Below are 54,349 nucleotides of genomic sequence, written 5' to 3'. Positions count from 1 at the left end.
GAACAGGCCGTTGGCGGTGCGTCCGAGAAGAGGCATGGGGTGTGGTGGTGTCCTATGGCGTCGACGCGATGGGCGGGAGCGGGCGGAAGCGCTAGTCCTCCAGCACCCAGGTATCCTTGGTCCCGCCGCCCTGGCTGGAATTGACCACGAGCGAGCCCTCGGTGAGCGCGACGCGCGTCAGGCCGCCGGGGATGATCTTCACCGTGTCGGACACGAGAACGAAGGGCCGGAGATCGACGTGGCGGGGCGCCAGGCCCTTTTCCGTGAGGATCGGGACGGTGGAAAGGGCGAGCGTCGGCTGCGCGATGTAGTTGCCTGGCCGCTCTCGCAGCTTGGCCGCGAAGGTTTCGCGCTCGGCCTTGGACGCGGCGGGGCCGACCAGCATGCCGTAGCCACCCGAGCCGTGAACCTCCTTGACCACCAGCTCGTGCAGGTTGTCGAGCACGTGGGCAAGGCTGTCAGCCTCGGCGCATCGCCATGTCGGCACGTTTTCGAGGATCGCCTTGCGCCCGGTATAGAACTCGACGATCGCCGGCATGTAGGAATAAATCGCCTTGTCGTCGGCGATGCCGGTGCCCGGCGCGTTGGCGATGGTGATGCCGCCCGACCGGTAGACGTCCATGATGCCGGGCACGCCGAGCACCGATTCGGGATTGAACGTCAATGGATCGAGATAGGCGTCGTCCACCCGGCGGTAGAGGACGTCGATCGGCAGGTAGCCTTCCGTCGTGCGCATGGCGATGCGCCCGTCGATCAGCTTGAGATCGGAACCCTCGACGAGCTCGACGCCCATCTGGTCGGCCAGAAAGGCGTGTTCGTAATAGGCGGAGTTGTGGATGCCGGGCGTCAGGATGGCGACGCGGGGGACACCGCGCGTGGCGTCCGGCGCGGTCGCCTGCAGCGAGCGGCGCAGGTGCCGCGGATAGTTCTCGACCGGGCGAACCCGGTTCTGCGCGAAGAGTTCGGGAAACATCTGCATCATCGTTTCCCGGTTCTCGATCATGTAGGACACGCCCGACGGTGTGCGGGCATTGTCCTCCAGGACGTAGAACTGGTTCTCGGCAGTGCGAACGATGTCGACGCCGATGATGTGCGTGTAGACTCCGCCAGGGGGACGAAACCCGACCATCTGCGGAATGAACGCCTCGTTCCCATCGATCAGCCGTCGGGGGACGATCCCGGCTTTGACGATCTCCTGATCGTGATAGATGTCGTCGAGGAAAGCGTTGAGGCCGCGCACCCGCTGCTCGATGCCTTCGGCCAGCGCGCTCCATTCCCTCCCCGAGATGATGCGCGGAACGAGATCGAATGGGATCAGCCGTTCGGCGGCCTCCTCCTGGCCGTAGACGTTGAAGGTGATGCCCGTTCGACGGAAGAAACTCTCCGCTTCGCTGGCCTTGGCAGCCAGCGTCTGCGGCACCTGGTTCTCGTACCAGGACTGGAAACGACGATAGGGGGCTCGAACACCGTTCGTATCGACCAGCATCTCGTCGAATGTCGTCAAATCCCGTGCTCCTCGCTGACTTGCAACATCAGAATGCGTCAAATCGGCAAGATTCCAAGGTCTCTTTCCCACCGGTTGCGATATTCTCAAGCGGATTGGGCAGATCTTGCCGACGATGCATCGACCTTCATCGCGCGGATGCCCAATGAATGAGCAGATCAGGGAGACGGTCCACATGAGTAGGGCAACGGAGGATGCCGGAGGCCGCCTGGACGACGCCGCCAGAGCGGGCTGGCTCTACTACATCGCCGGCAAGACGCAGGAGGAAATCGCCGCCCAGCTCGGAATTTCGAGACAGGGCGCGCAGCGACTCGTTTCACTCTCGGTTTCGGCCGGGCTCGTGAAGGTGCGCATCGATCACCCAATCGCCGCCTGCCTCGAGCTTGGCCGCCGGCTCCAGGACAGGTTCGCCCTGACGTCGGTGGAGGTCGTGCCGTCCGACGAAACCTCCCCGTCCACCACGCTCGGCATCGCGGAAGCCTGCGCCAGCCGAATCGAGCGCACGCTCCTCCAGGCCGAACCGCTCGTCATCGGCATCGGCACGGGGCGCACGCTCCGCGCGGCGGTGGAGAACCTTCCGCGCATCCGCTGCCCGCAGCACCGCCTCGTATCGCTCACCGGTAACATCGCGCCGGACGGCTCGGCCGCCGTCTACAACGTCATCTTCTCGCTCGCCGACAAGATCGACGCCGCCCACTACCCCATGCCCTTGCCCGTCGTTGCCTCCTCGCCCGGCGAGCGAAGCCTTCTGCATCAGCAGAAGGTGGTGCAAATCTCGCTGCAGCTGGCGCGTCAGGCCGACATCGCGTTCGTAGGGATCGGCGAAGTCGGGCCGCAGGCGCAGCTCCTGATGGACCGCTTCATTTCGGAAAGCGAACGCGACGAACTCGTGGCCACAGGGGGGATCGGAGAGATCGTCGGCTGGGTCTACGATCGCGACGGGCATATCCTCGACTGCGCCTTCAACAAGCGGGTCGTCAGTGCGCCGTTCCCATTGCGAAAGAGTGCCGAAGTGGTCGGCGTCGCGATGGGGGAGCCCAAACGCGAAAGCATTCTGGCGGCCCTGTCGGGCGGCCTCGTCGACAGCCTGATCACCGATGAACAGACCGCCATCGCGCTTTTGTCGTCCGAAACGTCCAGCGCGCAGCCGGTATCGAAGTTCGCGGCCACGCGAGGATCGGGATAAATTCAATTCGTTCGGCGTTGCAAAACGGGAATCGATTGACTTGCCCGAAACTGGATGAGAATTTGCCCGAGGATTGGGTATTTGCCCATGGAATGGCTCGGGAGGCCTTCATATGACGAAACGGCTTGGGTTCGCTTGCGCGATCGCGCTCGCGGCGTCGGTTGCGATGCCGGCGATGGCGCAGACGACGTTGACGATCGGCACCGTCAACAACAACGACATGATCCGCATGCAGGGTCTGACGTCGGAGTTCACCAAGGCCCATCCGGACATCATGGTGAACTGGGTCACGCTTGAGGAGAACATCCTTCGCCAGCGCGTCACCACCGATATCGCGACCAAGGGCGGCCAGTTCGACATCATGACGATCGGCACCTACGAGGTTCCGATCTGGTCGAAGCAGCAGTGGCTGTCGCCGCTCGAGAACCTCGGCACCGAATACGACGCCGACGATCTCCTGCCGCCGATCCGCGCCGCGCTTTCGACGGATGGCAAACTCTTCGCCGCGCCGTTCTACGCCGAAAGCGTGATGACGCTCTACCGCAAGGACCTCCTCGACAAGGCCGGGCTTAAGATGCCCGAGAAGCCGACCTGGGACTTCATCTCGGAAGCGGCCGAGAAGATGACCGACAAGAACGCCGGGGTCTACGGCATCTGCCTGCGCGGCAAGCCGGGCTGGGGCGAGAACATGGCGTTTCTCGGCAACATGGCCCGCGAGTTCGGCGCGAACTACTTCGACGCCGACTGGAAGCCGCAGTTCGAAAGCGAAGGCTGGAAAAAGGCCGTGTCGCTCTACGTCGACCTGATGACCAAGTACGGTCCTCCGGGCGCGGCCTCCAACGGATTCAACGAGAACCTGTCCTTGTTCGGCCAGGGCAAGTGCGGCATGTGGATGGATGCGACCGTGGCCGCGTCCTTCGTGACCGATCCGAAGCAAAGCCAGGTGGCCGACCAGGTCGGCTTCGCGCCGGCGCCTTGCGGCACGGACAGCTGCCCGAACGAAGGTGCCAACTGGCTCTGGGCGTGGTCGCTCGCCATTCCGGCTTCCTCGCAGAAGAAGGAAGCCGCCGAGACCTTCATCTCCTGGGCGACGTCCAAGGCCTATGCCGACCTCGTGGCTTCCAAGGAAGGCTGGGCCAACGTGCCTCCGGGTACGCGCACCTCGCTCTACGCCAACGACGAGTACAAGAAGGCTGCGCCCTTCGCCGAGCAGACGCTTGCCGCGATCAACCGCGCCGATCCGAGTTCGGGACCGGACAAGCCCTATGTCGGCCTCCAGTTCGCCGCGATCCCCGAGTTCCAGGGCCTTGGTACGGCGGTCGGTCAGGTGATGGCAGCCGCTCTGTCGGGCCAGCAGACCGTGGATCAGGCGCTGGCCGCGGCGCAGGCCCAGGCGACGCGCGAGATGACGCGCGCCGGCTACATCAAGTAGCATCTCGAAGCGCGGCCCCAGGCGATGCGCCGGGGGCCGCGGTCGAAATCGACGTGGCGGGCCCTCCGGCGGCCCGCCCGCAATCGTTTCCCCCGAGCACCACTCCGATACGGTCTTGGCCTCGCGCGAGCGGGCCATAGGTTCCGTTGGACGAACGATCTGGACCGATCCCCATGGCGACAACGCATACGAGGTCCGCGGCGCGGGCGATGATGGCGCCTTCGGTGATCGCGCTCTTCATCTGGATGCTCGTGCCACTGGCGCTGACGCTGTGGTTCTCGACGCTGCGCTACACGTTCTACGATCCGCTGACGCCGTTCATCGGGATCGAGAACTACACCTACTTTCTGACAGACCCGCGCTTCATCAGCGCGTTCCAGAACACGCTGATCCTCGTTGCCGGCGTTCTCGCCATCACCGTGATCGGCGGCACGCTGATCGCGCTTCTCCTCGACCAGCAGTTCTTCGGCCAGTCGCCGGTGCGCCTTCTCGTGCTGGCGCCATTCTTCGTCATGCCGACGGTCGCCGCGCTGGTCTGGAAGAACATGATGATGAACCCGGTCTATGGCGTGATCGGGCAGGCGCTGAACGCGATTGGCCTGCCGTCGGTGGACTGGCTGACGAACTATCCGCTTCTTTCGATCATCATCATCGTCGCCTGGCAGTGGTTGCCCTTCGCCACCCTGATCTTCCTGACCTCGCTCCAGTCCCTCTCGGAGGACCAGAAGGAGGCGGCCGAGATGGACGGCGCCAAGCCGTTGTCGATCTTCTTCTACATCACCCTGCCGCACATGAAGCGCGCGATCACGGTGGTGATCCTGATCCAGACGATCTTCCTCCTGTCGATCTACGCCGAGATTTTCGTGACGACGGGCGGCGGCGTGTCCTCGTCCAACCTGCCGTTCCTGATCGCCTCGATCATCTCGCTGGAAGGCGACGTCGGAACGGCGTCGGCCGGCGGCATCGTCGCGGTGGTGCTCGCCAACATCGTCTCGATCTTCCTCGTGCGCCTCGTCGGCAAGAACCTGGAGGCCTGATCCGTGGCGCGCCGCGTTTCCACCCAGCGTAAGATCGTGATGACCGTCCTCGCTTGGGCGGTCGGTCTCTTGATCTTCTTCCCCATCCTCTGGACGGTCCTGACCTCGTTCAAGTCCGAGCTCGACGCGATCTCGATCCCGCCGAAGTTCGTCTTCTTCAACTGGACGACGGAGAATTACGCCGCCATCCAGGAGCAGAGGAACTACTTCTCGTTCCTTCTGAACTCGATCTACCTGTCGCTCGGATCGACGCTGCTCGGCCTCGTTTTCGCCATTCCCGCCGCCTGGGCGATGGCCTTCTCGCCGACGCCCAAGACGCGCGGCGTACTTCTGTGGATGCTGTCGACGAAGATGATGCCGGCGGTCGGTGCGCTGGTGCCGGTCACCATCCTGTTCCGCAATTTCGGCCTTCTCGACAGCCGCATCGGGTTGATCGTCATCCTGTTCCTGATCAACCTGCCGATCGTGGTGTGGATGCTCTACACCTACTTCAAGGAAATCCCTGGCGAGATTCTGGAAGCGGCGCGCATGGACGGGGCGAACCTGCGCCAGGAACTGTTCCGCGTGCTGGCTCCGATGGCGCTGCCGGGCATCGCCTCGACGATCCTTCTCAACGTCATCCTCGCCTGGAACGAGGCGTTCTGGACGCTGCTTCTGACCACCACGAACGCGGCGCCGCTGACCGCATTCATCGCGTCGTTCTCCAGCCCCCAGGGCAATTTCTACGCCAAGCTTTCGGCGGCCTCGACGCTCGCCATCGCACCCATCCTGATCATCGGCTGGTTCTCCCAGAAGCAGCTCGTCCGCGGCCTGACGTTCGGCGCCGTGAAATGAAGCCCATTCGCCTGAGGTCCGAGCCATGAGTTCCATCACGCTGCAGAACGTCCAGAAGCGCTTCGGCGACGCGGAGATCATTCCCGGCATCGATCTGGAGATCGGGGACGGGGAGTTCGTGGTCTTCGTCGGTCCGTCCGGCTGCGGCAAGTCCACGCTTCTTCGCCTGATCGCGGGACTGGAGGACGTCAGCGGCGGCCAGATCCGGATCGACGGAACGGACGTTACCCACGCGGCGCCCGCCAAGCGTGGGCTCGCCATGGTGTTCCAGTCCTACGCGCTCTATCCGCACATGACGGTGGCGGCCAATATCGGCTTCCCGCTGAAGATGGCCGGCATGGACAAGGCGGCGATCGACGCCAAGGTGAAGGGCGCAGCGGCGACGTTGAACCTCACCGACTATCTCCACCGCCGCCCGCGCGAATTGTCCGGCGGCCAGCGCCAGCGCGTCGCCATCGGTCGCGCCATCGTGCGCGAACCGCAGGGCTTCCTGTTCGACGAGCCCTTGTCGAACCTCGACGCAGCCTTGCGCGTCAACATGCGCCTCGAGCTGTCCGAACTGCATCAGCAGCTGAAAACGACCATGATTTACGTCACCCACGATCAGGTGGAAGCCATGACCATGGCCGACAAGATCGTGGTTCTGAACCGTGGCCGTGTCGAGCAGTTCGGCTCGCCGCTCGAACTCTACACCCGGCCCGCCAACCTCTTCGTCGCCGGCTTCATCGGCTCGCCGAAGATGAACTTTATCGCCGGCCCCTACGCGTCGGGTTTCCAGGCGGCGACCGTCGGCATCCGTCCCGAGCATCTGGCGATCTCCAAGAGCGAGGGCGTGCTGCGCGGGACGGCGGGTGTGTCGGAGCATCTCGGCTCCGACACCTTCGTCCACATCACGCTCGACAACGGCGAGCCTGTCACCGCGCGCTCGCCCGGCGACTTCCGTGTCGCTCACGGCGACACGGTGTGGCTGACGCCGGAAGCCGATCGTATCCACCGCTTCGACGAGAAGGGATTGGCCATCCGCTGATCCCCGTGATGGGGGCATCCTCGTGGGTCGAGGAGGCGATCCCCATCATTCCGCCGTTGTCTTGCCGTTTCCATCGCTTCGGAACCGCTGCATGCGCCGGCATGCGGCGACAGCCGGCGTTGTTCGGAACGTTTCCATTTTGCGTGGAAACGTGACAATGGCATGCGCTCCGAAACTGGATACCGAAAGATCGATCGCTTGGAACTGATGAAGCAGCAGGGCGCGCGTCCCCATACGGTCGTCGCCATCATCGCGCTCTACAACGGAGCGGAGTTCATCGAACGATCGATCCGAACCGTTCTGGCGCAGACGCGTCAGCCCGACGAGTTCATCGTCGTCGATGACGGCTCCACCGACGACGGCCCCGCCATCGTAGAGCGGCTGGCGGTAGAGTTTCCCTCCATTCGCCTTCTGCACAAGGAAAACGGCGGCCAGTCGTCGGCTCGCAACCATGCGATCGCCAATTCGACGAGCAGTCTGATCGCGCTTCTGGATCAGGACGACGGCTGGTATCCCGACCACTTGGAGGAATTGGCCAAGCCCTTCGAGGAGGAAGATCACTTCAAGCTCGGCTGGGTCTACAGCAATCTCGACGAGTGCGACCGGTTCGGGCGAATGCGCAACCGACGGATGCTGAGCCTAATGCGCCAGGAGCATCCCAAGACGCGGCTCGAGAAGTGCCTAGCCGACGACATGTTCATCCTCCCCTCGGCTTCGCTGATCCTGCGTGAAGCGTTCGAATCGGTCGGGGGCTTCGACGAGCGCCTCAGCGGCTACGAGGACGACGATCTGTTCGTCCGGCTGTTCCGCGCCGCCTGGAACAACGTCTTCATCGACAAGGCGCTGTCCTACTGGTGCATCTATACCGGATCGACCTCCTACTCGCCGCGCATGGCGCGCTCGCGCATGATCTATTTCGAAAAGCTCTACGAGGATTTCGACAATTCCGACATGCCGGCGCAGACGCAGTGGAAGGATGTCATCGTCCACCGCTTCTATATGATCGTGCTCAGCGAGATGCATCGCGCCTCGCTGCTCGGCGACGAGGCGCTCTACGAGAACTCCGTTCGCGACATCGAACGCATCATTCCCTTCCTTCCCGCCCACAGCAAGCGCAAGGCCAAACTTCGTATGGCTGTCATGCGGTCCTACCCGCGCGCGCGCTTCCTGCGCCGGGTCGGGGCTTTCAAGCTCATGCGGACCGGTCGCAACCTGATGCTACGCAGAGGCTGAGCGGAATCAGCTCTTGAGAGAGGCCTGATAGGCCTCCAGCACCTCGTCGATCCCGCCTTCCATGCGCTTGCGCCCGTGCTCCATCCAGATCGCGGTGGTGCACCATTGGCGCAGCAACTCGTCGGAATGCGAGGCGATCACCAGAAGCCCTGCTTCGCCGATGAAGGCGCGCATGCGCTCCTTCGCTTGCTGGATGAAGGCGGCGTCGCCGGCGCCGATGCCTTCGTCGATCAGAAGGATATCGGGGCGGATGGAGGTCGAGACGGCAAAGGCGAGGCGCGTCGCCATGCCGGTGGAATAGGTGCGCAGCGGCATGTCGAGGAAGGCCCCGAGATCGCTGACGGCGCCGATCTCGTCCATCCGGCGACGGATCTCGGACTTCGAATAGCCGAGGAGCCGTCCGCGCAGGACGATGTTGTCCCAGCCCGTGGCGTCCGGATCCATCCCGAAGGCAAGATCGAACATCGGCGCGGTCTCGCCTTCGACGCGGACGTGGCCTCCCGTCGGGGCATAGATGCCCGCCATGACGCGCAGGATCGTGGATTTGCCGGCGCCGTTGTGCCCGACGAGGCCGAGGCGCGTGCCGTGTTCGAGGTTCAAGGACAGGCCGTCGATCGCGCGCACGCTGAGGCGTTTGGTGTCGCGCGGGCTGATCTGCCCGCCGGTCGCCGCGGAGATGATGTTGTTCTTCAGCGAGCGGTTGCTGGCGTTGAAGACCGGAATGTCGACCGAGACGTTTTCGAAGGTGACGGAGGCCATTTGGGGTCAGGCCCAATATGCGATGCGCGTGCGATAGCGCGAGAAGAAGGTGAAGGCGACGAGGCCCATGACGATCGTCATGCCGATGCAGGCGAGCCAGTTCTGTAGGAGGGCAGGGCTGCCGAGGAGCGGATCGCGCAGGATCTCGATGAGGTGGTAGAACGGATTGAGCGTCAGGAACACGGCGCGGTCGGGCAGCATGGTGGCGTTCCAAAGGATCGGCGTCATGAAGAAGACGACCTGAACGACGCTGCTGACGATCAGCGGAATGTCGCGAAAGCGCGCGCAGAGGGGCCCGAGGATCATCGCGGCGAAGACGCCGTTCAGAAGCAGGATCGCCAGCGCCGGAAAGAACAGAAGACCCGTCACGCCCGGCCAGATGTCGAAGATGATGGCGACGAGGATGTAGATGACGAAATTGTGCCCGAAGGTCAGGAGCTGCCGCCACACGAACTGCAGGATGTAGACGCTGAGCGGCATTCGGATCTGCCGCACGGAAGCGGCCGCCGAGGAATAGATCTCGCAGGCGCCGTTGATGAGCCCAGCAATCAAGCCCCACATGATGAAGCCGATTGCCAGGAACGGCAGGTAGGTCGCCACGTCCTGCTTGAAGATCTGCGAGTAGAGGACGCCGAGGCCCGCCACCATCACGCCCATCGACAGCGTCAGCCAGAAGGGCCCTAGCACCGAGCGGCTGTAGTGCTTCTTGACGTCGCGCCAGCCCAGAAACAGCCAGAGCTCGTGCAGCTTGATGGCTTCGGAGAAGTCCTCGCGCGTTTCGCGCATCATGGCCGGGCGATCCCGACGGCCGTCGGCGACCCACGTACGGGCGGCGGTGGTGCCTGCTGTCACGCGTTCCATGTCCTTCAAGTCGTCTCCGGTCAGCACCCAGACAGCGAACCGTTCCGGCCCGCCCGTCTTGCCGCCGGAGCGGCACCTGATACTCCGATGTCGCCCGGCGTTACAAGCGCGGCCCGTTCAGCCGCGCGACTGCGCCGCGATCTTCTGCAGGTAGATGCCGTAGGTGCTCTTGCCGAGCTCGCGGCCGAGGCGCTCGAGCTGGTCGGCGTCGATGAAGCCGAGGTTGAAGGCGATTTCCTCGGGGCAGGAAATCTTGAACCCCTGCCGGTGCTCCAGCGTGCGCACGAATTCCGACGCTTCCAGAAGCGAATCGGGGGTCCCCGTGTCGAGCCAGGCGAAGCCCCGTCCCATGCACTGGACGCTGAGCGAGCCTTCCTCGAGATAGAGGCGGTTGAGATCCGTGATCTCCAGCTCGCCGCGCGGCGAGGGTTTCAGCTGGCGCGCCAGCGACGAAGCGCGCCCGTCGTAGAAATACAACCCCGTCACCGCCCAGTTCGAAGCGGGGTTGGCAGGCTTTTCCTCGATCGTCGTCGCCTTGCCCGCCTTGTCGAAGGACACGACGCCGTACCGCTCGGGATCGTTGACGTGATAGGCGAAGACGCTCGCCCCGGTCGGCTTGGCGGCGGCGCCCTGGAGAAGCTCCGGCAGGCCGTGGCCGTAGAAGAGGTTGTCGCCCAGAACCAGCGCCGAAGGCTCGCCCGCCACGAACTCCTCGCCGATCAGGTAGGCCTGCGCCAGACCGTCCGGGCTCGGCTGCTCGGCATAGGTGAAGGACACGCCCCAACGCTCACCGGTGCCGAGAAGCGCGCGAAAGCGCGGCAGGTCGTGCGGCGTCGAGATGATCAGGATCTCTCGGATGCCGGACAGAAGCAGGGTCGACAGCGGATAGTAGATCATCGGCTTGTCGTAAACCGGCAGCAGCTGCTTGGACGCAGTCAGCGTCATCGGGTGGAGACGCGTGCCGCTGCCGCCTGCGAGAATGATGCCCTTCATGCCGATGCCTCTTTTCGTCCGTCGTCGTGCGGGAGGTTGCGGCGGTGGTGTATCCGTTGGCGGCCGAACTTGCCAGTTGGATATGCCGATCGCCCCACCATCGCGCCGCTTTTCCTTGCAGCGTGGGCCGCGATGACGCAGAAAGCGTTCCGACCGAACCAGCACGAAGGCTGCCCCATGCTCGATATCCGGCCCTTGGATATCCCCGAGGTTCTCGAACTCAAACCCCGCAAGTTCGGCGACGACCGGGGCTTCTTTTCCGAAACCTTCAACCGGCAGCGGCTGAAGGGGCAGGGGGTCGATATCGACTGGATGCAGGACAACCAATCCTATTCGGCTGAAGTCTTCACGCTGCGCGGCCTGCACTATCAGGAGCCGCCCTTCGCTCAGGACAAGCTGGTGCGCGTCCTGCGCGGCCGCATCCTCGATGTGGCGGTGGACATCCGGAAGGGCTCTCCGACCTATCGGCGATGGGTCGCCCTCGAACTTTCGGCGGACGCGTTCAACCAGATTCTCGTGCCGGTCGGCTTCGCGCACGGGTTCCTGACGCTCGAGCCGCATACGGAAGTGTTCTACAAGGTGTCCGCCCCCTATAGCGGCGAGCACGACCGCTCCATCCGCTTCGACGACCCGGATTTCGCGATCTCCTGGCCGCTCGACGGCCGCGATCCCGTGCTCTCGGCCAAGGACAAGGCGGCCCCGCGGCTCGCTGAGATCGAATCCCCCTTCGTGTATTCGGGAGCATCGGCGTGAACATTCTCGTCACCGGCGGCGCCGGCTTCATCGGCTCGGCCGTCTGCCGGCATCTCGTGCGCGACACCGAGCATTCGGTCGTCAATCTCGACAAGCTGACCTATGCTGCGAACCTCACCTCGCTGAACGCCATCGAGAACAGCCCGCGCTATCGCTTCGTGCAAGGCGACATCCTCGACCGCGCGCTCGTGGCCGATCTCCTGCGAGAGCACGAGATCGACGCGATCATGCATCTGGCGGCGGAAAGCCATGTGGATCGCTCGATCGATGGTCCGGGCGACTTCATCCAGACCAATATCGTCGGCACCTACGAGCTTCTGGAAGCCGCTCGTGCCTACTGGTCCGGGCTGACCGGCGCGAAGAAGGAGGGTTTCCGCTTCCATCACATCTCGACCGACGAGGTGTATGGCGATCTTCCGCTGGACGACAGCCTCTTCACGGAGGAAACGCCCTACGCGCCGTCCTCGCCCTATTCTGCGTCCAAGGCCTCGTCCGATCACCTCGCGATGGCGTGGCACCACACGTATCACATGCCGGTGGTGCTCTCGAACTGCTCCAACAACTACGGTCCCTACCATTTCCCCGAGAAGCTGATCCCGCTCGTGATCCTCAACGGGCTGGAGGGCAAGCGCCTGCCGGTCTACGGCAAGGGCGAGAACGTGCGCGACTGGCTCTATGTCGACGACCACGCCCGCGCGCTGGCCCTCGTCGCGACCAAGGGCGAGCCGGGCCGCTCCTACAATATCGGCGGGCGCAACGAGCGCTCCAACCTCGCCGTCGTGGAGACGATCTGCGATACGCTGGACCGCTTGTCGCCGCTGGAAAACGGGCGCTCGCGCCGCGAGCTGATCGACTTCGTTTCCGACCGTCCGGGGCACGACCTTCGCTATGCCATCGACGCGACGCGCATCGAGACCGAACTCGGCTGGCGCGCGGAGGAAACGTTCGAGACCGGTCTCGAAAAAACCATCGCCTGGTATCTCGAGAATCCGGAGTGGTGGCGGCCGATTCGCGAGAAGCGCTATTCCGGCGAGCGTCTGGGTGCGGCGAAGGCGCCTGCCGCATGAGGCTTCTGGTCACCGGGCGCGAAGGCCAGGTCGCCCAGGCCCTTCTCGGCGCGGCGGGCGAGGGCGTCGAAGTCTCGGCGATCGGGCGCCCCGCGCTCGACCTGACGGACCGCGCCTCGATCGACGCCGCGATCGCCGGTGTTCGGCCGGACGTGGTGGTGAACGCCGCCGCCTATACGGCGGTGGACAAGGCCGAAGGCGACGAAGCCGCCGCCTTCGCGATCAACGCGCAAGGGGCCGGGAACGTCGCCGCGGCCGCCGCCGAAGCCGGCCTTCCGGTGATCCACATCTCCACCGACTACGTGTTTTCCGGCGACAAGGCGGGGCCCTATGTCGAAACCGACGCGACCGGACCGAAGGGCGTCTACGGTCGCTCCAAGCTAGTGGGCGAAGAGGCCGTCGCACGTGCCAACCCGTCGCATGTCATCCTGCGCACGGCCTGGGTCTACGGGCCCTACGGCAACAACTTCCTGAAGACGATGCTGCGGTTGGCCAGCGATCGCGACACGCTGCGCGTCGTCGGCGATCAGCACGGTACGCCGACCTATGCGCCCGACATCGCCGCGGGCATCCTGACGGTTGCCCGCTCGTTGGTGGATCGCGGCGAAGATGCGCCCTTCGGCACCTACCACATGGTGGCCGACGGCGAGACGACCTGGGCGGGCTTCGCGGCCGAGATTCTGGCGCGTTCGGCCGAACTCGGCGGCGCGAGCGCGCGGGTTGAGGCGATCGGCACGGCGGACTACCCGACGCCCGCTGCGCGACCTGCCAACTCGCGGCTCGACACGGCGAAGTTTCGCTCGGCCTTCGATCATGCGCTGCCGGACTGGCAGAGCGGCGTCGTGCGTTGCCTAGCCGCCTTGCGCGCCGCCGCCTGACGCATGAGGGGTGTTCCGGTCGTCTTCGTCCATGTCCATTATCCCGATGTTTGGGCGGAGATGGCGGCCGAAATCGGCGCCGCCTTTTCCCGGCCGTTCGGGCTGGTGCTGACGTGCCGCGACGAAGGGATGGAACTCGCCGCCGTCGACAGCCCGCATCTGGCCTTTTGCGAGCGGGTGACGGTCGAAAACCGGGGGCGGGACGTTCTCCCCTTCATGAAGGCGCTGCAGGCGCGGTCCACCGGTTTCGAGATCGGGCTGAAGCTGCACACCAAGCGCTCGACGCACCGCGAGGACGGCGAGGACTGGCGCCGGTTCCTCGCGCGCTCGCTTCTGGCAGGTGGGGGCGGCAATCCCTTTGTCTTGGACGCGATGGAGCGCGAGCCTCGGATCGGCCTCGTCGCACCCGAGGCCCATCTTCTGGAGCTGCGCTCGCGCATCGTTCTCAACCGGCGCATCACGCGACGCATGATCGACGCCATGTCGCTCGATCTCGACCTCGGCGCGCTGGAAACCCGACGCTTCGCCGCCGGGTCGATGTTCTGGTTTCGTCGGGACGCCCTTCTGCCCTTCGCCGATCCTTCGCTCGACCGGCTATTCGTGGCCGAGCGCGGACAGTTGGACGGGACGGCCGCGCATGCGGCGGAGCGCCTCTTTGCGGCTGTAGCGGAAACGCGCGGATATCTGGCGACCGCGACGGAAGCGCTGGAGCCGCTGTCGCATCTCGATCCGGCGAAGGCGCCGCTGGACGACTTGCGGCGCGTGTCCGAGCGGGCGGTCGCGAGCAGCCGCAACCCTTTCATCCTGCCGCTCGCCCAGTTCTGGCGCCGCTATCCGGTGGCGCTTGTCGCGGCGCACTACCTTTATGCCTATGCGCCCAAGCCCGTTTGGCGCACCGCGCGCGCCATGCTGAAACGCTTCACGGTCGATCGCTGAAGCGGTCGAGAATGCCGAGCACCGCGATCGACTGCGCCAGCGGCATCACCGGGCTGTCCGTCGCGCCGGCATGCATGAGTTCGGCGAAGTGATCCGCCTGATATTGAAGCCCGGTTCCGCGATAAAGCGTCGGCACCGGACGCTCGCGCCACTGCGACAGGAAGCTGCGTAGGGCCTTCGACCGCCCGCCCTGCTTGCCGGGTAGTGGTTGCATTAATGGTTTCCCCTCCGATGGCGAGGAAGATCGGCGCAGCGATACGGATGGCGGGCAGAGGAACGGCGCCTGGATGCGCAACCGTCCGCCTGTACCCGACAGATGAGCATCGTTTCGCCCCTCCGCCAGAAACGAGAAACCGAGCGTCGCCACCGCGTTCGGATAGCGCAGGAGGAGGCCGCCGGCCATCGGCACGCCGTTCGGCGCAGGTATCGCGGTGTGCGCGACATCTTCGGGCGGTCCCAGCAGGTGAAACGCTAGCGAGAGCGGGTAAACGCCGAGGTCGAGATGGGCGCCGCCGCCGAGCGCGGGGTCGAAGAGGCGGCTTCCCGGATCGAACGCGTTGGGGTAGCCGAGCTGCGCCTCGAACTGCCGGATCTCGCCGATCCAACCGTCGTCTAGCATCCGCTTGGCGGTCTGAATGCCGGGTGTGAAGCGCATCCACATGGCCTCCATGCACAGAACACCGATACTCGAAGCCGCCTCGGCAATCTCGCGTGCTTCGCTCGCGCCGGCCGCCAACGGCTTCTCGACGAGAACCGGCTTTCCCGCCGCGATCGCGGCCAGCGCATGTGTCCGGTGTTGGGCCGTCGGGCTCGCGATGTAGACGGCGTCGACCGAGGGATGCGAAAGGACCTCGTCGAGCGTTCCTCCGAACGCGCCCGGGGCGAGGTGCCCTACCAACGCACGGGCGCGGTCCGCGTCGCGCGAGGCGACGGCCGCGACACGGCCGCTGGCGGAATGGAGGAGGTCGCCGCCGAAGCGCTCGGCGATCACGCCGGTGCCGACGATGCCCCAGCCGATGCGGGCGGGCGCCACCGGCGCGGCCCCTCGCTCAGCTCGCGCTCCGAACCGGACGCCGCGCCCGCCGATCCCTGCCGAAATGGCGGCTGCCGACGACCGTCGCGATCGCGGTGACGGCGAGGATTCCGAGAAGAAGAATGAGGACGGTGCCGCCGGACATTTCGGTCAAGCCCTGCGCGCCCTTCATGCCGAGCCATCCCGGGGCGAACATGGCCGGCGCCCAGACGACGGCCGAGAGGACGTTGGCGAGCTGAAACCGCTTCTGGTCCATCGCCATCATGCCGGCGACGAGCGGCACGGTGGACCGGATCGGCCCGAGGAAACGCCCGAGGAACACCGCCCAGAAACCGTAGCGGCGGAAGAACAGCCGGGTCTTGGCCACCGCATGGCGATACCGGCGCAAGGGGCGGCGATGCACGATGCCGGGGCCGAGCCAGCGTCCGAGAAAGTAGGAGATCACGTCGCCGACCACGGCACCGACGGCGGCGGCGATCAGCGTGGTCACGGGATCGATGACGCCCGAGCCCATCATGCCGCCGATCAGCAGCATCACGGCGGTTGCCGGAATGACGAGACCGACGAGCACAAGCGACTCGCCGAGGCAGATTCCCGCCACGATGACGGCTGCCCAGCCTGGATTGGCTCGGATCAGTTCACCGAGTTCGACAAGAAAGGCGTCCATCGTGAGTGCTGCCGCGCAAGAAGTATGGCCGGATCGGAGCGCCCAGCATCGGGGCCGAGCGCGACGAAGGAATGACGAGGCCCGATCCTAGACCGGATCGGGCCTCGATTTGGTAAACGATTGCGTGGCTTGGGTAAAAGATCAGATTTCGTCGAAGCCGCCGCCGTCGTCGAAGAAGCCGCCCTCGTCGGCGGTCTCGTCGACGGCCGGCTCGTGCTGCTCCGGCTCGGACGCCGGGGTTTCGGCAGCCTGCGCTTCGCCGCTGCCGAACATGCCCCCGATCGCGTTGCCCAGGAGGACGCCGCCCGCAACGCCCATCGCGGTCTGCGCTGCACCGGCGAGGAAGCCCCCGCCGCCGCGCCCAGCCATCATGCCGCCCTGCGGGGCCGCCGCGCCCGCCCCGCCCCAGGGGCCGGCACCGGACCCCGGACGCGCGGCCTGCGGTGCGTAGGCCGGAGAAGGCGCTTGTCGTGCGGGAGCCTCGTTGCCGCCGAACATGCGCGACAGGAAGCCGCCGCCGCTGCCCGCCTGCGGAGCGCGCGCGTTCGACGCGTCGGCGCGAAGCGCGTCGAGTTCGCGCTGCTGGTTCTCCAGCGCCGCCTGCTGCATCACGATGGTCTGCGCCATGTAGTAGGGCGAGGCCGGCTGCTGGCCGATGCGCTCCGCGATGAAGCGCTCGGCTTCCGCATCCCGCTGCGGCATGTCGCGCTCGACGGTGCCGAGCTTGTCGAAAAGGCCCGAAATGGCCTGACGGTCGTTGGTGTCCATCTGTCGTGTCCTGTTCCGGCCCGGCCTACTCGCGCTCGCCCGTGAAGTTCAGAAGGAGCTGGAAGATATTGATGAAATTGAGGAAGAGGGAGAAGGCTCCGAACACGGCCATCTTCTGACGCGATTCCGCTGAGATGTTCTCGGCGTACTGTTCCTTGATGGTCTGCGTGTCCCATGCAGTGAGACCCACGAAGACCATGATGCCGATCACCGAGATCGCGAACTGAAGCGCCGACGAGCCGATGAAGATATTGACGAGGCTGGCGATCACCACGCCGATCAGGCCCATGATCAGAAGCGAGCCGAACTGCGTCAGGTCGCGCTTGGTCGTGTAGCCGTAGAGGCTGGTCGCGCCGAACATCGCGGCCGCGATGAAGAACGTGTTGGCGATGCTGGCGCCCGTGAACACGAGGAACACCGAGGCGAGCGACAGGCCCATCACCGCGCAGAAGCTCCAGAAAAGGGCCTGCGCCGCGCCTGCCGAAATGGCGTGGATGCGGAAGGAGAAGAACAGCACGAAGGCGAGCGGCGCCAGCATCACCACCCATTTCAGCGGCGACTGGAAGATCGGCACGTAGAGCGCCGGCGTGTTGCCGACCACGAAAGCGACGATGCCGGTCACGACGAGGCCGAGGCCCATGTAGTTGTAGACGCGCAGCATGTGCTGGCGCAGGCCCTCGTCGAAGACGGCCTGCGACTGGTAGGCGCCCGTATCGCGGACGCCGAACCCCCGGAAGGGTGAGTTCATGGATCTGATCTCCGTTGTGGATCGTGTCAGTAGAGCGTTCGCGCCAGCGTGCCGGCCCACTGGCCGAGCTGTGCGCGATCGAGTTCGGGCGCGACGAGCGCATAGGCGACCTCGCCGATCTGCCAGTAGGCCGCGACATCGCCGGGCGACGGGGTGAGCCGCGCCTCCGTCACATCGAAGGCGCCGGGTCGCACCGCGTAGAGGGAAAGCGATTCGTTTCCCGGCGCCCGAAGGGCCAGTTCGACGCTCGGACCGTAGGTCGATGGAAAGATCTGGACGTCGGTGACCGTCCAGTCGCCCGGCAGGGTCGGCATCGAGATGGCGGTGGCGGACAGGATTTCGGCCGGGTCGTAGCGCTTCGTTTCCGGCTGCGAGGCCATTCCCGCCCGGATGAGGCTGGTGCGATGGGCGCGCATCGCATCCTCGACGAAGGCGGGGGGCCTTGCGGACGCCACGCTTTCGCGAACGCCGAGCGGGCCGAACTGCGAATGCGCGACCCAGCCGACGGCCAGGAGGAGACCGATCGCGGCGAAGCGTCGAAACACGGGCGCCAGTCGCCGCCGCGACCTCGCACCCTGGAGCCGGCGCGCCGCGTCGCTCGTGCGCGGACGCTCCATGCCCGCAGTCGCGCCCAGCGCGAGGCGCAGCTCGGTGTTCAAACGCAGATCCGCCATCACGCTGGCGGCCTCCTGCGGGTGGCTCGCGAGATGCCCCTCGATGAGCGAACGGCGCTGGAAAGGAAGCTGTCCGTCGACATAGGCGGCGAGATCGAACTCGCCGATCGGATCAGGATGCGCGTTCATCATGGTCTCCGCGAGCCTTGAAGGGGACGACGTTGCCGGATGGATCGGCGTCTGCCGCGCGCAACTGCGCCCGGGCGCGCGACACGCGCGACACCAGTGTGCCGACCGGAATGGCAAGCGATGCGGCCGCCTCGTCGTAGGAAAGGCCCTCGACCGCGACGAGATGGAGCGCCGCTCGCTGTTCCTCCGGCAGTGCCATGAAAGTGCGGCGGACGTCGGCAAGGCGCATGGACGCGTCCTGTCCGGCCGGAACGGCGGCATCGGCACCTTCCGAGCCGTCGACCTCGATCGCGGCGCGAGTGCGCGAGCGCCGCCGTGCGTCGAGAAACGTGTTGTGCAGGATGGCGAAAAGCCACGAGCGCGCCTCGGCGCCCGGGCGGAAATGCCCTTCCTTTTCGATCGCCTTCACCAGCGTGTCGTGAACGAGATCCTCGGCATCCGCCGGGTTCCGCGTCAAAGACAGCGCATAGCGCCGAAGGGGGGCGAGCTGCTGGAAGATATCGAAGGGTTTCGGCGGGGTGGGCATACCCGGATATACGGATGGCGCCCCCATTCCATCCCGTAAGGGCGGGTCACGATGTCTTGACCCGTCCCATGTCGATAGACCTAGCTCAGATCGCGCAGAGCCTCGAACCCGGCTTCGAGATCCGTTTGAAGATCCTTCACGTCCTCCAGTCCGACTTGCAGTCGGATCACCGGCCCTTCGCTCGGCGCTTTGGCGAACAGGCGGTCGGACAGGTCTACTTCGAGCGCCAGACTTTCGAACCCACCCCAGGAATAGCCGAGGCCGAACAGCCGCAGCGCATCCAGGAAGGCTGCCGCCTCGCGCCGCCCGCCGCCCGCCAGAACGAAGCTGAAAAGCCCGCTCGAGCCGCCGAACTGGCGCCTCCACAGGTCGTGGCTCGGAAACGAGGGAAGGGCGGGATGGAGAACCCTGGCGACCTCGTCCCGCGTTTCCAGCCATGCGGCGAGCTGGAGCGCGGCATCGCGATGGGCGGGCAGGCGCACGCCCATCGTCTTCATGCCGCGGAACACGAGATAGGCGTCGTCCGCCGAAACGTTGATGCCGAGCTGCATCTGCGCATCGCGCAGGCGATCGAACGTATCCTTCGTCGCCGACACACTTCCCATGAGAAGGTCGGAATGTCCCCCGGGATATTTCGTCAGCGCATGGATCGAAAGGTCCACGCCGAAGTCGAGCGGCCGGAAGTAGAGCGGCGTCGCCCAGGTGTTGTCGAGCATGCTGACGGCTCCGCCCGCCCGCGCAATGTCCGCGGCCTCCCGAACGTCCAGGATCTCGAACGTGTTGGACCCCGGTGCTTCCAGAAGCACGACACGGGTGTTGGGGCGCATCAGGGCGCGAAGGCCCGCACCGATCGCCGGATCGAAATACTCGGTCTCGACCCCCAGACGCTTGAGCATCGTGTCGCAGAACAGGCGGGTGGGGCCGTAGACGCTGTCGACGACGAGGCAATGATCTCCCGCCGACAGGAAGGCAAGGAGCGGCAGCGACACCGCGGCAAGGCCCGAAGGAACGAGAACCGTGCCGTGTGATCCCTCCAACTCGTCGATGGCTGCTTCGAGGGCCCGAAGGGTGGGGGTCCCCCGCAGGCCGTAGGTGAAGGGCTGGCCTCGCCGCCGCATGGTGGCGGTGTCGGGAAACAGCACCGTCGACCCTCGAACGGTGGGCGGGTTGACGAATCCGTGAGCATTCGACGGGTCGTGACCTGCCCGGAGTTGGCGCGTCGATGACGACCAATTCGGGTCGTCCTGAGAAGAATCACGGCTCAAGTTTTAGCATCCTGCAGCAATTTTGAGCACTCATCGCGAAATTTGATGGTTCCCATTGGAAAATTTCATCACTCGCTTGACCTGCCCATTCTGATGGCATGAGATCGTGTGCGCATACACGTTCGCACCGTCGGAGATCGGTTGCCTCGTCACGAACTGCCGAGCCCCTCTTCAGCATATCAACAACCGGATGAACTTGAAGGTATCTCGATGAAACTGAAGCTCCTGACCGCAGCGCTGTGCCTTTCCACCCTCGGGGTGGTCGCGACCCAGGCGTCCGCCGCGACACTGGACGACACGAAGTCGCGCGGCACCGTTCGCTGCGGTGTCAACACGGGGCTTCCGGGCTTCGGGTTCCAGAACGACCAGGGGCAGTGGGCCGGCCTCGACGTCGACTACTGCAAGGCGATCGCCGCCGCGATCTTCAACGACCCTTCCAAGGTCGTGTATTCGCCGCTTTCCGCCGTGCAGCGCTTCCCCGCCTTGCAGAACAGCGAAGTCGACATTCTGGCGCGGAACACGACCTGGACCATGAGCCGCGACACCTCGCTCGGCCTCAAGTTCGCGGGCGTGAACTACTATGACGGCCAGGGCTTCATGGTTCGCAAGGAGCTCAACGTGAACTCCGCGCTCCAGCTCTCGGGCGCCACGGTCTGCGTGCAGAGCGGCACGACGACCGAGCTGAATCTGGCCGACTACTTCGCTTCCAACAACATGCAGTACAACCCGGTCGTCATCGAGGCGCAGTCGGACGTCAACAGCGCCTACGACAGCGGTCGCTGCGACGTCCTGACCACCGACCAGTCCGGCCTCTACGCCTCGCGTCTCGAGCTGGCGACGCCCGACGACCACGTCGTTCTGCCGGAGATCATCTCCAAGGAGCCGCTCGGCCCTGCCGTCCGCCAGGGCGACGATCAGTGGTTCAACGTGGTCAAGTGGACCCACTTCGCCCTTTTGAACGCGGAGGAACTCGGCGTGACGCAGGCGAACGTCGAGGAGATGAAGTCCTCGGCCAACCCCGAGATCCGTCGCCTTCTGGGCGTCGAAGGCACGTTCGGCGCCGATGCCGGCTTGTCCAACGACTTCGTGGTCAACATTGTGAAGGCCGTCGGCAACTACGGCGAACTCTTCGAGCGCAACATCGGCACCGGCTCGCCGCTCGGCATCGCGCGCGGCCAGAACGCGCTGTGGACCAAGGGCGGCCTCCAGTACGCGCCGCCGATCCGCTGATCTCCAGCCTTCGGATCCGCCGCCTTTTTGGCGGCGGATCTCTCGTCCCGTTTCCGTAGCCAAGGATCTTCATGACGGCCAGCATCGGCACGACGCCACGGGAAACCCGGAGCGATTCTCTTCTGACCAACCCATGGGTTCGCAGCGTCGTCATCCAGGTCGTCCTGGTCGGCTCGCTGGCCTTGTTTGCATGGTGGATCGTCGGCAACACGGCGCAGAACCTGCAGCGCGCCAACATCGCCTCCGGCTTCGGCTTTCTGTCGACGCGCGCCGGCTTCGACATCTCACAGGTTCCGATCGACTACACCAACAACGCGAGCTACGGGCGCGCGATTCTGGTCGGCGTCGTCAACACGCTGATCGTAGCGGGAACCGGCATCGTCGCCGCGACCGTTCTCGGATTCCTCGTCGGCATCGGCCGCCTGTCGCACAACTTCCTCGTGCGCGGCCTCTCGACCGTCTATGTCGAGACGTTCCGCAACATCCCCCCGCTGCTCGTCATCCTGTTCTGGTACTTCGGCGTGCTTTCGGTGCTGCCGCTGCCGCGGCAGGCGATCGAACTGCCGTTCGACTCCTTTCTTTCCAATCGTGGGCTCCAGACGCCGAAGGCGATGTTCGAGCCTGCCGCCTTAGCGACGCTGGCGGCGCTGGCCGTCGGGATCGTGGCGACGCTCGTTCTGTCGCGCGTGTTCGCGGCGCGCCAGCGCGCCACCGGTACGCGCCCCGGTCTGCTCCTGCCCGCGCTGGGGCTCGTCATAGGCCTGCCTCTCGTGGTCTTCGCACTCAGCGGCTTTCCCGCGACGCTCGAGGTTCCTCAGCGCGGCACCTTCAACCTCAGCGGCGGATTCCAGATCCGGCCCGAGTTCCTGGCGATCTTCCTGGCGCTTTCGGTCTATACGGCCGCCTTCATCGCCGAGATCGTGCGCGCCGGCATCATGTCGGTGTCGAAGGGGCAGAGCGAAGCCTCTGCGGCGCTCGGCCTTCGGCGCGGCTTGGCGCTGCGCCTCGTCGTCGTGCCCCAGGCGTTCCGGGTGATCATTCCGCCGCTCACCTCACAATATCTGAACCTCATCAAGAACAGCTCGCTCGGCCTCGCCATCGGCTATCCCGAACTCGTCGCGGTCGGCTCGACGGTCCTCAACCAGTCCGGCCAGTCGATCGAGGTCGTGGTGATCTGGATGTCGGTCTATCTCGGAATCAGCGTCGCGGTGTCGCTTCTGATGAACTGGTTCAACCGCCGCATGAAGCTCGTGGAGCGCTGAGGGAAACGATGGAAGAACAGGTTTCCCACTTCGTCGCGCGCGGCCAGCTTCAGCCGCTTCCCCCACCCAGCAGCGAGACGGGCTTTGCAGGGCGAGTGCGCAAGCATCTCTTCGCAACGCCTTTCGACGCCGTCCTGACGATCCTCTTCGCGCTGGCGATCGCTTATTTCGGCTCAGCCATCTTCCAATGGGCGGTGACGGACGCCGTCTTCACCGGAGCGGACCGAACCGCGTGTCTGGCAACAGAGGGCCGCCCGGTCGGCGCCTGCTGGGCCTTCATCTCGGCCAAGTTCAGCCAGTTCCTCTACGGCACCTATCCGCTCGACGAGCGCTGGCGGGTGGATCTGGTGTTCTGGCTGCTCGTCGCACTGATGGTGCCGATCGCCATTCCGCGCGCGCCGTTCAAGCGGCTGAACGCCGCGCTTCTGTTCCTCGTCTTCCCCCTCGTCACCCTGGTCCTCCTGACCGGCGGCCGGTTCGCCCTTTCGGGCTCGGGGATCGGCGTCGTGTTCGCGCTGGCGGCGGCTGCGACCCTTTTTCTGGGAAGCGGACGCAGCAGCACGGTGATGCGCTCGCCCGCGATGAAGGCGGCGGTCTGGCTGGCCCTGGCCGGCTTCGTCCTGTCCTTCGCCTCCTTCTACGTGTCGAGCGGCCGGCAGACGTTCCTGACCTTTCGCTTCGAAATGTTGAGCCTTATTGGTTTCGCGGCCGCCGTTCTGGCGATCGTGCTTGCGGTCGTGGCGACGGTTCGAAGCGCGGAAGAAGGGGCGGGCCTCGTCTCCCTTCTCGTTCCGACGATCGTCGCCATCGCCTTCGTCCTGATTCTGACCACCAACTTCTGGCTGGAGCACGTGCCGACCAATCTCTGGGGCGGTCTTCTGATCACCCTCGTGGTCGCGCTCACCGGCATCGCAGCCTCACTGCCGCTCGGCATCCTCCTGGCGCTCGGGCGCCAGTCGCATATGCCGGCGGTCCGGCTTCTCAGCGTCGTCTTCATCGAGTTCTGGCGTGGCGTTCCGCTAATCACCGTCCTGTTCATGGCGAACTTCATGCTGCCGCTGCTGCTGCCGAGCGGGGTGAGCTTCAACCAGCTGCTGCGCGTCCTCGTCGGCGTGTCGCTGTTTGCCGCTGCCTACATGGCGGAGGTGATTCGCGGCGGCCTCCAGGCGATCCCGAAGGGTCAGTACGAGGGCGCCGACGCGATGGCGCTGACCTACTGGCAGAAGATGCGCATGATCATCCTGCCGCAGGCGCTGACGCTCGTGATCCCGGGGATCGTGAACACGTTCATCGGGCTCTTCAAGGATACGAGCCTTGTCTACATCATCGGCCTTGCCGACCTTCTGGGCACGATCCGTCGCGGTTTCGGCGATCCGATCTGGATCACGCCCTCGACGCCGGCCACGGGTCTCGTCTTCGGCGCCTTCGCCTTCTGGCTCTTCTGCTTCGGCATGTCGCGATATTCCGTCTTCATCGAGCGGCGTCTGTCGCGTGGGCACAAGCGCTAGCCGGTCGCCTTCCGGCCGGCGCCTTTCCCTTCAGTTCCAGGACCATCCCATGAGCGAAACCTCCTCCCTGATCGACACCGGCCCCAAGGGCGGGACTGCGATCGAGCTTGTCGGCGTCAACAAGTGGTACGGCGAGTTCCACGTGCTGCGCGACATCAATCTGCGGGTGAAGCGCGGCGAGAAGATCGTTGTCTGCGGCCCGTCCGGCTCGGGCAAGTCGACGATGATCCGCTGCATCAACCGGCTGGAGGAGCACCAGAAGGGTTCGATCGTCGTCGACGACGTGGAACTCACCAACGATCTGAAGAAGATCGATCTGGTGCGCCAGGAAGTCGGCATGGTGTTCCAGCACTTCAACCTCTTCCCGCATCTGACCATTCTGGAGAACTGCACGCTCGCTCCGATCTGGGTGCGCAAGATGCCCAAGAGACAAGCCGAGGAGGTCGCCATGCACTTCCTCACGCGCGTGCGCATTCCGGAACAAGCCAACAAGTATCCCGGCCAGCTATCGGGCGGACAGCAGCAGCGCGTGGCGATCGCCCGCGCGCTCTGCATGCGCCCCAAGGTCATGCTGTTCGACGAGCCAACCTCCGCGCTCGATCCCGAGATGGTCAAGGAAGTGCTCGACACGATGGTGTCGCTCGCCAACGAGGGCATGACCATGATTTGCGTGACGCACGAGATGGGCTTTGCGCGCCAGGTGGCCGACCGCGTCATCTTCATGGACGCCGGCCAGATCGTCGAGGAGAACGAACCGAACGCCTTCTTCTCCAATCCCCAGCACGAGCGCACCAAGCTCTTCCTCAGCCAGATCCTGCACTAGGAAATCAAAGAAGACGGGCCGAGCCCTCTCGACTTCCGCACGCGGCTCCCGGTTTTCGGACGGAAGAGCGTGCTTCGGAAACCGTTTGGGATCGGAATCGATTCCAAGCGGGACGGCCCGGAGGGGTATCTCCGGACGGTACGGGTTGTTAGGGAGAGGGACAACCTCTCGCCGCAAGGAATTCGCCTGTGCCTCCCGAGTCGAAGCCCGAGCCGCGAGAAACCACCGTCGCACCGCCGACGATCGGTCTCGTCAACCAGCAAACCTTCCAGATCGGCCCGCGCTGGGCGGTGACCGGCATCTTTCTGATCCTCCTGTTCGGCGCCCTCTACCTTTCCGCCAGCTTCATCCTGCCGGTGGTGTTCGCGCTGCTGTTCATGCTGGTTCTATCGCCCGTGGTGCGCTTCGCCCAGCGGCGCCTGCGGATCTGGCCGCCGCTGACGGCCGCCGCGCTGGTGTTCGGCACCTTTCTCGTTACGCTGGGCGGCTTCTACTTCCTGACCGGCCCCCTGGCGGAGCTTGCCGAAAACGTCCCGCGATACGTTGCGGCGGTCAACGACGAGGTGTCCACGATCCGCAATCGTCTGACGCAGTTTCAGGGCGCGAAGGTCGAAGCGCAAGAGGCCGTCCAAACGAAGACGACCGGCGCCGGCGAGGGCGAGCAGCCTCAGAGCGTCATCCTCGATGGGCCGAAGCTCCTCAACAGTGCGGTGGTCATGGTGCCGCAGATCGGCGCGAGCATCGCCTTCGCCCTGATTTTCCTGTTCTTTCTCCTGTCGTCGGGCAGCCTCTTCTACCAGAAGCTGATCGAATCCATGCCGACCTTCTCGGACAAGAAGGTCGCGTTGACAATCGCGCACGAGATCGAAACGGAACTGTCTCGCTACCTCCTCACCATCACGACGATCAACGCAGGCCTCGGGATCACGATCGGCACGCTGATGTGGGCGATCGGGCTGCCCATGGCGCCGGTCTTCGGCGTTCTCGCCTTCGCGCTGAACTTCATTCCCTATCTCGGCGCCTTGGCCGGGATCGTTCTCGTGGGGGTCGTCGGCCTCGCCGAAACGGGCAACGTGTCGAGCGGGCTCCTGCCGGCGCTCCTCTACTTCGGCGTCACGACGCTCGAAGGGCAGTTCATAACGCCGATCCTCGTGGGCAAGCGCCTGGCGATGAACGCGGCGGCGATCTTCCTGGCCGTTGCGTTCTGGGGCTGGATCTGGGGGGTCGTCGGGATGTTCCTGGCGGTGCCGATCATGGTCGGCGTGCGCATCGTCGCGCAATATGTCGAGAGCCTGGAGCCGCTGGCCAACTTCCTTTCGGCCGATCGCAAGGCGACGGCGGAGGACGGCGACAGCGGATGATCGTCGTCGCACGGTTGGAGAGGCGGACGATGCACTTACCGTCCGCCTTCACCATCAGCGGTTCTGCGCGGACTCGACAGGCTTCACAAGGGCGGTGATGCGGCGCAGCGTCACCCGCCGGTTTTCGCGATTGGCCTCCTGCGTGTTCACCTTCAAATCCTCCTCGCCGTAGCCCTGCGTGACGAGGTTTTCCGGCGGGATCTCGAAATAGTCCGTCAGGGCCGAGGCGACGGATTCCGCGCGCCGGTCCGACAAGGCGAGGTTCGCGACGTTGCTGCCGACCGCATCCGTGTGTCCTTCCAGAAGGAACACCTCGCCGGGATTGCGATCGATCACCCGCTTCACGGCATCGGCCAGCGCCTGAAGGTTCTCGACTTCACCCTGCTCGATCGTCGCCGATCCGAAGCCGAAGTTCACCGTGTTCAGGTCGATCCGGCGAACCTTGTCGCGGATTCGGGTCGAACGGCGGACCTCGTCCAGCGAGTAGATCCGCTCGACGGTTTCCACCGGCGGGGCGACGATCGTGTCGTAGTAGAGATCCTCGTCCGGCTCCGCGACGTCGACGATATAGCGATCGCGCGGGATTTCCAGCCGGATCGGGGGCAGGTCGGCGCCCGCGTCGCGGTAGTAGTCCGGCCGTTGATCGTTTTCCGCGTAGGGGTCGTAGAACAGCACGGTCTCGCGGCCGTCCGGCGCGATGCGCGAGCGCTGGATCACGTCGCCGTACTCGTTCTCGATGGTGACGATCCGCACCCCGTTCGGCCGCGTGATGGTCTGGCGCGACAGGCCGCGCGGCAGTTGCTCGAACTCGACGTCGCGCGAGTTGCGGGTCAGCCGGTCGTTGTCATCGGAGCGGATGAAGTAGGCGGCAAGCCCACCGGCCGCAGCCCCGGCCACACCGGCGCCGACAAGCGACAGGATATCGCGGTCTCCGACACGCTGGACGACCTGCACGTCCGGCGGCAGCACCACCTGGGGCGCGGCTTCCAGACGCTGGCCCTCGACCGCCGTGATCGGACGGATTTCCACCGGCGCCGCCAACTGCTGAACCCGAGCGTCGCTCGCGCCAACGCCACCTTCGGGCACGGGCGCCGTCTGAATGTCGGCCGCGACCGGACGCGGATTTTCGGTCGGCGGCGGGGGCGGAGCTTGCGTCTGCTGCTCCGATGCGGTGCCGGCCGGCGGCGCGGCAGGGGCAGCGCCCGGGGCTGGCTGTGCCGCAGGTGCCGGGCGAGCGCCGGGCGCCGGAACGGGCGCCGCGCCGCCGGGGGCGGGAGGCGCCGGCGGGGTGCCCGGTTCGACGGGAGCCGCCGGCTGTGTCGGCTCGCGCAGGTTCGGGTCGGTCGGAGCCGTCGGCGGGGCGGCCGGCGCGGCCTGCTCGGCAGGCTCCTCTCCGGGCGTCGTCGGCTCTGCGCCGGGGGCCGGCGGAGCGGGTGGTTCGACCGCCGAGGGCGGGGCGGGCGGTGCCGCGGGTGTCTCACCGACTTCCGGAGCAGGGGCGGCCGGAGGTTCCGCTGCGGGCGCGGCGGGACGCTCGCTCGAAGCGGGAGCAGGAACTGGCGCCGCGGGCTCGGGCGGAGGCGTCGGCGCTTCCGCTGGGGCTGCCGGGCTGGCGGGTTCGGCCGAGCCGTTGGAAATGTCGTTCTGCGTTCCGTCGTCGGTCGGCAGGTTCTGCGGGTTGCCGATCGGCGGGTTTTCCGCTGGCCCCGTATCGGGTGCGGATCGGACGGAGGCGTCCGGCGCATCGGCGGGCTCCGGCGCGGCGGGTTCGGGCGCTTCGGGAACTGGGGGCGGGGGCGGTGATTCCGGTTCCGGCGCAGGTTCCGCCTGCGGCTCGGGCGCGGGGGCCGGCGGCTCAGCCGGGACTTCCGGCGGGGCTTCCTCGATCTGCGGCGGCGGGGCGTCCGCTTCCTGTGCAAGGGCGGAAAGCGGGCCGGCCATCGCGGTGGACGCGGCCAGCGCCGTCACCGTGAGAAGTCGCCCCGTGCGTTTCAGATTCAACATCGATCGGCCTTTCGTATCGTCCCTTGCGATATCGGCCGCCTCCCGCTGCCGTGCACTTGCGTGCCGGCTGGGGAGGCACCCGGTGTCGCGGAACATCTAGGCCGGATGGGCGCGAAGGGAATGAAACGGTCGTCTGTCAGCCCGATGGCGGATCCAGGCGTTCGGCACGCCAATCGTAAAGCCAGGACAGGTCGCGGCGGAGCGAAGCATCGGAGCGCAGCCCCAGCGCGAGATCGCGCGCTGAGGAAAGGGGAGGCGCCAGATGATACACGCGCCGATGGAACGCGACGCGGCGCAGGACCCGTTCGACGCGCGGAGCGCGAAGCGCCTCGTAGCGGCGCAAGGCGCCCTCGCGATCGGCCTGCGCACCGAGGCATTGGGCGAGAACCCAGGCATCCTCGATCGCCATCGCCGCCCCTTGCGCCGCATAAGGGAGCATCGCATGCGCAGCATCGCCGACGAAGGCAACCGACCCGCCGCTCGACCAGCGCGGGGCGACCGTCGCCATCGGCCAGGACCCGAGCGCCTCGCCCTCTTCGATCGCGCGCGCAAGCGCCGGATCCCATTCGAGGAACGGCTCCAGCCTCCGATCCCCTTCCGGCACGATCAGGACGAGGTTGCGATCGCCTCGGGCGTTGACGGGATATCGAACGGCATGCCGCTTTGGGCCAAGCCACGCCTCGATCTCGGTGGGTCCGGAGGGCCCAGCGGACGCAGGGATCATCATGCGAAGGGCGACCGCGCCCGACGAGACCGGGCCGGCGAACCCGAGATGAGAGGCGACGGCGGAGCGGACGCCATCCGCCGTGACCAGAATGGCTCCTTCTTCGCCGGGCCAGCCGTCGAACGACGCGCGAACGCCGATAGCCGTCGGCTCCAGCGAAACGAAGGCGTGTCCGAGTTTCAGCGTGATCCGCGGATCGCGCTCCGCCGCCTCGACCAGGACGCGCTGGAGATCGGCGCGATGGAGGACGCGGTAGCCGCGCCCGTCGCCGGCCGCGACCGGCACGCGTGCGAGTTGCCGCCCCCCGCGTGCCGAGCGCAGAATCACGTGATCCGCGCCGAGGCCGATTTGGGATAGGGTATCTGCGAGGCCGAGGCAGGCGAGGACGTCGAGCGCGTTGGGCGACAGTTGCAGGCCCGCGCCGACCGGGTCGAGATGCTCGGCGCGCTCGAAGACGCGAACCTCGTAGCCCGTCAGAGCCAGCGCCAGCGCCGTCGTCAGACCCGCGATGCCGGCCCCGGCGACCAGGGCGACGGGCATTCGGCGAGCCTTCCGGTCAGGCGGCCTTTTCGCGGTAGAAGCAGCCGGGCGGAATGCTTTCGTCGCGCTTCAGCGCCGTGTTGTGCTTGTAGAGCGTCGAGCAGTAGGGGCAGACCTTCTCGCCCTCGTCGCCCATGTCCAGAAACACGTGCGGATGGTCGTAGGGCGGCGTCGCACCGACGCACATGAACTCCGCGACGCCGATCTCGATCACCGCATGTCCGGCGTCGTTCTGAAAATGCGGGGTTCCGTAATCGGCCATGGCGCCGTCTCCATTCGCTCGAACTCGAAGCGGGCGGAACTTATCGACCTCGAAGGCAAAAGAACAGGGTGGTTATCGGCTGCCCGTTCGCGATATCGAGGCCAAGAGCGATCCATCAGAGCAGTCCGCCCATGCCCGAGTTCCACAATGCCGGCTTCCGCCTCCACTTCATCGACGAGGGGGACCCGAATGCGCCCGTCGTCGTGCTGGTGCATGGGTTCGCCTCCAACATCCGCGTCAACTGGGTCGACCCGGGCTGGGTCGATACGTTGACCAAGGGCGGCTACCGCGTTCTCGCCTTCGACCATCGCGGGCACGGAGAAAGCGACAAGCCGCGCGAGGCCGAGGCCTATACGCCCGAAGCGATGGGCTCGGACATTCTGGCGCTTCTGGACGGGCAGGGGATCGAGCGGGCGGCGCTCTTCGGCTACTCGATGGGGGCGCGCGTGTCCGCGTTTTCCGCGCTGGCCGCGCCCGTCCGTTTCCCGCTGCTGGTGCTCGGTGGGCTCGGCATCGGGCTGGTGGAAGGGGTCGGCGACTGGGATCCGATCGCCGAAGCGCTTCGCGCCCCTTCGCTGGACGACGTGTCGCATGAGCGCGGACGCATGTTCCGCAGCTTCGCCGACCGCACGCGGAGCGATCGGCTGGCGCTTGCCGCCTGCATCGCCACCTCGCGCCGGGAACTGACACGCGACGAAGTGCGTGCCATCTCGCAGCCGACCCTCGTCGGCGTCGGCACTCGCGACGACATCGCGGGCTCCGCTGAAGAGCTCGCGGAACTCCTGCCTCACGGGGAAGCGTTCGAGATCGCCAACCGCGATCATATGCTGGCGGTCGGCGACAGGACGTTCAAGGCCGCCGTCCTCGAATTCCTCGACCGGCATCGCGCGTCGATCGAGAGCTGACAGGCGAACGTTTCCAAATCTGCGGAGTTTGGATAGGAGTTCGCTTTGGTGAGGACCTATATCCCTCCTATGTTCGTTGTCCGCCGCAGGTTGCAGGAGCCGGGACGCAAATGACGATGACTGTCTTGGGCAAGCCTGTTGCCGAACGCATTCCGGCCGTGGACCCGATCTGGACCGCCGTTCGGGACGAAGCGATGGCGGCTGGCGAACGCGAGCCCGTGATGGCGGGGTTCCTCTACGCGGCGGTTCTCAACCACGACACGCTGGAAGCGGCGCTCGCCCATCGCATCGGCCAACGTCTCGACCATGCCGACCTTCCGGCCTGCCATATCGAGCGCGCCTTCGAAGAGATGGCGGCCTCGCGCGCCGATTGGGGCGGCGTCCTGCGGATCGATCTTCAGGCGGTCTTCGATCGCGATCCGGCCTGCGAGCGCTACATCGAGCCCCTCCTGTACTTCAAAGGCTTCCACGCCATCCAGACGCACCGGCTGGCGCATTGGCTCTGGCATGGCGGGCGCAAGGATTTCGCGCTCTATCTCCAGTCACGCTCGTCGTCGGTCTTCCAGACCGATATCCACCCGGCCGCTCGCATGGGTCGGGGCATCTTCCTCGACCACGCCACCGGGCTCGTGGTCGGCTTCACCGCGGCGATCGGCGACAACGTGTCGATCCTGCAGGATGTGACGCTCGGCGGCACCGGCAAGGAGTTCGGCGATCGCCATCCCAAGATCGGAAACGGCGTGCTGATCGGCGCGGGTGCCAAGATCCTCGGCAACATCAAGGTGGGCGACTGCTCCAAGATCGCCTCCGGCTCCGTGGTGCTGGCCGAGGTTCCGCCCCACTCGACGGTGGCTGGCGTTCCCGCGAGGATCGTCGGCGGTTCAGGCTGCGCCGAGCCTGCGCGCTCGATGGACCAGAAATTCACGCGCGCCGAATGATCGGCCGCGCCCCGACTTCTACGGCGCGCCCGCGCCCCAACGGAGAGAAAACCCCGTGAAGCCTGACGAAATCCGCAAGCTCGAGGCCTATCTGAACCGGACGTTCAAGACCTCCGGCATCCAGGTCAAGGCGATGCCGCGCAAGAAGGATACGGCCGAGGTCTATGTCGGCGAGGACTTCATCGGCACGATCGGCAAGGACACGGACGAGGGCGAAACCTCCTATCACGTGACCATCACCGTTCTGGACTACGATCTGGAACAGCCGGAATAGCTGAAGGCGAACATGAAAAAGGCCGGCGGATCGCCGGCCTTTTTTTCGTCCGATGGGCCAACCCGATCAGCGCACGCTGCCGACCAGGGTATCGCGCCCGTCCTCGATGGCCACCCACTTGGCGGAATTGGCCTCCGACTGGCGCTTGAGATAGCGATAGGGCGTCAGCGTCCAGTCGAGCGCGCGCTTGTCGAGATTGTCGAGAACGATGTCGCCACGATTGGTGCGCACGGTCAACACCGCGTGGCCTTCGCCGTTGGGCTGGCGCACCACGGTCATCAGAAGCGCCGAGCGCGGAAAGCCTTGGCGCTCCAGCATGTACTGCTTCAGGAGTGCGAAGTCCTCGCAGTCCCCCTCGATGGACGGGTAGGACCACAGCTCGGCGACGCCGTGCATCTCCATGTCGGTGCGCGGGATGATGCCTTCATTGACGACGTTGTTGACCTCGATGATCGACTGCCAGTTCCGATCCGTCATCTGGATCAAGCCGATCTGCTTGTTCGGCCCGCAGGTCTCGGGGTAGGACCGGCAGAATTCGTAGTGGCCGACCGGCTGCGAGGTCGCCCCGCGCAAGACCATCTGCGCCTGCGCCGACCCGGCTCCAAGAAGAGCGAGCGCGAAGCCAACCAGCAATGTCGTCAGGCGATTCGAAATCAGCACGATCGGTCTCCAGCCGTGATGCGGTGACAATCGCAGGCCGGATTTACTTCGCTTCCAATCGCGAGGCGCGGATTTTCATCAACTGATCGTCGAATTGTTCAGACCTTGTACTTTCCTCCGCCTGAACGAACTCGCTTAAGGAAAGCTTGGATCCCTCCACGATCCGGTAAGCATGGCCGGCACGCGTCCACCTTCGTGAAGGGCGGCGATACCGGGAACCCTCGGCGGTGGCGGCAGGGCGAAGGCGCGTTAACGAAAGGACGGCCCGTCCGTTAAGGATTGCGGCTCGGGAAGAAGGGTCTGAACGCAGCACGCTTGCCTCACTCCTTAATAAAGGATGAACGAGACCCTAACAGGCTCCGGCAGGTGGCGACGATGGGGAGAAAAATACTCCCCGCTATCCACAGACGCGGGGAAAAATATGAGCGGCTAAGGGCTCAGCCGAGCTGTTGATCGAGCGACTCGCGCGTTTGCAGCGAAGCGAATTCGATCGCCACGCCATCCTCGATCTGGCGCACGACGCGCCCGCGCATCGTGCCGAGGACGAGGCCAGTTCCGATCGCCGGACGCACGGCGCAATGCACCGCAGCGCCGGACAGGGACAGATCGATGATGCGGACCTCATAGGCGCGTCCGTCGTCGAGCACCATGCGGATGACGGGGTTACGCGGCTGAATGCGCTCGTGGCGTCGATCCTCGGGAAGGGCGAGTTCGGATCGGTTCGCCAGCCAGACAAGCTGAGCCGCGAGTTTCTGGCGCTTGCGCTCCGTCGCCTGGAGGACCATCGCGAAACCGCCGTTGAAGTTGCGGACCACCGAGCCCTCCAAGCGGCCGATCTGGTCGGCGTAGAGAATTACCCGCTCGCCGTCCCGCGGCTCGACCGGCGTGATGACGGCGACATCTCCCGGCGACATGTTCTCGACGCGGCAGGGGAACTCGCGCTGATCCTCCAGCATGAACCGGCCGAGCAGATCGATCCGCACGCGCTTGTAGCGGCGGCGGTCGTCGGTGACGGCGGGAACGGAGGGCAGGGTGTTCAGCATCGTCTCTCAAGCCGTCGCGTTTCGGTTGTATAAAATACGGACAAACCGTTAACGAGCCCTTTGCGCGGAAGCTCGATTGAAACGGATCGAAAACCACATGCATCGGCCGTTGCGCATTGCGTATCGGGGGGTGGGCGATAGAACGGGCATGCCAACAGGAGATCGCCCTTGTCTCTCGACCCCCAGCCTCGCATGGCGCCGCCGCCGCCCCGGCCCCGCGTCCCCGCGTTCAACGTGCCGACGGTGGTTCTCGTGCTTCTGGCGGGGCTGGTGATCGTGCATTGGGTGCGTTCGAGCTGGCTTTCGGATTTCGGCTCGGCCTTCGTGCTTCTGAACTTCGGCTTCTTCGCGGGGTGCTATGGATCGGCCGAGGATCTCTGCCAGCTCCGCGAGGCCTTCGCCCCCGTTGCCTCGCCGCTGACCCACGCGTTCCTGCACGGCGACTGGACGCATCTCGTCACCAATGGGGTGTGGATGCTGGCCTTCGGCACGCCTGTCGCCCGCCGGCTGGGGAACGGGCGGTTTCTCCTCTTCTGCGCGGTCGGGGCGATCGCCGGGGCCGCCATGTTCTACGCGCTCAACCCAGCGTTGATCCAGCCGATGATCGGGGCGTCCGGCGTCGTTTCCGCCCTGATGGGGGGGGCGGCGCGCTTCGCCATCGGCTCGAGCGGCATGGGCGGGCGAGGCGACGTCGCCTTCGCGCCTCGTTTGTCGATCGCGCGCAGCCTAACGGACCGCACCGTCCTGTTCTTCACGATCGTCTTCTTCGCGACCAACTTCGCGCTCGGATCGGGCAGCGGCTACCTCTTCGGCGAAGCGGGGGCGATCGCCTGGGAGGCGCATGTCGGGGGCTTCCTGTTCGGCTTCCTCGCCTTTGCCGCGTTCGATCCGCGCCGTCAGCACCCGATCGGGGTGAACTGAAGGCGCCGGTTGCAGCCTTCTCCGCTTCGTCGCACCATGGTCGCGTGAACAGCGGCGGGAGGAGGCCCCGATGAGCATACGCCAGATTCTGGAAGCCAAGGGGCGCGACGTGGTCGAGATCGATCCGGGCGCCACGATCGCCGAAGCCGTCGCCCTTCTGGCGGAGCGGCACATCGGCGCACTGGTGGCGACGGCCGGCGATCGAGCCGTCGCCGGCATTCTTTCCGAGCGCGACATCGTGCGTCTCCTGGCCGAGGGCGGAACGGACAGTCTCGCGGGTTCGGTCGGCGAGGCGATGACGCGCAACGTCACCACGGCCGACGAGGACACCACGGTGGACGAGGCGCTGGAGGTGATGACGCGCGGGCGCTTCCGCCATCTGCCGGTCTGCGAGGAGGGTCGGCTCGTCGGCATCGTGTCGATCGGCGACGTCGTGAAACGGCGGATCGAAGCGGTGGAACAGGAAGCCGAGGAGATGCGCAACTACATCCACACCGCCGCGGGCTGAAGACGCGCCGGCGGTCAGGCGGGCGGCAGACATTCCTGCAGGCGATGGATTTCCGGCATGGCGCGCATCGTCTCCTCGTAGCCGAAGGCGATGCATTCCTTGGCCCGGTAGAATTCCGGAAGGCCGATGTCGCGCACGCGAGGGTGGATCGAAAGATCCGGCGGGTCGCCGGCGAGGCGCGAGCGCGAGATGCGGTCCTGGATGATGTTGAAGGCGTCCACCACCGACCGGGCGACGCCGACCTTGTCGCGCGGCGTTTCGGCTGCGAGACGCTCACCCAGCAGCGGATCGGCCAGGGCGTCGACATGCGCACCGGCCGGGTCGCTCGCCTCGGCGCGCATGCGCAGGACGGCGGCGCGGCCGAACAGGTCGTAGTGCAGGTTCACCGCCACCACCAGCGGCTGTTCGTAGGCGCGGCAGACCGAGACCGGAACGGGGTTCACGAGGGCTCCGTCGAAGAGGCGACGGCCGCCGCACTCCACCGGATGGAACACGCCGGGCACCGCGTAGGACGCGCGCATGGCCAGGACCAGCGCTCCGGAGTCCAGCCAAACCTCGTGACCATGGCGCGCTTCCGTCGCCACCGCGACGAAGGGTCGGTCGAGGTCTTCGATGCGGACGTTGCGCAACTGCTCGACCAGCCGGGCGTTCAGGCGCATGCCGCCGATCAAGCCGGCGCCGCCGAGGCGGAAGTCGAGAAAGCGCATGATGCCGCGCCGCGTCAGCGACAGGGCGAAATCTTCCAGCTCGTCGAGCCGCCCGCCGAGGTAGCAGCCGCCGACCAGCGCGCCGATCGATGTGCCGGCGATCATCGAGATCGGCACCTCCGCCTCGTCCAGCGCCCGCAGGACGCCGATATGAGCCCAGCCGCGCGCGGCACCCCCGCCGAGTGCCAGCGCGATGCCGCGTCGCGGCCGGCGACGGGGTGCGCCGGCACCGATCGACACCGTCTCGCCCCCGCCCATGATCGTCACGCGGTTGCCCCGCCTGAAAACCCGATCCAGCATCATGTCCTGCACCCCGCGTGCCGGTCCCTAGCGAGAAGGATGGGGCAGGCGGGTTTCCGCTCCACTCACAAACAGGATGAACGCGGACACAAGATATGTCGCGTCGCAAGAAAGCCGTCGTCAGTCCTGGCGCAGCGCGCCGCCGCCTTGCCCAAGCTCGACGCTTCGGTAGAAGCAGGTCGGGCGGTGGGTGTGGCAGGTGTCCTCCGGCTTGGCGACTGCGACCTTGATCCACACGGCGTCCTGATCGCAGTCGACCCGCATTTCCCGCACCGTTTGAAGGGCGCCGGACGTTTCGCCCTTCTTCCAAAGCACTGAGCGCGAGCGGCTCCAGTAATGGGCGATGCCGGTCCGGATCGTCAGATCCAGAGCCTCGGCGTTCATGTGCGCGACCATCAGGAGCGTACCCGAGGCTTCGTCCGTCACCACCGCCGTGACGAGGCCCGCCGCGTCGAAGCGCGGGGTGAGCATCGCGCCTTCCTCCAGCGCTGCCTTGTCGCCGGGCGCCGGAAAATTCGCTGCGCTCACTTCGCCCCGACCATGGCGAGGAAGCGGGCCTGCTCGGCGCGGTCGTTGCGGAAGGCGCCGTAGAAGGAGGTCGTCACGGTGGTCGACCCCTTGGTGCGGATGCCGCGCATGGACATGCACATATGCTCGGCTTCCAGCATCACGGCGACGCCCTTGGGCGTCAGCGCGCCGTCGATCACGGCCGCGATCTGCTCGGTCAGCTTTTCCTGCGTCTGGAGACGCCGGGCGAAGATCTCGACGACGCGCGGCACCTTGGACAGGCCGAGCACGCGGCCGTCGGGAATATAGGCCACATGCGCCTTGCCGATGATCGGCACCATGTGGTGCTCGCAATGCGAGGTGAAGTCGATGTTGCGCAGGAGCACCATCTCGTCGTAGCCCGCGACCTCCTCGAAGGTGCGCGACAGGACGTCGGCGGGCTGCTGCTCGTAGCCGCCGTAGATTTCCTCGTACGCCTTCACGACGCGGCGCGGCGTATCGATCAGCCCCTCGCGCGTCGGGTCCTCGCCGATCCAGCGCAGCAGCGTTTCCACGGCGGCCTCGGCGTCTTCGCGCGTCGGCCGCTGGACGGGCTCGGAATGCGCAGCCGGGGCGATCTTGCGGATGGTGGCGTCCATGATGAACCTTCGGTCGAAGCGTATGCGCCAGCGTGGACCGCCGATCGGCGACGGGCGAGGCGTGTTGATGTTATAGAGTTACATCGACGTCAAGATGCTTGCAGCTCGTATCGTGATGCGGGCAGCCTTACGAGCCCGGATCTGCGATCCTATATACGCGGTGCCGACGCGGCTTTGTAGGTTGCCCTTTTCGCAACGCACCTTTCGAAGAGCATGTGATGATCGACGATCTCTACAACAACAGAATCCTCGATCTGGCCGGCAACATCCCGCGTATCGGGCGCCTTCCCGCGCCGCACGGAACCGCCAAGGCCCATTCCAAGCTGTGCGGCTCGACGGTGATCGTCGATCTCATGGTGGAGAACGGCGTGGTCGTGGACTTCGCGCACGAGGTCCGGGCCTGCGCGCTCGGCCAGGCCTCGTCCTCCGTGATGGCCCAGAACGTCGTCGGCGCGTCCGCAGAGGAGCTGCGCGCCGTTCGCGAGGCGATGGTGCGCATGTTGAAGGAAAAGGGGCCGGCACCCGAAGGGCGGTTCGCGGACCTGCGCTTCCTGGAGCCGGTTCGCGCCCACAAGGCGCGCCATGCCTCGACGCTCCTGACCTTCGACGCCGTGGTGGAAGCGCTGGCCAAGGCGGAGGAGGGCGCCCGCGTTCCGGCATGACGGGCGGGCCCTCGCTTGATCGGAACTACCGAGGGCCGTGGCGTCGCACGCCCGGGCGCCTTTTCGGCACCGGTCTCGTTCGCCTCTACCAGCTGACCTTCTCGCCGCTCGTCGGCGGCCATTGCCGCCACGTGCCGACTTGCTCGGAATATGCCTACGAGGCGATCGCCCGCCATGGGCTTTGGCGCGGGAGTTGGCTGAGCGCTGCGCGTGTCGCACGATGCGGCCCGTTCGGGCGCGGCGGGCTCGATCCCGTGCCCGAGAAGACCCACCCGCATCGGCACTGACGGGTCCGCGTTCGCCTCGCCTTGCGTCCTTTCCCGGCGATGGTAGAAGTCGCGCCTTCGGGCGGGACGACGCCCGTTCGACCGAGCTTTCCCGCATGGTAGGCGGGGGTGAGCGCCAAAAGGACAGTTCCCATGATCGATGTGACGTTTCCCGACAATTCCGTGCGCTCCTACGAGCCGAACGCCACCGGTGCCGAGATCGCCGCCGGTATCTCGAAGTCTCTCGCCAAGAAGGCGATCGCCTATGCGCTCGACGGCGAGGTGCGCGACCTGTCCGACGCGGTCGGACGGGCCGGACGGCTCGAGATCCTGACACGGGACGATCCGCGCGCGCTGGAACTGATCCGGCATGATGCCGCCCACGTCATGGCCGAGGCCGTGCAGGAGCTCTGGCCGGGAACGCAGGTCACGATCGGGCCGGTCATCGAGAACGGCTTCTACTACGATTTCGCCAAGGAAACGCCCTTCACGCCCGACGACCTGCCGGTCATCGAGAAGAAGATGCTGGAGATCATCCGGCGCAACGCGGCCTTCACCAAGGAAGTCTGGTCGCGCGACGAGGCGCGCCGCGTGTTCGGCGAGAAGGGCGAGACCTACAAGGTCCAGCTCGTGGACGCGATCCCCGAGGGTCAGGATCTCAAGATCTACCGGCAGGGCGACTGGTTCGACCTGTGCCGTGGCCCGCACATGGCTTCGACGGGTCAGGTCGGCGAAGCCTTCAAGCTGATGAAGGTCGCGGGCGCCTATTGGCGCGGCGATTCGAACAACCCGATGCTGACGCGCATCTATGGCACGGCCTGGGCGACGCCGGACCAGCTGAAGTCCTACCTCCACATGCTGGAGGAGGCCGAGAAGCGCGACCACCGTCGCTTGGGCCGCGAGATGGACCTCTTCCACTTTCAGGAGGAAGGGCCGGGCGTCGTCTTCTGGCACCCGAAGGGCTGGTCGCTGTTCCACGACCTCGTATCCTACATGCGTCGTCGTCTGCGCGGCGACTATGCCGAGGTCAACGCTCCGCAGGTTCTCGACAAGTCGCTTTGGGAAACGTCCGGCCACTGGGGCTGGTACCGCGAGAACATGTTCCAGGTGCAGTCGGCAGGGGACGAGGCGGAGGACAAGCGCATCTTCGCGCTCAAACCCATGAACTGCCCCGGCCACGTGATGATCTTCAAGCACGGGCTGAAGTCCTACCGCGAACTTCCGATCCGCTATGCCGAATTCGGTACCGTTCATCGCTATGAGCCGTCCGGCGCCATGCATGGCCTCATGCGCGTGCGCGGCTTCACGCAGGACGACGCCCACGTCTTCTGCACGGAAGAGCAGATGGCCGCCGAGTGCCTGAAGATCAACGACCTGATCCTTTCGGTCTACGAGGACTTCGGCTTCGGGGAGATCGTCGTCAAGCTCTCGACGCGGCCTGAGAAGCGCGTCGGCTCCGACGCGCTCTGGGACCACGCCGAAGAGGTGATGACCAAGGTTCTGGGAGAGATCGAGGCGCAGTCGGGCGGGCGCATCAAGACCGGCATCAACCCTGGCGAGGGCGCGTTCTACGGGCCGAAGTTCGAATACACGCTCCGGGACGCGATCGGCCGCGAATGGCAGTGCGGCACGACGCAGGTGGACTTCAACCTGCCGGAGCGCTTCGGCGCGTTCTATATCGACGCGTCGAGCGAGAAGAAGGTGCCGGTGATGATCCACCGTGCCATCTGCGGCTCGATGGAGCGCTTCCTCGGCATCCTGATCGAGAACTTCGCCGGCCATTTCCCGCTCTGGCTGGCTCCGGTTCAGGTCGTGGTGACGACGATCGTCTCGGAAGCGGACGACTACGCGCGAGAGGTCGCCGCACGGCTTTCGGCCGCCGGCCTGCGGGTCGAGACGGACCTTCGCAACGAGAAGATCAACTACAAGGTCCGCGAACACTCGCTCGCCAAGGTTCCAGTAATCCTCGTTTGCGGCAAGCGGGAAGCGGAGGAGCGCTCGGTGAACGTGCGCCGCCTCGGCTCGCGCGACCAGGAAAGCCTGAGCCTTACGGATGCGCTGGCAATGCTGAACGACGAGGCGGTGGCCCCCGATCTCAAGCGGACCCGCAAGGGCGACGCCGGGCTCGCGGCCTGACTGAGTATTGAAGCCGGCGCTCGCAGGGGCGCCGGCTGCTAGTCGCCCGTCCCGACTTCCGGGTTGTTCGGATCGAGGAGGTCGCTGGTCAGAACCTCGACCTCCTCGTCCGCGCCCGGCTCCACCGTGACCTGGCGCTGGAAGATGCGGTCCTTGTTCTTGGCGACGAGGATGTAGTTGCCTTCCGACAGGACCATGGATGCGAAGGCTCCGACGCTTTCGCGGATCATATCGCCTTGGTCCGAAGTCACCGACCACGCGGTGTCGGCAAGCGCCTCGCCGCCCGGCTCCCGCACCAGTTTCATCGTCACCTCCGCCGCGCGCTGGCGCAGCGTCGCGTCGGTGATCTTGCCGGACTCGACGCGAATTTCGGAGCGCGCGACGGCGTTCACCGAGCCGTATCGCGACACGACCTGATAGTCCCCCGCGTTCAGTCGCACCACCTTGCCCGGTTTGACGTCGGCCGCGATCAGTCGCCGCTCGCTGCCGTCCTTGGCGTCGCTATAGACCTCGAAGGTCAGTTTGTCCGGCGGGATGGTCTTGTCGTTCGGGTTGTTGGCGTGGAGCCGAAGGCCGCCCGCTTCCACCACGACGGTCTCGTGCGTTTCCTTGCCGCTGAAACTGATGCGCTTGGTCATTCCCGCCCGGCCGAAGCCCACATGGAGGAGGTAGTTCCCCTTCGGCACGTCGAACACGGCTTGGCCGCCCTTCGCCATGGCGATCACCGGAAGCTTGCCGTCCGGGCCGGGAAGGGGGGAAAACAGTCGCCACACGAGATCGGAGGGAATTTCGGGACCGTCCTTGCCGAGAGTCGCCTTCAGCCGAAGATTCTCGGTGGGGCGGGACAGGTCGAGGCGCGGCGCGGGCTGGGCCGCGAAACCGGGAATGTTGGGAAGATCGAGCTCGGGCCCGAGGGGCCCGACCGGGCGCTCGGGCAGCTGGATCGGCTCCAGCTTGCGGAGCGCGCCCGACGGCGCCATGCCGATGTCGCGCGAGTTCGGGTCCTGCGGGATGGCGGAAGGCGAGGCATAGGCGCCCGGTCCCGCGTCGTCCCTCCCGCCCATTGGCGCCGCGTCCTGCCCAAGGCTCGGGCCGGAGACAGAGAGAGCGCCGAGAAGAAGGGCGATTCGAAGGGCGTTCTCGCTCAATGGATGGTCTCCCGCCTTCGGTCCCGGACGGCCATGAAAGACATTCCCTCGTTCATTTCAAGGCGCCTTGCCCGGATCGGGTGTCGACATGTTGGCGAGGCGCTCCCACATCGGCTAGCACGCATGTAAGACGCCAAGAGGAATCCGAAGACATGACCGACGCACAGACCCTGCTGGCCACCCGCCGATCCGTCGCCATCCCGGCGCTGCGCGAGCCGGGGCCTTCGCAGGATCAGCTGACCGAGATCTTGACGGCGGCCTCGCGCGTTCCCGACCACGGCAAGCTGGCGCCCTGGCGTTTCGTCCTGTTTCGCGGTGATGCGGCGCCCGCCATCGGGCATGCGCTCGCCGACTTGGCTGAGCGAAAGGAGGGCGCGGCCTTGAGCGAAGGGCGGCGCACCTTCGAGGAGCAGCGCTTCACCCGCGCGCCGCTCGTGATCGCGGTCGTTTCCACCGCCCGCCCGCACTTCAAGATCCCCGAATGGGAACAGGTCCTTTCGGCCGGCGCCGCCACGATGAACCTGATCCATGCCTCCCACGCACGCGGCTTCGCGGCGAACTGGATCACCGAATGGGTCGCCTATGACGAGGACGCCAAGGCCCTGATGGGCATCGCGCCGGAGGAAAAGGTCGTCGGTTTCATCTATATCGGCACCCCGGCGGAGGCCCCGAGCGACCGGCCGCGCCCGAACCTTTCCGCGATCGTCAGCGACGCGCCCCTGCCGGTGGCGCACTGATGTTCTACGAAACCGCCGCCAACGACCACGGGCTGCCGCACGATCCGTTCAAGGCGATCGTCGCGCCGCGCCCGATCGGCTGGATCTCGACGCGCGCCCGCGACGGCGCGGTGAATCTGGCGCCCTACAGCTTCTTCAACGCCATTTCGGACAAGCCGAAGCTCGTGATGTTCTCATCGTCGGGGATGAAGCACGCGGCTTCGATGGCGATCGAGACCGGCGAGTTCGTCGCCAATCTGGCGACGCGCCGCCTTGCCAACGCGGTCAACCGCTCGTCGGCCAACGCCCCGCGCGGGACCAGCGAGTTTGCGATCGCGGGTTTGACGGAAGCGGCGTGCCGGCTGGTATCGGCACCCCGCGTGGCGGAGGCGCCGGCCGCCCTTGAGTGCCGGCTGACGCAATGGTTCCGGCCGGTCGGGCTGGACGGACGCGAGGGCGAATCGGTCGTCATCATCGGCGAGGTCGTCGGCGTCCATATCGATGAAAGCATCCTGCGCGAGGGAATGATCGCGCTGGATCTCGCAGAGCCACTGTCGCGCCTCGGCTATCTCGATTATGCGGCCGTCGGCGAGGGCTTCCAGATGCGACGCCCGAAACGCGAGGACGGCCAGGACGTGCCGCTCTGACGGGGGTTAAGCAGGTGTGGAGAAGCGTGGTGAACGCTTTCTAAACGGTTTGGCGCGCACGGTGGCCGGCAACGTTCATCGGGTGGGCCGTTCCGTCATGCTGGCACAACATTTCGTTTCCTGGTGCGAGACCGCGACGGTAAGCGAGCGCTGCGCGGCGGTGACCATGCTGGTCGAGGCGGTGGTCGGCCGCAAGTTCCTGCCCGGCGATATCCGGCAGGCGGAAGCAGCCCTGATCGTCGCGGCCGCGGATCCGTCGCCACGCGTTCGCCGGACGGTCTCCGAAGGCGTTTGCGCCGCCCGCAACGTGCCTGGCTCCCTCGTTCGCACGCTTGCGGGGGATATCGACGAGGTGGCGCTTCCGGTCGTGTCCCGTTCGCCGCTGCTCAACGAGGTCGATCTTGCGACGATCTCGCGAAGCGGGCGGGGCGTCCTGTGCCGCGCGGTCGCTCGCAGGGAGTGCCTGCCTGCGCAAGCTATCCACGAAATCGTGCGTTCGGGCGACGAAGCGGCATGCCTGGAGCTCATGGCCAACGAGTCGTTGACGATCGAGGCCTACGCGTTCGCAACGCTCGCCCAGCGTTTCGCCGGTCATGGTGAAATGCGGCACCGGATGCTGCACCGGAACGATCTCCCCTCCGCTCTTCGCGACGAGCTTCTCGGCCATTTGGGCCAAGTCCTTTGCGCTTCACCCTTGGTAGCCTGCGTGCTTGGTGGGGAGCGCAGCGGCCGGCTGGCCGAGGACGTTCGCGAACTGGCCACCGCTTCGGTCATCGAACAGGTGGAGGCCAACGAACTCGCGGATTTCGTGGAGCATCTGCGCGGTGTCGGGCGTCTCAACGCCGCGATCCTCGTTCGCGCCGTGTGCATGGGGCGGATCGACCTGTTCGCCGCCGCACTGACACGGCTCACGGGCCTTTCCGAGCGACGGGTCCGCGCCATCGTGGCGGACGCGCGCGAGCCCGCCTTCGTGGCGCTGGCTGCCGCCGCCGGTCTGCCGGGAGGTATCGTGCCCCTTCTCCTGTCCACGGTTCGTGCCTGGAAGGACATGGCCGGCGAGGACGAGGTCGATCCGGAGGATGTCGCGACGGCGGTGATGGACCGCGTCGTGGTCGCGTTCTGGGGGCGTGGCGAGCAGAGCGAGGAACTGTCGCGACTGATCCATCGCTTGGCCGGTGAAACGCAGGCGCAGGCGAGTCGGCGCCGGGTCGGGCGTTATCTCGCCGCCTGATCGGCTCAGTAGCGGAACTGCTCGGCCAGGATTCGCTCGTCCCAGGAATGCTCGGGATCGAACAGGATCAGGCTGCGGAGATTGGCCGCTTCGCAGATGCGGATCGAGCGGACCGACTTCACCTCGCGATGATCGGCCACGGCGTTGACCGGGCGCTTGCCGGCCTCCAGCACCTCGATATCCACGACCTGATGGCGCGACAGGAGCGCTCCGCGCCAGCGACGCGGTCGAAAGGCGCTAACGGGCGTGAGCGCGAGAAGCGGCGCGCTGATCGGGATGATCGGCCCCTGCGCCGAAAGATTGTAGGCCGTGGAGCCCGTCGGCGTCGCCACGAGGACGCCGTCGCACACGAGTTCCTCGAGCCGCGTGCGGCCGTCGATCGAAATCTTTAGCCGCGCGGCCTGATAGGACTGGCGGAACAGCGCCACCTCGTTGATCGCCAGCGCCGAATGCGTCAGCCCGTCCTCGTCCACCGCCGTCATCTCCAGCGGATGGATCACCGTTTCAACGGCCCGGTCGAGGCGATCCGACAGGCCGCCGTCGCGGAACTCGTTCATCAGAAAGCCGACGGTGCCCTTGTTCATGCCGTAAATCGGCTTTCCCGTGTCCATGAAGCGATGGAGCACCTGGAGCATGAACCCGTCGCCGCCGAGCGCGACGATCACGTCCGCCTCCTCGGGCGGCACCGTCCGGTAGAGCGCGGACAGCGTTTCCGCCGCCTCCGCCGCGTCGGGTGTCTCGCTGGCCAGGATGGCGATGGGTCGCGACGTGCTCTGCATGACGATCCGATTTCGGGACGGCCGGGCCGCCGACAAGGCTCGAAGGCGAACCTAGCCGTGGCGAGGCAGGGTGCAAGCGTTTTGCGAGATCGTTTCCGACGCTGGCTGCTCGAACCGGGAGCGCGGGCGGTAGGGCATGGCGAAGCGATCGGCGTTCTGCGCGACGATGGAAAGCTCGGTCACGTGGAGCGAGAAGGCGCCGCCGAGGCGAAACGAGCGTCCGCTGCGTATCGAATCCGCCATGCGCGCGGGACCGCGCATGAAGTCCATCCGGGACGACGTTTCGGGGACCGACGCCGCGCTCCTGCGCACCCCGATTCGTTGGCCGAACCAGTGGCGAAACGGGCGGTTCCGCTCCAATCGTCGCGCGATGCGGCCGAGAAGGCGCCAGCGCGGCTGCCAGTGGCCGGCGTGGTCGCGCAGATAGATCGGCGACTGCGCGTTCCAGCCGTCGGTGATCGACAGGACGCCCTGCGTGCCGACGAGATGGAGCGACCGGTCGACGGGCGCCGCCAGCCCGCAGGTCAGGCGCGCCACGGTCCCGCCTGCGAAGCGCAGGCAGGTGACGGACAGGTCGTTAGCGATCTCGCTCGGTGCCTGCTCGGTTCCCTTGTCGGGAAAGAGCTTGGCGGCAAACGCCGTCATTTCGACGACGGGTCCGAAGAGGTCGCAGAGCCAGGTGAGGTAGTAGCCGGCATGTTCCAGCGTGCAGCCGGTGGCGAACTCGTCCTCCGCCGGCCAGGGGGCGCCCGACGCGCTGCGCCAGGACCGGTAGCTTTCGCGAAAGACCATCGAGTCTTCCATCTCCGCATAGACGAGGCGCACGTCGCCGATCCGGCCGTCCCGAACCGCTTCGCCGAGTGCTTCGGCCGTCTCACCGAGAACGGAGGAGGGGGCCGATGCGATCTGGAGGTTCCGTGCGGCTGCGACCGCGACGAGGTCCCCCGCATCCTCGATCGTCATCGCCAACGGCTTTTCGCAATACACGTGCCGCCCGCCCTCGAGGCAGGCGCGGGAAACCGCGTAGTGGCTCGACGGATTGGTGAGGTTCAGCACCATCTCGACGGACGGATTGGCGAGTAGATCGTCGAGACTGTCGAACGAGCGAACGCCGTGGAAGGCGGCGAAGCGACGGGCGGCGTCGGGGTCGCGGTCGAAGGCGCCGACGAGGCGAAGCTCGGGATGGTTCGGCAACGTCGTCATGTAGTAGTCGGCAACGAAACCGCAGCCGACGATCGCGATGTTCATGGCCACCCCGCGGCGCGAAGATTCGTCCCGCAAGGTTCTGCCACTTCACCCGATAAGGAATCGCGAACGCCCGTCCTCAGGCGTCCGCCGCCGAGGCGGCTCGCTCCGCTTGCGGAGCGGATACGTGCGCGTTCGGGTCGTAGCGCCGAAGCGCGCTCGGTAGGATGCCGCCGGCCGCCAGCGCGGCGGCAAGGGCGAGCGATACGCTCAAGGGATGGCTGGACACAAGGCCGAGGATGACCGCGACGAACGCGACGCCGGTGGACTGTCCGACCAGCCGCGCGGTGGACTGGATACCGCTCGCCCCGCCGCTCCGCTCGCGCGGGGCGCTGGAGATCAGGACCTTGTTGTTGGGAGTCTGGAACAGACCGAACCCGAAACCCGCCAGCACCAGACGCCAGATCAGGTCCGCATCCGAGGGCGCCTGCGGAAGAAGCGCCAGCGAAACCAGGCCCGCCGCGAAAAGTCCGAGTCCGATGGCTGAAAGGTAGCCTGGGTTGAACCGGTCGGCGAGGCGGCCCGAAATCGCCGCAGCGATCGCGGTCGCGATGGGCCAAGGCGTCAGTAGGACGCCGGTCTGGGCGGCCGAGCGTCCGAGTTCGTCGTGGAGAAGGAAGGGAAGGGTTACGAAAGCGATTCCTTGTGCCGCGAAGGAGCAGACGGAGGTCGTCGCCGACAGCGCGAAAATGGGCCTGCGAAGAAGGTCGACGGGCAGCATCGGCTCGTCCATGCGCAACTGGCTGCGCACGAATACGGTGCCGACGACGAGCCCGGCGGCGATCAGCCCGAGCGACCAGACGAGCCCTTCCGAATGGCCGATGCCGTTGATACCCGAGATCGTCAGGCCGAACGTCGCCGCACTCATGATGGCGCTTCCCCAATGGAAGCGCTGGTCGGACAAGGGCGTTGCCGGCAGCGTCTTCGAGCCGGCGACGATCGCCAGGATCCCGACCGGGACATTGAGTAGAAACAGCGTCTGCCAGGACGACACCGACAGGACAGCACCGGCGATCGACGGGCCGGCGGCTGAGGACACGCCGACGATGATGGCGACCCGCCCCACGGCACGGCCTAGTCGCGAGGCGGGAAAGATGAAGCGCACCAAGGCGATGTTGACGCTCATGATGCCCGCCGCGCCCGCGCCCTGAAGAACGCGCGCCGCGATCAGCATGGGAAGCGTGTGCGAAAGGGCGCACAAGAGCGAGGCGAGCGTAAACACCACGAGGCCGGACAGATAGACCTTTCGATAGCCTACGATCTCGCCGAGCCGGGCCAGCGGCAGGAGCAGCACCGTCACGGCGAGCTGGTAGCCGTTGACGATCCAGATCGCGTCGAGCGGCGAAATGTCGAGATCGCGCGTGATCGGGGGAAGCGCGACGTTGGCCACCGTTCCGTCGAGAACCGCGACGAAAAGCGCCATCCCGATCGTCGCGAAGGCGAGGCGCCGACGAAGCGGAGGAAGTCCGTCCTGATGCATGGGAAAGGCCGATCTATGGGAATCGGGTGCGGATGCAAGCACCCCTTAGCATTCTAGTCCGGGGCTCCGACGAAACCAGTTCTGGATCGTTGAACGGTGCGGGCGATATCGTGTCCCAACAGCGAACCGAATGCGGAAGCCGACATGTGCAATCTCTACTCGATCACCACGCCGCAATCGGCCTTGCGTGAGTTCCTGAAGGCGACGCGAGACATCGTCGGCAATCTCGCCGCCATGCCCTCGGTGTTTCCCGATCAGGCGGCGCCGATCGCGCGGATGCGCGACGGCGAGGTCGAACTGGCGCTGGCGCGGTGGGGTATGCCCTCGCCGCAGTTCGCGTTGAAGAACCGAACCACGGATCCGGGCGTCACCAATATCCGCAACACCACCAGCTCGCATTGGCGCCGATGGCTGGGGACGGAGCACCGCTGCCTCGTACCGTTCAACGCCTTCAGCGAATACGAGGGGGACGAAAAGGGCAAGAAGGTGCCGGTCTGGTTCGCCGCGAGCGAGGATCGCCCACCTCTCGCTTTTGCCGGACTTTGGACACCGTGGACCAGCACCCGAAAGAGGTCCGAGGGCGAGGTGAGCGTCGATGCCTACGGATTCCTGACGACGGAACCGAACGCGGTGGTCGCTGCCATTCATCCCAAGGCCATGCCGGTGATCCTGACGACGGCGGACGAAATGGAAATCTGGCTGCATGCTCCTTGGCCGGAAGCCAAGGCACTGCAACGGCCGCTGGCGAACGACGCGCTACGGATCGTGGCGCGCGGCGCCCGGGAAGACGGCACCGCGCAGGAGAGCTTTAGGCTTTGAAGTCGAGCTCTTCCCGGCTTCCCGCGACGCGATCTTCCCCCTGTTGGCGGACTGCCTCGTCCTGATCGGCGAGACCGTCGTCGTTCTCGTCGTAGCCCGTGCCGGGAAGCGGGGCAGTGATCTCGCTCAGCGGCTCAGCCCGGATGTCGGACCGGACATCGTCGTCGTCGGCCAGAGTGCCGGGCTGCCGGTCTGCGGCGTCCCGCTCGGCTTCCGCCGTCGCGCTTTCCAGAAGCGCGCGGTCGGCGGGCGACAGATCGGCGGTTTCGGCAAATTCGCTGCGCTGCCGATCGTTGGGGGAGCGCTGCTCCGGAAAATCCTTGACCATGATGGGCTCCTTCGCTGATCGGTTCAGGGCTTGCCGCCCTGGGACGGAACGGTGTTGTCCGTGTCGGCATCGTCGTTGGCGCCGATCGTCTCGCGCGCCGCTTGCCAGCTCGGGCCGCGCGCTCCTTCGCCCATGTCGGTCATGCCGGGGAACTCGCCCTGGTTTTCGAAGGCAATGGCCGGCTCGACGGGAACGTCCTCGGTTTCCGAAACGTCCCGCAGGGTCGTGCCGTAGCTGTCGCGAAGGGCAACGATCTCACGAGCTTCGGCCCAATGCTGAGCGGACCGGCCCTCCGGCCGTCCCTCGGCTTCCCACAACTCGTGCGCCTTCTGGCGGACCCGGTCTTCGTCCAGCGTCGTGCTCATCGTCTCGTTCCCATCCACTGCGGGCAGGCGGCTCCAAACTCTCGGGCGCCCTTCGAAACGATTACGCGCGAACCGGGCCGGCGGTTGCATCGGGAAGCGCCGCGTTGGAGCGGCAACAGCGAGACCCCGTGCTTGACCCCGCGATGGTCCGTCTAGCTCGCCGTCGATCCGGCATCGAGCTGGCGGGCGAGTTCCACGGCCGTGCCGGAGAAGGTTTCGCCACGGCGCGGGTCGCGAAAGCACTTCCAAAGGCCGGTCTTCTTGTCTCGCTTCCATCCGGCCTTGGCGATCCGGGCCTCGGCTGCGGTCTCGGCGGGTGTCTTGAAGGCCATGTCGGGGGATCCTCGCTCGCGTCGGAAAGACCCATAGCCGATGGGTCGCCTGCCGCGAAGCGTTGTCGCACCGCAGCGTATTCGCACCCTTGGTCGGCAACCAAATTCGGCTTGGCCGCCTTCCCGACCCGATATGGCCCCCGTGGCGGAATAGGTTCGAGAAGGACGACGATGACGAGAACGGTGGTGATCACCGGCGGTACGGCCGGAATCGGGTTGGCGACGGCGGAGAAGTTCGCGCGCGACGGCTGGAACGTTGGCATCCTGGCGCGGGGCGAGGAACGTCTGCGCGAGGTGGAGGAAAGGCTTGCCCGCTTCGGCGTCAAGGCACTCGGCATCGCGGCGGATGTCGCCGACCAGAGGGCGGTGGACGCGGCGGCCGATCGCTTCGAGAGCGAGCTCGGCCCGATCGAGGCCTGGGTCAACAACGCGATGGCGACCGTGGTCGCCCCGGCGGACAAGATCTCGGCCGAGGAATATCGCCGTGTCACCGACGTGACCTACCACGGACAGGTGTTCGGAACGCTGGCGGCGCTGCGCCACATGCGCGGGCGCAACCGGGGCACGGTGGTGCAGATCAATTCGGTTCTGGGTATTCGCGCCTTCCCGCTCCAGTCTGCCTATGCCGGAGCGAAGGCGGCGGCGATCGGCTATACCAACGCGCTGCGCAGCGAACTCGGGCATCAGGGCAGCGCGGTCCAACTGGTGTCGGTATTCCTGCCGGCGGTGAACACGCCGCAGTTCGGCGGCTGGGCCCGCAACCACATGGGACGGCGGCAGATCGCGCCCGATCCGGTCTACGATCCGCGCCTGTGCGCCAATGCGATCCATTTCGGCGCGACGAACCCGCGCCGCGACATCTGGGTCGGCCGCACCTCGATTCTGGCCAGCGTGCTTCAGCGGATCTGGCCCAACATCGGCGACGTTCAGGCGCGCTCCGGCTGGGAAGGCCAGCTGTCGGACGAGCGGATCGACGAGTTGGAGGGCAACCTGTTCGAGCCCGGCAAGGGGTCCGCGCAGATCGATGGCCCGTTCACCGACCGGGCGCTCTCCTCGCGCGAAACCTACGTCACCAGCCGCCAGCGAGACGCTGCGGTGCTAGGTCTGATCGGGGTCGGCGTGCTCGGGTTGGCATCGGCCATCGGTCGACGCCTGCGCTGACATCTCACCGACCAAGCAAGGTCCGCCGAGCGATCGTGACGGCGGGCCTTGGACGTCATGGCCCCCCGGCAACGGAGCCCATCACCACCATCACGAGATCGTCGAGGTTGACCGGCCCGTGGATGGTTACGAGGTCGGGGGACGCTTCGACACGCAGCGACGAGCCGCTGTTCTCCGCCTGCCGCTTGAGTTCCTCGACGATGGCTTTTCGGATTTCCGTCTCGACGGTCATTTCGATTCCTCGCCGCCACCGCTGGTCTTCACGTCGGGCGGGTATTGGAGCCCGCCCGCGCTGGTCTCGTCCAGATCGTCCTCCGGGCGCTTCTCGGTGAACGTCTCGACGTCGACGAGATCGTTTTCGACATCGGCGAACTGATGCTTGAGTTGCGCTTCCTCGACCTCATCGTGGTCCTCGACCGATTTAGGCGTCGCGTTCGACATCATTCCCGGCTCCTTCACCCCACTTCCGTCTCCCTTGGAGAACGCAGGTTTGAGCGTTCCGATCCTCGTCCGGGCGCCAGGGCTCACCCGGTCGTTATATCGGATCTCCTGTCCGGGCCGGGATATCGGCGAAGGGCATCCTATGTGAGGTGCAGCGGCCTTGCCGCTGCCGCGACGATCCAGGAGTTTGCCGATGACCAAGTTCGACAAGCCGCTCAACCGCAAGTCGGGATCGCTATGGGCGATCGTGACGGCCGTCATCGTGATCGCGGTCCTTTACTTCATGTTCTTTTCGAGCCGCGACGGAGAAACCCCGTCGGCGACACCCGGCGGCACCGTGACCACGGGTGCGACGCCCGCGGGCTCGGCGAACTGACGAAGGCGACCTCAGCCCCGTAGCGCGGGACGCCTTCCATCGCGTGGCCGGGGGCCGATGAGGCCGACGATGGCTGCCCCCGCCAGAAGGACGATCGCATCCTCGGCGAAACCGGTCGGCACCTGGCCGTGTCGCGCCATGGCCTTCTTGCGCAGGGCAAGCCCCACGAAGGACGAGCCGAAGGCGGCGGCGATGGCGAGCGCGGCGCCTTCCATCCGCTGTTCGCGCGGCGCGAGCGACGCGCCGGCGAAGGCAGCCGTCAGGGTCCGCGCCAGGAGCCCTGCCACGACCGTCCGGTCCGGTGCGGTGCGCATCTTGTCACCCGCCATTTCCGCTGCCGCCAGAGCGACGGCACCACCCGTGACGACGGGAAGCCGCAGGAGATCCGCCAACGGACCGGGCGGTAAAGTGTTTTGTCGCGCAGCGCCCGCAACGACGGCAAGGGGCGTCATCGCGCGCTGGCCCGCGACAAGGCCGATCAGAAGAGAGCGAAGCATGGCAATCCGTATGTCCTCGTGTGTCGATCGTTCGGCGAGAGAACATTCGGGCCGGCGCTTTGTATCCAGGCCAACTCGAACGAAGGTGACTGATCGACCTATTCGACGGGACGATTTGCTGCGCACCCCGCCAACGACGCGATGGCATTCCTTGAAGATGCGCTTGAACGCTTAGATCTTAGGCACACCCGAATTCACCTGTAAGGTTTCTCTCCATGCTCCGCCGTTCGCTTCTCACCCTGACCTTCGCCCTGGCCGCCGGAAGCGCGCTCGCCGGCAGCCTGCAGGACATCCAGTCCGCCAAGGCTTTGCGGATCGGCACGGAGGGCACTTATGCGCCGTTCACGTTCCATGATGCATCGGGCAAGCTCGTCGGCTTCGATGTCGAGATCGGCGAGGCGATCGCCCGTAAGCTCGGCGTCGAGCCGGTGTTCGTCGAAGGCAAGTGGGACGGGCTGATCGCAGGGCTCGCCGCGGACCGCTACGACGCCGTGATCAATCAGGTCGGCATCACCGAGGAGCGCAAGGCGCGCTTCGACTTTTCCGATCCCTACATCGTCTCCAAGGCCGTGCTGATCACCAAGGACGGCAATTCCGACATCAAGTCCTTCGCGGATCTGAAGGGCAAGCGTTCGGCCCAATCGCTGACGTCGAACTTCGGCAAGCTCGCCGAGGCGTCGGGCGCCACGCTGGTGGGAACGGACGGTTTCGACCAGTCGATCCAGCTCGTGCTGACGGGCCGCGCGGACGCGACGATCAACGACAATCTGTCGTTCCTGGACTTCAAGAAGCAGAAGCCCGACGCGCCGGTCGCCATCGTAGCGAGCGAGGACGAAGCTTCCGCCTCCGGCGTCATCGTCCAGAAGGACAATCCCGATCTCGTCGCCGCGATCAACAAGGCCCTGGCCGAGATCAAGGCGGACGGTACCTATCAGACGATCTCGCAGAAGTATTTCGGCGCGGACGTCTCGAAGTAAGCCGGTTGCGACAGGCTTGAGGGAGGCGGCCCGCCGGCCGCTTCCCGCTTCGACAGGACCGCCATCGCCTTGCCGCCGTTTCTCCAGCTCATGCTCGATTCCCTTTGGCCGCTTCTGCGGGCGGGGATCGTCTTCACCATTCCGCTCGCGATCCTGTCCTTCGCGATCGGCATCACGCTCGGCTTCCTGACCGCCGTGGTGCGCCTTTTCGCGCCCGGCCCGATCGCTGCCGTCGCGCGGTTCTACGTCTGGTTCATTCGTGGAACACCGCTCCTCGTCCAGCTTTTCGTGATCTTCTATGGGCTACCAAGCGTCGGCATTTTGATCGATGCCTTCCCGGCCGCCTTGATCGGGTTTTCGCTCAGCGTTGGAGCCTACACGTCTGAAATCATCCGCGCCGCTTTGTCCTCCATTCCCAAGGGGCAGTGGGAAGCGGCCTATGCGATCGGCATGACGAGGGGCCAGGCCATGCGGCGCACGATCGTTCCGCAGGCGGTGAGAGTCGCCGTTCCCCCTCTGTCGAACTCGTTCATCTCGTTGGTGAAGGACACCTCGCTCGCCGCCGCGATCACCGTGCCCGAGCTGTTCCAGCAGGCCCAGCGGATCGTCGCCGTCACCTACGAACCCCTGATCCTTTATATCGAGGCGGCGCTTCTTTATCTCGTGTTCTCGTCCGTTCTTTCGGCTGTTCAGGCGAGGCTGGAACGGCGGTTCGCCTCCTATGGCGGCTTCCTGGAGAACCGCGCGTGATCCGCCTCACCGGCATCCATAAGACGTTCGGGACCAACCCGGTGCTTCGCGGCGTCGATCTCGACGTGCCGCTCGGCCGCGTGACCGCATTGATCGGGCCGTCGGGGAGCGGCAAGAGCACGCTTCTGCGTTGCGTCAACCTCCTCGAGATTCCCGAAGCCGGGCGCCTCGACCTCGACGGACTGTCCCTATCCTTCGATGCGAAGCGGCTGGATCAGAAGAGCATCCTCGCCGTCCGCAGAGTCACCGGGATGGTGTTCCAGAACTTCCAGCTCTTTCCGCACCGGACGGCGGCCGACAACGTCGCAGAGGGTCTGGTGACCGTTTTACGCTGGCCGGCAGACAGGGCCCGTCGGCGCGCGCTCGAACTTCTGGACAAGGTCGGCCTCGCCGACAAGGCGGACGCTTGGCCCGCGACGCTTTCGGGCGGTCAGCAGCAGCGCGTGGCGATCGCACGCGCGCTGGCCTCGTCGCCCAAGCTCCTCCTCTGCGACGAGCCGACGTCGGCGCTCGACCCGGAGCTCTCGGCCGAGGTGGTGGAGGTTCTGGGGCAGTTGGCGGGTGAGGG

Annotated in this window: 61 protein-coding genes and 1 pseudogene (2 of these 62 running past the window's edge); 32 read left to right on the top strand and 30 right to left on the bottom strand. The window is 66.0% G+C overall.

Going from position 1 to position 54,349, the window contains the following annotated elements; all coding sequences use genetic code 11:
- Together H7A85_RS05355 and H7A85_RS05350 are read right to left on the bottom strand one after the other, a co-directional pair.
- Positions 1 to 36, bottom strand: partial view of an alpha-E domain-containing protein gene (locus tag H7A85_RS05355; protein WP_182084847.1) — the start only. It extends 906 nt beyond the left edge of the window; only the first 36 of its 942 coding nucleotides appear in the window; it begins with the start codon at positions 34 to 36; the stop codon falls past the left edge of the window.
- A gap of 55 nt (positions 37 to 91) precedes the next feature.
- Complete coding sequence (locus H7A85_RS05350; RefSeq protein ID WP_210270224.1) at positions 92 to 1,486, bottom strand: circularly permuted type 2 ATP-grasp protein; 1,395 nt, start codon at positions 1,484 to 1,486, stop codon at positions 92 to 94.
- A 193-nt stretch (positions 1,487 to 1,679) separates the two neighbouring features.
- Between H7A85_RS05350 and H7A85_RS05345 the strand changes: the two genes are divergently transcribed.
- The 6 genes from H7A85_RS05345 to H7A85_RS05320 all read left to right on the top strand — a co-directional run bounded on the left by H7A85_RS05345 (position 1,680) and on the right by H7A85_RS05320 (position 8,253).
- Positions 1,680 to 2,690 (top strand): sugar-binding transcriptional regulator, encoded by a 1,011-nt coding sequence (locus H7A85_RS05345; protein ID WP_182084845.1) that lies wholly within the window; start codon positions 1,680 to 1,682, stop codon positions 2,688 to 2,690.
- A 112-nt stretch (positions 2,691 to 2,802) separates the two neighbouring features.
- Positions 2,803 to 4,122: a sugar ABC transporter substrate-binding protein gene (locus tag H7A85_RS05340; RefSeq protein ID WP_182084844.1), complete on the top strand. Its 1,320-nt coding sequence runs from the start codon at positions 2,803 to 2,805 to the stop codon at positions 4,120 to 4,122.
- A 173-nt stretch (positions 4,123 to 4,295) separates the two neighbouring features.
- A complete protein-coding gene (locus tag H7A85_RS05335; protein WP_182084843.1) occupies positions 4,296 to 5,159 on the top strand; it encodes a sugar ABC transporter permease in 864 nt (287 codons plus the stop codon).
- Positions 5,160 to 5,162: 3 nt separating this feature from the next.
- Complete coding sequence (locus H7A85_RS05330; RefSeq protein WP_182084842.1) at positions 5,163 to 5,993, top strand: carbohydrate ABC transporter permease; 831 nt, start codon at positions 5,163 to 5,165, stop codon at positions 5,991 to 5,993.
- Between the two features lie 25 nt (positions 5,994 to 6,018).
- Positions 6,019 to 7,020: an ABC transporter ATP-binding protein gene (locus H7A85_RS05325; RefSeq protein ID WP_182084841.1), complete on the top strand. Its 1,002-nt coding sequence runs from the start codon at positions 6,019 to 6,021 to the stop codon at positions 7,018 to 7,020.
- Between the two features lie 207 nt (positions 7,021 to 7,227).
- Positions 7,228 to 8,253, top strand: coding sequence for a glycosyltransferase (locus tag H7A85_RS05320; RefSeq protein WP_244631001.1), 1,026 nt, complete (start codon positions 7,228 to 7,230; stop codon positions 8,251 to 8,253).
- 6 nt (positions 8,254 to 8,259) lie between these two features.
- Here H7A85_RS05320 and H7A85_RS05315 read toward each other — a convergent pair whose 3' ends face one another.
- From H7A85_RS05315 to rfbA, 3 genes are all read right to left on the bottom strand, one after another.
- The gene (locus tag H7A85_RS05315; RefSeq protein WP_182084839.1) at positions 8,260 to 9,012 is read right to left on the bottom strand and encodes an ABC transporter ATP-binding protein; all 753 of its coding nucleotides are present in this window, start codon (positions 9,010 to 9,012) and stop codon (positions 8,260 to 8,262) included.
- 6 nt (positions 9,013 to 9,018) lie between these two features.
- Positions 9,019 to 9,864 (bottom strand): ABC transporter permease, encoded by an 846-nt coding sequence (locus tag H7A85_RS05310; RefSeq protein ID WP_244630963.1) that lies wholly within the window; start codon positions 9,862 to 9,864, stop codon positions 9,019 to 9,021.
- A 126-nt stretch (positions 9,865 to 9,990) separates the two neighbouring features.
- Positions 9,991 to 10,866 carry a glucose-1-phosphate thymidylyltransferase RfbA gene (gene rfbA, locus H7A85_RS05305; RefSeq protein WP_182084837.1) on the bottom strand — a complete coding sequence of 292 codons (876 nt, stop codon included), beginning with the start codon at positions 10,864 to 10,866 and terminating at the stop codon, positions 9,991 to 9,993.
- Positions 10,867 to 11,043: 177 nt separating this feature from the next.
- Here rfbA and rfbC point away from each other — a divergent pair, with 177 nt between their 5' ends.
- The 4 genes from rfbC to H7A85_RS05285 are packed head-to-tail and all read left to right on the top strand — an operon-like array spanning position 11,044 to position 14,500.
- Positions 11,044 to 11,619: a dTDP-4-dehydrorhamnose 3,5-epimerase gene (rfbC, locus tag H7A85_RS05300; RefSeq protein WP_182084836.1), complete on the top strand. Its 576-nt coding sequence runs from the start codon at positions 11,044 to 11,046 to the stop codon at positions 11,617 to 11,619.
- Positions 11,616 to 12,686 carry a dTDP-glucose 4,6-dehydratase gene (gene rfbB / locus H7A85_RS05295; protein WP_182084835.1) on the top strand — a complete coding sequence of 357 codons (1,071 nt, stop codon included), beginning with the start codon at positions 11,616 to 11,618 and terminating at the stop codon, positions 12,684 to 12,686. The genes rfbC and rfbB overlap by 4 nt, the downstream gene beginning before the upstream one ends.
- Entirely contained in the window at positions 12,683 to 13,564 is an 882-nt protein-coding gene (rfbD, locus tag H7A85_RS05290; protein WP_182084834.1) for a dTDP-4-dehydrorhamnose reductase, read from the top strand. The genes rfbB and rfbD overlap by 4 nt, the downstream gene beginning before the upstream one ends.
- 3 nt (positions 13,565 to 13,567) lie before the next feature.
- A complete protein-coding gene (locus H7A85_RS05285; protein ID WP_182084833.1) occupies positions 13,568 to 14,500 on the top strand; it encodes a rhamnan synthesis F family protein in 933 nt (310 codons plus the stop codon).
- On the opposite strand, the gene H7A85_RS05280 is transcribed toward H7A85_RS05285, so the two are convergent.
- From H7A85_RS05280 to metC, 7 genes are all read right to left on the bottom strand, one after another.
- Positions 14,484 to 15,533 carry a Gfo/Idh/MocA family oxidoreductase gene (locus tag H7A85_RS05280; protein ID WP_182084832.1) on the bottom strand — a complete coding sequence of 350 codons (1,050 nt, stop codon included), beginning with the start codon at positions 15,531 to 15,533 and terminating at the stop codon, positions 14,484 to 14,486. The two genes, H7A85_RS05285 and H7A85_RS05280, sit on opposite strands and share 17 nt — an antisense overlap.
- A 16-nt stretch (positions 15,534 to 15,549) precedes the next feature.
- Positions 15,550 to 16,200, bottom strand: a complete 651-nt coding sequence (locus H7A85_RS05275; protein ID WP_182084831.1) for a DedA family protein — start codon at positions 16,198 to 16,200, stop codon at positions 15,550 to 15,552.
- Positions 16,201 to 16,341: 141 nt separating this feature from the next.
- The gene (locus tag H7A85_RS05270) at positions 16,342 to 16,968 is read right to left on the bottom strand and encodes a DUF2076 domain-containing protein (protein WP_182084830.1); all 627 of its coding nucleotides are present in this window, start codon (positions 16,966 to 16,968) and stop codon (positions 16,342 to 16,344) included.
- A gap of 25 nt (positions 16,969 to 16,993) precedes the next feature.
- The gene (locus tag H7A85_RS05265) at positions 16,994 to 17,716 is read right to left on the bottom strand and encodes a Bax inhibitor-1/YccA family protein (protein WP_182084829.1); all 723 of its coding nucleotides are present in this window, start codon (positions 17,714 to 17,716) and stop codon (positions 16,994 to 16,996) included.
- Between the two features lie 26 nt (positions 17,717 to 17,742).
- On the bottom strand, positions 17,743 to 18,519 hold the full coding sequence (locus H7A85_RS05260) for an anti-sigma factor (RefSeq protein WP_182084828.1): 777 nt from the start codon (positions 18,517 to 18,519) through the stop codon (positions 17,743 to 17,745).
- Positions 18,503 to 19,045, bottom strand: coding sequence for a sigma-70 family RNA polymerase sigma factor (locus tag H7A85_RS05255; protein ID WP_182084827.1), 543 nt, complete (start codon positions 19,043 to 19,045; stop codon positions 18,503 to 18,505). Before H7A85_RS05255 ends, H7A85_RS05260 begins: the two co-directional genes overlap by 17 nt.
- Positions 19,046 to 19,125: 80 nt before the next feature.
- Positions 19,126 to 20,310 carry a cystathionine beta-lyase gene (metC, locus tag H7A85_RS05250; protein WP_182084826.1) on the bottom strand — a complete coding sequence of 395 codons (1,185 nt, stop codon included), beginning with the start codon at positions 20,308 to 20,310 and terminating at the stop codon, positions 19,126 to 19,128.
- A 210-nt stretch (positions 20,311 to 20,520) separates the two neighbouring features.
- Here metC and H7A85_RS05245 point away from each other — a divergent pair, with 210 nt between their 5' ends.
- The 5 genes from H7A85_RS05245 (at position 20,521) to H7A85_RS05225 (ending at position 26,494) form a co-directional block, all read left to right on the top strand.
- A complete protein-coding gene (locus tag H7A85_RS05245) occupies positions 20,521 to 21,540 on the top strand; it encodes an amino acid ABC transporter substrate-binding protein (RefSeq protein WP_182084825.1) in 1,020 nt (339 codons plus the stop codon).
- A gap of 71 nt (positions 21,541 to 21,611) precedes the next feature.
- Entirely contained in the window at positions 21,612 to 22,802 is a 1,191-nt protein-coding gene (locus H7A85_RS05240) for an amino acid ABC transporter permease (RefSeq protein ID WP_182084824.1), read from the top strand.
- A gap of 8 nt (positions 22,803 to 22,810) precedes the next feature.
- Positions 22,811 to 24,310 carry an amino acid ABC transporter permease gene (locus tag H7A85_RS05235; protein ID WP_182084823.1) on the top strand — a complete coding sequence of 500 codons (1,500 nt, stop codon included), beginning with the start codon at positions 22,811 to 22,813 and terminating at the stop codon, positions 24,308 to 24,310.
- A gap of 49 nt (positions 24,311 to 24,359) precedes the next feature.
- Positions 24,360 to 25,133: an amino acid ABC transporter ATP-binding protein gene (locus H7A85_RS05230; RefSeq protein ID WP_210270219.1), complete on the top strand. Its 774-nt coding sequence runs from the start codon at positions 24,360 to 24,362 to the stop codon at positions 25,131 to 25,133.
- Between the two features lie 188 nt (positions 25,134 to 25,321).
- Entirely contained in the window at positions 25,322 to 26,494 is a 1,173-nt protein-coding gene (locus H7A85_RS05225) for an AI-2E family transporter (RefSeq protein WP_244630961.1), read from the top strand.
- A gap of 54 nt (positions 26,495 to 26,548) precedes the next feature.
- Here H7A85_RS05225 and H7A85_RS05220 read toward each other — a convergent pair whose 3' ends face one another.
- The 3 genes from H7A85_RS05220 to H7A85_RS05210 form a co-directional block, all read right to left on the bottom strand.
- Positions 26,549 to 28,498 carry an OmpA family protein gene (locus H7A85_RS05220; RefSeq protein WP_244630960.1) on the bottom strand — a complete coding sequence of 650 codons (1,950 nt, stop codon included), beginning with the start codon at positions 28,496 to 28,498 and terminating at the stop codon, positions 26,549 to 26,551.
- A gap of 136 nt (positions 28,499 to 28,634) precedes the next feature.
- The gene (locus H7A85_RS05215) at positions 28,635 to 29,762 is read right to left on the bottom strand and encodes an FAD-dependent monooxygenase (protein WP_182084822.1); all 1,128 of its coding nucleotides are present in this window, start codon (positions 29,760 to 29,762) and stop codon (positions 28,635 to 28,637) included.
- A gap of 16 nt (positions 29,763 to 29,778) precedes the next feature.
- On the bottom strand, positions 29,779 to 30,024 hold the full coding sequence (locus tag H7A85_RS05210; RefSeq protein ID WP_182084821.1) for a zinc-finger domain-containing protein: 246 nt from the start codon (positions 30,022 to 30,024) through the stop codon (positions 29,779 to 29,781).
- A 131-nt stretch (positions 30,025 to 30,155) separates the two neighbouring features.
- Between H7A85_RS05210 and H7A85_RS05205 the strand changes: the two genes are divergently transcribed.
- The 3 genes from H7A85_RS05205 to H7A85_RS05195 all read left to right on the top strand — a co-directional run bounded on the left by H7A85_RS05205 (position 30,156) and on the right by H7A85_RS05195 (position 32,141).
- Entirely contained in the window at positions 30,156 to 30,929 is a 774-nt protein-coding gene (locus H7A85_RS05205; protein WP_182084820.1) for an alpha/beta fold hydrolase, read from the top strand.
- 116 nt (positions 30,930 to 31,045) lie between these two features.
- Positions 31,046 to 31,867 carry a serine O-acetyltransferase gene (cysE, locus tag H7A85_RS05200; RefSeq protein ID WP_182085081.1) on the top strand — a complete coding sequence of 274 codons (822 nt, stop codon included), beginning with the start codon at positions 31,046 to 31,048 and terminating at the stop codon, positions 31,865 to 31,867.
- A gap of 55 nt (positions 31,868 to 31,922) precedes the next feature.
- Complete coding sequence (locus H7A85_RS05195; RefSeq protein ID WP_182084819.1) at positions 31,923 to 32,141, top strand: DUF3126 family protein; 219 nt, start codon at positions 31,923 to 31,925, stop codon at positions 32,139 to 32,141.
- Between the two features lie 66 nt (positions 32,142 to 32,207).
- Here the strand turns inward: H7A85_RS05195 and H7A85_RS05190 are convergent, their stop codons facing one another.
- Positions 32,208 to 32,801, bottom strand: coding sequence for a transglutaminase-like cysteine peptidase (locus tag H7A85_RS05190; RefSeq protein ID WP_244630957.1), 594 nt, complete (start codon positions 32,799 to 32,801; stop codon positions 32,208 to 32,210).
- A gap of 437 nt (positions 32,802 to 33,238) precedes the next feature.
- Positions 33,239 to 33,844: a PilZ domain-containing protein gene (locus H7A85_RS05185; RefSeq protein ID WP_182084818.1), complete on the bottom strand. Its 606-nt coding sequence runs from the start codon at positions 33,842 to 33,844 to the stop codon at positions 33,239 to 33,241.
- A gap of 168 nt (positions 33,845 to 34,012) precedes the next feature.
- Here H7A85_RS05185 and H7A85_RS05180 point away from each other — a divergent pair, with 168 nt between their 5' ends.
- Positions 34,013 to 34,765: a rhomboid family intramembrane serine protease gene (locus tag H7A85_RS05180; RefSeq protein WP_244630955.1), complete on the top strand. Its 753-nt coding sequence runs from the start codon at positions 34,013 to 34,015 to the stop codon at positions 34,763 to 34,765.
- A 70-nt stretch (positions 34,766 to 34,835) separates the two neighbouring features.
- A complete protein-coding gene (locus H7A85_RS05175; protein WP_182084817.1) occupies positions 34,836 to 35,273 on the top strand; it encodes a CBS domain-containing protein in 438 nt (145 codons plus the stop codon).
- Positions 35,274 to 35,287: 14 nt separating this feature from the next.
- Here the strand turns inward: H7A85_RS05175 and H7A85_RS05170 are convergent, their stop codons facing one another.
- From H7A85_RS05170 to folE, 3 genes are all read right to left on the bottom strand, one after another.
- Positions 35,288 to 36,238 (bottom strand): patatin-like phospholipase family protein, encoded by a 951-nt coding sequence (locus H7A85_RS05170; protein WP_244630999.1) that lies wholly within the window; start codon positions 36,236 to 36,238, stop codon positions 35,288 to 35,290.
- 162 nt (positions 36,239 to 36,400) lie between these two features.
- A complete protein-coding gene (hisI, locus tag H7A85_RS05165; protein ID WP_182084816.1) occupies positions 36,401 to 36,808 on the bottom strand; it encodes a phosphoribosyl-AMP cyclohydrolase in 408 nt (135 codons plus the stop codon).
- Entirely contained in the window at positions 36,805 to 37,425 is a 621-nt protein-coding gene (folE, locus tag H7A85_RS05160; protein WP_182084815.1) for a GTP cyclohydrolase I FolE, read from the bottom strand. The genes hisI and folE overlap by 4 nt, the downstream gene beginning before the upstream one ends.
- Before the next feature lie 218 nt (positions 37,426 to 37,643).
- Between folE and H7A85_RS05155 the strand changes: the two genes are divergently transcribed.
- The 3 genes and pseudogenes from H7A85_RS05155 (at position 37,644) to thrS (ending at position 40,489) form a co-directional block, all read left to right on the top strand.
- Positions 37,644 to 38,087, top strand: a complete 444-nt coding sequence (locus H7A85_RS05155) for an iron-sulfur cluster assembly scaffold protein (RefSeq protein ID WP_182084814.1) — start codon at positions 37,644 to 37,646, stop codon at positions 38,085 to 38,087.
- Positions 38,084 to 38,353, top strand: a pseudogene (gene yidD, locus H7A85_RS05150) (membrane protein insertion efficiency factor YidD); the annotation flags it as partial. The gene H7A85_RS05155 and the pseudogene yidD, both read left to right, overlap by 4 nt.
- Positions 38,354 to 38,506: 153 nt before the next feature.
- Positions 38,507 to 40,489, top strand: a complete 1,983-nt coding sequence (gene thrS / locus H7A85_RS05145) for a threonine--tRNA ligase (RefSeq protein ID WP_182084812.1) — start codon at positions 38,507 to 38,509, stop codon at positions 40,487 to 40,489.
- A gap of 38 nt (positions 40,490 to 40,527) precedes the next feature.
- Here the strand turns inward: thrS and H7A85_RS05140 are convergent, their stop codons facing one another.
- Positions 40,528 to 41,637, bottom strand: coding sequence for a hypothetical protein (locus tag H7A85_RS05140; RefSeq protein ID WP_182084811.1), 1,110 nt, complete (start codon positions 41,635 to 41,637; stop codon positions 40,528 to 40,530).
- 152 nt (positions 41,638 to 41,789) lie between these two features.
- Between H7A85_RS05140 and H7A85_RS05135 the strand changes: the two genes are divergently transcribed.
- From H7A85_RS05135 to H7A85_RS05125, 3 genes are all read left to right on the top strand, one after another.
- Positions 41,790 to 42,374 carry a nitroreductase gene (locus H7A85_RS05135; RefSeq protein ID WP_182084810.1) on the top strand — a complete coding sequence of 195 codons (585 nt, stop codon included), beginning with the start codon at positions 41,790 to 41,792 and terminating at the stop codon, positions 42,372 to 42,374.
- Positions 42,374 to 43,000, top strand: a complete 627-nt coding sequence (locus H7A85_RS05130) for a flavin reductase family protein (RefSeq protein WP_182084809.1) — start codon at positions 42,374 to 42,376, stop codon at positions 42,998 to 43,000. The genes H7A85_RS05135 and H7A85_RS05130 overlap by 1 nt, the downstream gene beginning before the upstream one ends.
- A 97-nt stretch (positions 43,001 to 43,097) precedes the next feature.
- Entirely contained in the window at positions 43,098 to 44,231 is a 1,134-nt protein-coding gene (locus tag H7A85_RS05125) for a DUF2336 domain-containing protein (protein WP_182084808.1), read from the top strand.
- A gap of 5 nt (positions 44,232 to 44,236) precedes the next feature.
- Here H7A85_RS05125 and H7A85_RS05120 read toward each other — a convergent pair whose 3' ends face one another.
- The 3 genes from H7A85_RS05120 to H7A85_RS05110 form a co-directional block, all read right to left on the bottom strand.
- Positions 44,237 to 45,010 (bottom strand): NAD kinase, encoded by a 774-nt coding sequence (locus H7A85_RS05120; protein WP_182084807.1) that lies wholly within the window; start codon positions 45,008 to 45,010, stop codon positions 44,237 to 44,239.
- 51 nt (positions 45,011 to 45,061) lie between these two features.
- Complete coding sequence (locus tag H7A85_RS05115; RefSeq protein ID WP_182084806.1) at positions 45,062 to 46,258, bottom strand: Gfo/Idh/MocA family oxidoreductase; 1,197 nt, start codon at positions 46,256 to 46,258, stop codon at positions 45,062 to 45,064.
- Positions 46,259 to 46,334: 76 nt separating this feature from the next.
- Entirely contained in the window at positions 46,335 to 47,678 is a 1,344-nt protein-coding gene (locus H7A85_RS05110) for an MFS transporter (RefSeq protein ID WP_244630954.1), read from the bottom strand.
- Between the two features lie 201 nt (positions 47,679 to 47,879).
- Here H7A85_RS05110 and H7A85_RS05105 point away from each other — a divergent pair, with 201 nt between their 5' ends.
- Positions 47,880 to 48,554, top strand: coding sequence for an SOS response-associated peptidase (locus tag H7A85_RS05105; RefSeq protein ID WP_182084804.1), 675 nt, complete (start codon positions 47,880 to 47,882; stop codon positions 48,552 to 48,554).
- Here the strand turns inward: H7A85_RS05105 and H7A85_RS05100 are convergent.
- The 3 genes from H7A85_RS05100 to H7A85_RS05090 form a co-directional block, all read right to left on the bottom strand.
- Positions 48,544 to 48,882: a hypothetical protein gene (locus tag H7A85_RS05100; protein WP_182084803.1), complete on the bottom strand. Its 339-nt coding sequence runs from the start codon at positions 48,880 to 48,882 to the stop codon at positions 48,544 to 48,546. The genes H7A85_RS05105 and H7A85_RS05100 overlap by 11 nt on opposite strands.
- A 23-nt stretch (positions 48,883 to 48,905) precedes the next feature.
- Positions 48,906 to 49,247, bottom strand: coding sequence for a DUF2934 domain-containing protein (locus tag H7A85_RS05095; RefSeq protein ID WP_182084802.1), 342 nt, complete (start codon positions 49,245 to 49,247; stop codon positions 48,906 to 48,908).
- Positions 49,248 to 49,399: 152 nt separating this feature from the next.
- Positions 49,400 to 49,579, bottom strand: coding sequence for a hypothetical protein (locus H7A85_RS05090; RefSeq protein WP_182084801.1), 180 nt, complete (start codon positions 49,577 to 49,579; stop codon positions 49,400 to 49,402).
- Between the two features lie 171 nt (positions 49,580 to 49,750).
- Between H7A85_RS05090 and H7A85_RS05085 the strand changes: the two genes are divergently transcribed.
- Positions 49,751 to 50,740, top strand: a complete 990-nt coding sequence (locus H7A85_RS05085) for an SDR family oxidoreductase (RefSeq protein WP_182084800.1) — start codon at positions 49,751 to 49,753, stop codon at positions 50,738 to 50,740.
- 55 nt (positions 50,741 to 50,795) lie between these two features.
- On the opposite strand, the gene H7A85_RS05080 is transcribed toward H7A85_RS05085, so the two are convergent.
- Both H7A85_RS05080 and H7A85_RS05075 read right to left on the bottom strand, forming a co-directional pair.
- On the bottom strand, positions 50,796 to 50,972 hold the full coding sequence (locus tag H7A85_RS05080; protein WP_182084799.1) for a hypothetical protein: 177 nt from the start codon (positions 50,970 to 50,972) through the stop codon (positions 50,796 to 50,798).
- A complete protein-coding gene (locus tag H7A85_RS05075) occupies positions 50,969 to 51,184 on the bottom strand; it encodes a hypothetical protein (RefSeq protein WP_182084798.1) in 216 nt (71 codons plus the stop codon). Before H7A85_RS05075 ends, H7A85_RS05080 begins: the two co-directional genes overlap by 4 nt.
- A 190-nt stretch (positions 51,185 to 51,374) precedes the next feature.
- Here H7A85_RS05075 and H7A85_RS05070 point away from each other — a divergent pair, with 190 nt between their 5' ends.
- A complete protein-coding gene (locus H7A85_RS05070; protein ID WP_182084797.1) occupies positions 51,375 to 51,557 on the top strand; it encodes a hypothetical protein in 183 nt (60 codons plus the stop codon).
- Between the two features lie 11 nt (positions 51,558 to 51,568).
- On the opposite strand, the gene H7A85_RS05065 is transcribed toward H7A85_RS05070, so the two are convergent.
- A complete protein-coding gene (locus H7A85_RS05065; RefSeq protein ID WP_182084796.1) occupies positions 51,569 to 52,054 on the bottom strand; it encodes a DUF4126 domain-containing protein in 486 nt (161 codons plus the stop codon).
- Positions 52,055 to 52,269: 215 nt separating this feature from the next.
- Here H7A85_RS05065 and H7A85_RS05060 point away from each other — a divergent pair, with 215 nt between their 5' ends.
- The 3 genes from H7A85_RS05060 to H7A85_RS05050 form a co-directional block, all read left to right on the top strand.
- Complete coding sequence (locus tag H7A85_RS05060; RefSeq protein WP_182084795.1) at positions 52,270 to 53,031, top strand: amino acid ABC transporter substrate-binding protein; 762 nt, start codon at positions 52,270 to 52,272, stop codon at positions 53,029 to 53,031.
- Between the two features lie 69 nt (positions 53,032 to 53,100).
- A complete protein-coding gene (locus tag H7A85_RS05055) occupies positions 53,101 to 53,781 on the top strand; it encodes an ABC transporter permease subunit (RefSeq protein ID WP_182084794.1) in 681 nt (226 codons plus the stop codon).
- Positions 53,778 to 54,349: the 5' portion of an amino acid ABC transporter ATP-binding protein gene (locus H7A85_RS05050; protein WP_182084793.1), read on the top strand. The gene runs 175 nt beyond the window's last position; only the first 572 of its 747 coding nucleotides appear in the window; its start codon is at positions 53,778 to 53,780; the stop codon falls past the right edge of the window. Before H7A85_RS05055 ends, H7A85_RS05050 begins: the two co-directional genes overlap by 4 nt.

Source organism: Aureimonas sp. ME7, assembly GCF_903970965.1.
GTDB lineage: Bacteria > Pseudomonadota > Alphaproteobacteria > Rhizobiales > Rhizobiaceae > Aureimonas.
This window is presented reverse-complemented; position numbering and strand designations above follow the sequence as displayed.

Coding starts and splice junctions, on each gene's coding strand:
- H7A85_RS05350 (WP_210270224.1), bottom strand. CDS start 1,486: ATGCTGGTCGATACGAACGGTGTTCGAGCCCCCTATCGTCGTTTCCAG.
- H7A85_RS05345 (WP_182084845.1), top strand. CDS start 1,680: ATGAGTAGGGCAACGGAGGATGCCGGAGGCCGCCTGGACGACGCCGCC.
- H7A85_RS05340 (WP_182084844.1), top strand. CDS start 2,803: ATGACGAAACGGCTTGGGTTCGCTTGCGCGATCGCGCTCGCGGCGTCG.
- H7A85_RS05335 (WP_182084843.1), top strand. CDS start 4,296: ATGGCGACAACGCATACGAGGTCCGCGGCGCGGGCGATGATGGCGCCT.
- H7A85_RS05325 (WP_182084841.1), top strand. CDS start 6,019: ATGAGTTCCATCACGCTGCAGAACGTCCAGAAGCGCTTCGGCGACGCG.
- H7A85_RS05320 (WP_244631001.1), top strand. CDS start 7,228: ATGAAGCAGCAGGGCGCGCGTCCCCATACGGTCGTCGCCATCATCGCG.
- H7A85_RS05315 (WP_182084839.1), bottom strand. CDS start 9,012: ATGGCCTCCGTCACCTTCGAAAACGTCTCGGTCGACATTCCGGTCTTC.
- rfbA (WP_182084837.1), bottom strand. CDS start 10,866: ATGAAGGGCATCATTCTCGCAGGCGGCAGCGGCACGCGTCTCCACCCG.
- rfbC (WP_182084836.1), top strand. CDS start 11,044: ATGCTCGATATCCGGCCCTTGGATATCCCCGAGGTTCTCGAACTCAAA.
- rfbD (WP_182084834.1), top strand. CDS start 12,683: ATGAGGCTTCTGGTCACCGGGCGCGAAGGCCAGGTCGCCCAGGCCCTT.
- H7A85_RS05285 (WP_182084833.1), top strand. CDS start 13,568: ATGAGGGGTGTTCCGGTCGTCTTCGTCCATGTCCATTATCCCGATGTT.
- H7A85_RS05275 (WP_182084831.1), bottom strand. CDS start 16,200: ATGGACGCCTTTCTTGTCGAACTCGGTGAACTGATCCGAGCCAATCCA.
- H7A85_RS05270 (WP_182084830.1), bottom strand. CDS start 16,968: ATGGACACCAACGACCGTCAGGCCATTTCGGGCCTTTTCGACAAGCTC.
- H7A85_RS05265 (WP_182084829.1), bottom strand. CDS start 17,716: ATGAACTCACCCTTCCGGGGGTTCGGCGTCCGCGATACGGGCGCCTAC.
- H7A85_RS05260 (WP_182084828.1), bottom strand. CDS start 18,519: ATGAACGCGCATCCTGATCCGATCGGCGAGTTCGATCTCGCCGCCTAT.
- H7A85_RS05255 (WP_182084827.1), bottom strand. CDS start 19,045: ATGCCCACCCCGCCGAAACCCTTCGATATCTTCCAGCAGCTCGCCCCC.
- H7A85_RS05245 (WP_182084825.1), top strand. CDS start 20,521: ATGAAACTGAAGCTCCTGACCGCAGCGCTGTGCCTTTCCACCCTCGGG.
- H7A85_RS05240 (WP_182084824.1), top strand. CDS start 21,612: ATGACGGCCAGCATCGGCACGACGCCACGGGAAACCCGGAGCGATTCT.
- H7A85_RS05235 (WP_182084823.1), top strand. CDS start 22,811: ATGGAAGAACAGGTTTCCCACTTCGTCGCGCGCGGCCAGCTTCAGCCG.
- H7A85_RS05230 (WP_210270219.1), top strand. CDS start 24,360: ATGAGCGAAACCTCCTCCCTGATCGACACCGGCCCCAAGGGCGGGACT.
- H7A85_RS05220 (WP_244630960.1), bottom strand. CDS start 28,498: ATGTTGAATCTGAAACGCACGGGGCGACTTCTCACGGTGACGGCGCTG.
- H7A85_RS05215 (WP_182084822.1), bottom strand. CDS start 29,762: ATGCCCGTCGCCCTGGTCGCCGGGGCCGGCATCGCGGGTCTGACGACG.
- H7A85_RS05210 (WP_182084821.1), bottom strand. CDS start 30,024: ATGGCCGATTACGGAACCCCGCATTTTCAGAACGACGCCGGACATGCG.
- H7A85_RS05205 (WP_182084820.1), top strand. CDS start 30,156: ATGCCCGAGTTCCACAATGCCGGCTTCCGCCTCCACTTCATCGACGAG.
- cysE (WP_182085081.1), top strand. CDS start 31,046: ATGACTGTCTTGGGCAAGCCTGTTGCCGAACGCATTCCGGCCGTGGAC.
- H7A85_RS05185 (WP_182084818.1), bottom strand. CDS start 33,844: ATGCTGAACACCCTGCCCTCCGTTCCCGCCGTCACCGACGACCGCCGC.
- H7A85_RS05175 (WP_182084817.1), top strand. CDS start 34,836: ATGAGCATACGCCAGATTCTGGAAGCCAAGGGGCGCGACGTGGTCGAG.
- H7A85_RS05170 (WP_244630999.1), bottom strand. CDS start 36,238: ATGGGCGGGGGCGAGACGGTGTCGATCGGTGCCGGCGCACCCCGTCGC.
- folE (WP_182084815.1), bottom strand. CDS start 37,425: ATGGACGCCACCATCCGCAAGATCGCCCCGGCTGCGCATTCCGAGCCC.
- H7A85_RS05155 (WP_182084814.1), top strand. CDS start 37,644: ATGATCGACGATCTCTACAACAACAGAATCCTCGATCTGGCCGGCAAC.
- thrS (WP_182084812.1), top strand. CDS start 38,507: ATGATCGATGTGACGTTTCCCGACAATTCCGTGCGCTCCTACGAGCCG.
- H7A85_RS05135 (WP_182084810.1), top strand. CDS start 41,790: ATGACCGACGCACAGACCCTGCTGGCCACCCGCCGATCCGTCGCCATC.
- H7A85_RS05130 (WP_182084809.1), top strand. CDS start 42,374: ATGTTCTACGAAACCGCCGCCAACGACCACGGGCTGCCGCACGATCCG.
- H7A85_RS05125 (WP_182084808.1), top strand. CDS start 43,098: ATGCTGGCACAACATTTCGTTTCCTGGTGCGAGACCGCGACGGTAAGC.
- H7A85_RS05120 (WP_182084807.1), bottom strand. CDS start 45,010: ATGCAGAGCACGTCGCGACCCATCGCCATCCTGGCCAGCGAGACACCC.
- H7A85_RS05115 (WP_182084806.1), bottom strand. CDS start 46,258: ATGAACATCGCGATCGTCGGCTGCGGTTTCGTTGCCGACTACTACATG.
- H7A85_RS05110 (WP_244630954.1), bottom strand. CDS start 47,678: ATGGCGCTTTTCGTCGCGGTTCTCGACGGAACGGTGGCCAACGTCGCG.
- H7A85_RS05105 (WP_182084804.1), top strand. CDS start 47,880: ATGTGCAATCTCTACTCGATCACCACGCCGCAATCGGCCTTGCGTGAG.
- H7A85_RS05100 (WP_182084803.1), bottom strand. CDS start 48,882: ATGGTCAAGGATTTTCCGGAGCAGCGCTCCCCCAACGATCGGCAGCGC.
- H7A85_RS05095 (WP_182084802.1), bottom strand. CDS start 49,247: ATGAGCACGACGCTGGACGAAGACCGGGTCCGCCAGAAGGCGCACGAG.
- H7A85_RS05090 (WP_182084801.1), bottom strand. CDS start 49,579: ATGGCCTTCAAGACACCCGCCGAGACCGCAGCCGAGGCCCGGATCGCC.
- H7A85_RS05085 (WP_182084800.1), top strand. CDS start 49,751: ATGACGAGAACGGTGGTGATCACCGGCGGTACGGCCGGAATCGGGTTG.
- H7A85_RS05080 (WP_182084799.1), bottom strand. CDS start 50,972: ATGACCGTCGAGACGGAAATCCGAAAAGCCATCGTCGAGGAACTCAAG.
- H7A85_RS05075 (WP_182084798.1), bottom strand. CDS start 51,184: ATGATGTCGAACGCGACGCCTAAATCGGTCGAGGACCACGATGAGGTC.
- H7A85_RS05070 (WP_182084797.1), top strand. CDS start 51,375: ATGACCAAGTTCGACAAGCCGCTCAACCGCAAGTCGGGATCGCTATGG.
- H7A85_RS05065 (WP_182084796.1), bottom strand. CDS start 52,054: ATGCTTCGCTCTCTTCTGATCGGCCTTGTCGCGGGCCAGCGCGCGATG.
- H7A85_RS05060 (WP_182084795.1), top strand. CDS start 52,270: ATGCTCCGCCGTTCGCTTCTCACCCTGACCTTCGCCCTGGCCGCCGGA.